35 protein-coding genes (2 of these 35 running past the window's edge) are annotated in these 57,671 nt (G+C 68.5%); 19 read left to right on the top strand and 16 right to left on the bottom strand.

The window, feature by feature from the left end:
* Together ACFQ9K_RS36210 and ACFQ9K_RS36205 are read right to left on the bottom strand one after the other, a co-directional pair.
* Positions 1-3,845 carry part of the coding region annotated (locus ACFQ9K_RS36210) for a hypothetical protein (RefSeq protein ID WP_378984184.1) on the bottom strand (this coding region is incomplete at its 3' end). Its footprint begins 5,879 nt before the window's first position, so 3,845 of the 9,724 annotated nt are shown.
* A gap of 19 nt (positions 3,846-3,864) precedes the next feature.
* Positions 3,865-4,287: a YbaB/EbfC family nucleoid-associated protein gene (locus ACFQ9K_RS36205; RefSeq protein ID WP_378725112.1), complete on the bottom strand. Its 423-nt coding sequence runs from the start codon at positions 4,285-4,287 to the stop codon at positions 3,865-3,867.
* 238 nt (positions 4,288-4,525) lie between these two features.
* On the opposite strand from ACFQ9K_RS36205, the gene ACFQ9K_RS36200 reads away from it, so the two are divergent.
* The 8 genes from ACFQ9K_RS36200 to ACFQ9K_RS36165 all read left to right on the top strand — a co-directional run bounded on the left by ACFQ9K_RS36200 (position 4,526) and on the right by ACFQ9K_RS36165 (position 19,552).
* The gene (locus tag ACFQ9K_RS36200) at positions 4,526-5,020 is read left to right on the top strand and encodes a YbaB/EbfC family nucleoid-associated protein (protein ID WP_378725114.1); all 495 of its coding nucleotides are present in this window, start codon (positions 4,526-4,528) and stop codon (positions 5,018-5,020) included.
* Positions 5,021-5,032: 12 nt separating this feature from the next.
* Entirely contained in the window at positions 5,033-10,804 is a 5,772-nt protein-coding gene (locus tag ACFQ9K_RS36195; protein ID WP_378984181.1) for a hypothetical protein, read from the top strand.
* The gene (locus tag ACFQ9K_RS36190; protein WP_378716245.1) at positions 10,797-13,433 is read left to right on the top strand and encodes a WXG100 family type VII secretion target; all 2,637 of its coding nucleotides are present in this window, start codon (positions 10,797-10,799) and stop codon (positions 13,431-13,433) included. Before ACFQ9K_RS36195 ends, ACFQ9K_RS36190 begins: the two co-directional genes overlap by 8 nt.
* The gene (locus ACFQ9K_RS36185) at positions 13,430-14,239 is read left to right on the top strand and encodes an ESX secretion-associated protein EspG (protein ID WP_378716247.1); all 810 of its coding nucleotides are present in this window, start codon (positions 13,430-13,432) and stop codon (positions 14,237-14,239) included. The genes ACFQ9K_RS36190 and ACFQ9K_RS36185 overlap by 4 nt, the downstream gene beginning before the upstream one ends.
* 32 nt (positions 14,240-14,271) lie before the next feature.
* Entirely contained in the window at positions 14,272-14,580 is a 309-nt protein-coding gene (locus ACFQ9K_RS36180; protein WP_378716250.1) for a hypothetical protein, read from the top strand.
* Between the two features lie 15 nt (positions 14,581-14,595).
* Positions 14,596-15,915 carry a hypothetical protein gene (locus ACFQ9K_RS36175; RefSeq protein WP_378716252.1) on the top strand — a complete coding sequence of 440 codons (1,320 nt, stop codon included), beginning with the start codon at positions 14,596-14,598 and terminating at the stop codon, positions 15,913-15,915.
* 166 nt (positions 15,916-16,081) lie between these two features.
* On the top strand, positions 16,082-19,006 hold the full coding sequence (locus ACFQ9K_RS36170; RefSeq protein ID WP_378716254.1) for a BTAD domain-containing putative transcriptional regulator: 2,925 nt from the start codon (positions 16,082-16,084) through the stop codon (positions 19,004-19,006).
* A 108-nt stretch (positions 19,007-19,114) separates the two neighbouring features.
* On the top strand, positions 19,115-19,552 hold the full coding sequence (locus ACFQ9K_RS36165; RefSeq protein ID WP_378716257.1) for a TIGR03618 family F420-dependent PPOX class oxidoreductase: 438 nt from the start codon (positions 19,115-19,117) through the stop codon (positions 19,550-19,552).
* A 36-nt stretch (positions 19,553-19,588) separates the two neighbouring features.
* Here the strand turns inward: ACFQ9K_RS36165 and ACFQ9K_RS36160 are convergent, their stop codons facing one another.
* Positions 19,589-20,584, bottom strand: coding sequence for a LacI family DNA-binding transcriptional regulator (locus tag ACFQ9K_RS36160; protein WP_378716259.1), 996 nt, complete (start codon positions 20,582-20,584; stop codon positions 19,589-19,591).
* A 172-nt stretch (positions 20,585-20,756) separates the two neighbouring features.
* Here ACFQ9K_RS36160 and ACFQ9K_RS36155 point away from each other — a divergent pair, with 172 nt between their 5' ends.
* From ACFQ9K_RS36155 to ACFQ9K_RS36105, 11 genes are all read left to right on the top strand, one after another.
* On the top strand, positions 20,757-21,833 hold the full coding sequence (locus tag ACFQ9K_RS36155; protein ID WP_378716262.1) for an ABC transporter substrate-binding protein: 1,077 nt from the start codon (positions 20,757-20,759) through the stop codon (positions 21,831-21,833).
* Positions 21,834-21,855: 22 nt separating this feature from the next.
* The gene (locus ACFQ9K_RS36150) at positions 21,856-23,400 is read left to right on the top strand and encodes a sugar ABC transporter ATP-binding protein (protein WP_378716264.1); all 1,545 of its coding nucleotides are present in this window, start codon (positions 21,856-21,858) and stop codon (positions 23,398-23,400) included.
* Complete coding sequence (locus tag ACFQ9K_RS36145; protein WP_378716266.1) at positions 23,393-24,361, top strand: ABC transporter permease; 969 nt, start codon at positions 23,393-23,395, stop codon at positions 24,359-24,361. The genes ACFQ9K_RS36150 and ACFQ9K_RS36145 overlap by 8 nt, the downstream gene beginning before the upstream one ends.
* Positions 24,358-25,380, top strand: coding sequence for an ABC transporter permease (locus ACFQ9K_RS36140; RefSeq protein WP_378716269.1), 1,023 nt, complete (start codon positions 24,358-24,360; stop codon positions 25,378-25,380). Before ACFQ9K_RS36145 ends, ACFQ9K_RS36140 begins: the two co-directional genes overlap by 4 nt.
* Positions 25,381-25,844: 464 nt before the next feature.
* Entirely contained in the window at positions 25,845-26,675 is an 831-nt protein-coding gene (locus ACFQ9K_RS36135) for an SDR family oxidoreductase (RefSeq protein WP_378716271.1), read from the top strand.
* A 91-nt stretch (positions 26,676-26,766) separates the two neighbouring features.
* Positions 26,767-27,816: a 3-oxoacyl-ACP synthase III family protein gene (locus ACFQ9K_RS36130; protein ID WP_378716273.1), complete on the top strand. Its 1,050-nt coding sequence runs from the start codon at positions 26,767-26,769 to the stop codon at positions 27,814-27,816.
* A gap of 3 nt (positions 27,817-27,819) precedes the next feature.
* On the top strand, positions 27,820-28,761 hold the full coding sequence (locus tag ACFQ9K_RS36125) for a hypothetical protein (RefSeq protein ID WP_378716276.1): 942 nt from the start codon (positions 27,820-27,822) through the stop codon (positions 28,759-28,761).
* Between the two features lie 200 nt (positions 28,762-28,961).
* The gene (locus tag ACFQ9K_RS36120; protein WP_378716279.1) at positions 28,962-30,995 is read left to right on the top strand and encodes a LuxR C-terminal-related transcriptional regulator; all 2,034 of its coding nucleotides are present in this window, start codon (positions 28,962-28,964) and stop codon (positions 30,993-30,995) included.
* Between the two features lie 128 nt (positions 30,996-31,123).
* On the top strand, positions 31,124-31,618 hold the full coding sequence (locus ACFQ9K_RS36115; protein ID WP_378716281.1) for a MarR family winged helix-turn-helix transcriptional regulator: 495 nt from the start codon (positions 31,124-31,126) through the stop codon (positions 31,616-31,618).
* Between the two features lie 10 nt (positions 31,619-31,628).
* A complete protein-coding gene (locus tag ACFQ9K_RS36110) occupies positions 31,629-34,214 on the top strand; it encodes an MFS transporter (protein WP_378716283.1) in 2,586 nt (861 codons plus the stop codon).
* The gene (locus tag ACFQ9K_RS36105) at positions 34,211-35,032 is read left to right on the top strand and encodes a YceI family protein (RefSeq protein ID WP_378716286.1); all 822 of its coding nucleotides are present in this window, start codon (positions 34,211-34,213) and stop codon (positions 35,030-35,032) included. The genes ACFQ9K_RS36110 and ACFQ9K_RS36105 overlap by 4 nt, the downstream gene beginning before the upstream one ends.
* A 103-nt stretch (positions 35,033-35,135) precedes the next feature.
* Here ACFQ9K_RS36105 and ACFQ9K_RS36100 read toward each other — a convergent pair whose 3' ends face one another.
* The 13 genes from ACFQ9K_RS36100 to ACFQ9K_RS36040 all read right to left on the bottom strand — a co-directional run.
* Positions 35,136-36,668 (bottom strand): condensation domain-containing protein, encoded by a 1,533-nt coding sequence (locus tag ACFQ9K_RS36100; protein ID WP_378716287.1) that lies wholly within the window; start codon positions 36,666-36,668, stop codon positions 35,136-35,138.
* Between the two features lie 23 nt (positions 36,669-36,691).
* The gene (locus ACFQ9K_RS36095) at positions 36,692-37,993 is read right to left on the bottom strand and encodes an acetyl-CoA carboxylase biotin carboxylase subunit family protein (protein ID WP_378716289.1); all 1,302 of its coding nucleotides are present in this window, start codon (positions 37,991-37,993) and stop codon (positions 36,692-36,694) included.
* Positions 37,990-39,795: an amino acid adenylation domain-containing protein gene (locus tag ACFQ9K_RS36090; protein ID WP_378716291.1), complete on the bottom strand. Its 1,806-nt coding sequence runs from the start codon at positions 39,793-39,795 to the stop codon at positions 37,990-37,992. Before ACFQ9K_RS36090 ends, ACFQ9K_RS36095 begins: the two co-directional genes overlap by 4 nt.
* Before the next feature lie 25 nt (positions 39,796-39,820).
* Positions 39,821-40,072: an acyl carrier protein gene (locus tag ACFQ9K_RS36085; RefSeq protein ID WP_378716293.1), complete on the bottom strand. Its 252-nt coding sequence runs from the start codon at positions 40,070-40,072 to the stop codon at positions 39,821-39,823.
* Positions 40,065-41,954, bottom strand: a complete 1,890-nt coding sequence (locus ACFQ9K_RS36080) for an HAD-IIIC family phosphatase (RefSeq protein WP_378716296.1) — start codon at positions 41,952-41,954, stop codon at positions 40,065-40,067. Before ACFQ9K_RS36080 ends, ACFQ9K_RS36085 begins: the two co-directional genes overlap by 8 nt.
* 24 nt (positions 41,955-41,978) lie before the next feature.
* Complete coding sequence (locus tag ACFQ9K_RS36075; RefSeq protein ID WP_378984178.1) at positions 41,979-42,989, bottom strand: 3-oxoacyl-ACP synthase III family protein; 1,011 nt, start codon at positions 42,987-42,989, stop codon at positions 41,979-41,981.
* A gap of 20 nt (positions 42,990-43,009) precedes the next feature.
* Positions 43,010-44,482 carry a M28 family peptidase gene (locus ACFQ9K_RS36070; RefSeq protein WP_378716301.1) on the bottom strand — a complete coding sequence of 491 codons (1,473 nt, stop codon included), beginning with the start codon at positions 44,480-44,482 and terminating at the stop codon, positions 43,010-43,012.
* Positions 44,479-50,784 (bottom strand): condensation domain-containing protein, encoded by a 6,306-nt coding sequence (locus tag ACFQ9K_RS36065; protein WP_378716303.1) that lies wholly within the window; start codon positions 50,782-50,784, stop codon positions 44,479-44,481. The genes ACFQ9K_RS36070 and ACFQ9K_RS36065 overlap by 4 nt, the downstream gene beginning before the upstream one ends.
* Positions 50,781-51,986, bottom strand: a complete 1,206-nt coding sequence (locus tag ACFQ9K_RS36060; protein WP_378716305.1) for an MFS transporter — start codon at positions 51,984-51,986, stop codon at positions 50,781-50,783. The genes ACFQ9K_RS36065 and ACFQ9K_RS36060 overlap by 4 nt, the downstream gene beginning before the upstream one ends.
* A gap of 5 nt (positions 51,987-51,991) precedes the next feature.
* Positions 51,992-52,768 carry a thioesterase II family protein gene (locus ACFQ9K_RS36055; protein WP_378716307.1) on the bottom strand — a complete coding sequence of 259 codons (777 nt, stop codon included), beginning with the start codon at positions 52,766-52,768 and terminating at the stop codon, positions 51,992-51,994.
* 4 nt (positions 52,769-52,772) lie between these two features.
* On the bottom strand, positions 52,773-54,044 hold the full coding sequence (locus ACFQ9K_RS36050; protein ID WP_378716309.1) for a cytochrome P450: 1,272 nt from the start codon (positions 54,042-54,044) through the stop codon (positions 52,773-52,775).
* Entirely contained in the window at positions 54,041-55,762 is a 1,722-nt protein-coding gene (locus ACFQ9K_RS36045) for an amino acid adenylation domain-containing protein (protein ID WP_378716311.1), read from the bottom strand. The genes ACFQ9K_RS36050 and ACFQ9K_RS36045 overlap by 4 nt, the downstream gene beginning before the upstream one ends.
* 845 nt (positions 55,763-56,607) lie before the next feature.
* A protein-coding gene (locus tag ACFQ9K_RS36040; protein ID WP_378716313.1) for a Glu/Leu/Phe/Val dehydrogenase dimerization domain-containing protein crosses the window boundary here: on the bottom strand, positions 56,608-57,671 show its 3' portion. The gene runs 163 nt beyond the window's last position; 1,064 of the gene's 1,227 nt are visible here — the last part of the coding sequence; its start codon lies off the right edge, out of view; its stop codon occupies positions 56,608-56,610.

Below are 57,671 nucleotides of genomic sequence, written 5' to 3'. Positions count from 1 at the left end.
AATCGATGGTTCTCCAGCTCCGCGGGGCTCATGTGCCGCACCGGCGTGTGATAAGGCAGTCGCTGGTGTCCGCTGAGCGGTTTCGCGTCCTGGATCGGGTCGAGCTGGGATTTGACCGCGATCGGGCGGCCTTCCCCGATGTAATGCGGTGCCAGCGGGGCGCCGTCGAGCAACCGGATATGCGGCGAGGCCAGCACCCGATTCAGCGGCGGCGGGATCTCGCTGCGCGGCACCACCGTGTCGATCACGGAACTGAGCGGTGCGGGCGGGCTCGGATGCCGGTGCGCCGCGAACAGGTTGCCCTCGGGCGTGACGCCGATCTCGAACTCGCCGGTGGAGGCATAGCGCAGGAAGACATTCCGTTGCCCCGGCACGAAGGCGTGCTCGGCGCCGAACCCGTCCGAATGCTGAACGACGAGGTTCATCCCGAACGCGGACGCCGCGAGGTTCAGATCCCGGTCGACGGTGTCGCGGTGCGGCGGGGCCGGCGGCTCCACCGCGATGTCGCGTCGTTCGTCGAGCCAATTCTCGAACTGCTGACGGCGTTCCAGTTCGCTCTGCCATTGGGTCTCATCGACCCGGCCCTGCCTGCGTTCCTCCTCGATGGTCGCGCGCCATCGAGTTTCCTGGTCCTGCATCCGATTCAGGTGATCGGTGATGCCGGACCGTACGTGTGTGGCATCCGGTAGGCCGAGAATCCGGGCAACCGTGCTGAACAGTGGATCGGCTCGGTCGGGCACCGGCGCCCAGTGCTGCGGCCACGGCGGCTGCTGCGGGGTCTGGTCGCCGACGAATATCTCGGGCGGCAGCGGTGACGAATCGCGCGGCGGCACAGGGGAATCCGTTCGAGCGGGGCCGGGGTCGCTTCGGGCATCGGCCGGATGCGTACTCGTCTCGTCGGGCTGCCGCATGATCGGTTCGGATGTGGCCCTGGGCAGCGGATTCGGCTCGGCTGTGCGCGAATAGTCTGTGCCAGAAACGCTTTCGTGGGGCGTCGACGGGCGGTCGGATCCGGCGCGGATCGGTTCGGCGACGTGGAAGTGACCGCCGGCCTCGTTCACGCGGACCAGGATGTGCTCGGGTCGGTCCTGGGGGCCGAAATGCATTGTCGTGCCGTCGTGGTCGACCACCACGAGGTGCAGGCCGAGGGCGTCGGCGCCCTCGGGGATGAGGAAATCGCCGAGTTCGTTGTTGTAGTGGCCGGGCTGGGAGAGGTCGTCGAGTTGCCGATCGAACGCCTCCGAGCGTTCGAAGTCGTATTCCCACTGGCGAAATTCCCGCTCGGCGAGCAACTCGGCGCGTGACGGGTGATCGGGCTGGTCCCGCAGCGTGGTGTCGATCCGGGTGATCGCCGCCGCGGCCTCCCGGAAGTCCGGGGAATTGGGGACGAACTTGTCCAGCAGCTGGTCTTTCCTGGCCCGCAGCACACCGACGAACTCCCGGCGGACGTCGTGATGGCCGAGTCCACGGGTCTGGCCGGTCGCCTGGTCGATCGCGCGGAACAGGCAGTCGCCGTCGGCCGGGATGCGCTCGAGCCGATGACCGGGCAGCGCGGCCACCTGCTGCGGGGTGGGGTTGAAGTCGTCATGGAGCACGAATTCGAGTCCCGCGGGCGGCTTTTCGCTGATCGGTTGCGGGCGTTGCTCGGGCGAGATCGAGTCCGCCGGATGCGGTACCTGGTCTTCGCGTTTCGGCGTCGGAAGCGAAGCCTCGGAGCCTTTGGCCGCGTTCGATCCCTGCGGCGTTTCCTGGGAAGTCGCAGGTTCCCTGCGGGTTTCGAGCGAGGCCTCGGGCTGTTTCTGGGTCAGCGGGTGATCCTCGGGACCCTGCGCCGGTTCGACCTGACGGAATTGCGATTCGGGGGTGACCGCCGCCGAGATCGATGCGCGTTGACTGCTCGGGATCGGGTCGGTTCGCACGCCTGCCGTGATCGGCGGGCGGGCGGAACCGTCGCCCGCCGAGGAGATACTCGGTCGCGGCGATTGCGGCGGGGACTGGACCGAGGGCTTGTCGGTGACCGAAGGCGGGGGCGGCGGTGCCTCGCTTCGCGACGACGTCACCGACGGCGGGGTGCTGCTCGCCGTCGCGTTGGCGTTCGTCGTCCCCGGCGGTGCGGGCGGTCCCTCCGGACGGACCGCGGTGCTCGACTGCGCCGAGCCCGGTGGCACAGATGATTCCGTGACGTGGTCGACCCGCGACGACTGCGGAATCGGCGAATTCGTGGACGCGTCGTTGCGCGGTTGCGCCACGGATGTCTGTGACTGTGCGGTCGAGGTCGTCGAATTGTTGGCGTTGCCTTCGAGGTTCGACGTCGCCGCGGAGTGGGTCTGCGACGCCGCCGGTGGCGCAGGGGAATCCGTGGACTGCGCGTGCACCGGCTGCGGTGACGGTTGCGACGTAGCCGAATTGGGATCGATCCCGGTGCGCGTCGCGGGTTGCGGTGCGGTCTGTCCCTCGACGTGGGCGGACGTGGCGGGCTGCGGCGCGGGCGAGGTGCCGTTGGATCGCCCGGAGCCGGCGTTCGATGGGGACTGGTTGGTGGACTGCGACTGGTTCGTCGACGGCGACCGGTCGGTGGACCGCGTCGAGTTGTTGTTCGGTTGCGCGCCGTTGGTCTGCTGCGCGGCCGAGTTGTTGGTCTCGGTCCTGCCGTTCGTCTCCGCGGTATTCGGCCGGCCGTTGCGGGTGGTCGAATCATTGTGCGTGGCAGGGCTATCCGCGGGCGCCGTGCTGGACCGGTCGCTCGTCGTATGCACCGACGGCGAGCGGTAGTTCCCCCGGTCGCCGTCGTAAAGCGAAGCGGCGCGCGAAGATCCGCGGTCACTCTCGTTGACCTCGACGATCCTCGGGCCCGGCCGCTCGTGACTACCGTCGGCGCCGACCGGCGGCGGGACGGCGAGCCCGGTGTAGCCGCCCTTGGCCATTCCGATCGACTGCGCGTGCCCGGCGACTCCGTGCACGCCACCGACCAGACCACCGCCGACACCGCCGAGGATCGCGGCCGGATCGAACTCCCACTGACCGGTGAACACACCATTGGCGACAATGCCCGCCCCCGCGCCGACCACACCGGCGGGGATGCCGGCGCCGATCGCGATGCCGCCGGCCTTCCACCAGGTCATCGAGTCGTGGCCGACCCAATTTCCGAGGCGCTTGCCGATCATGCTGCCGACCGGCGCCGCCACCGCGCCCGAGATGCCGCCGACGGCGCCCGAGATGACCATCTGCTTGACGTCGAAGCTGTCCCGATGGCCCTTGCCCAGCTGAATACCCTGGGCCAAGGCGTCCGCGCCAAGGCCGATGGCGGCCTGCTCGACGCCGGTGATCGCGGCCAGCTTCCACATCGGCATCTGCGCGAGGCGGGTGGCCCGGTTGGCCAGGAAGGTGACCAGCCGCTGACCGATGAGCTGGCACACGCCCGCCGCCTCGGCCTCCATGGCGGGCACCGCCCACGCGCCCCAGAGGGTGGCCAGCGCGTAGGCGATCTCCGCGGCCAGGATCGCCAGGGTGATGATGATCTGGAGCTTGGCGTACTCGGTCTGGGTGCCGCATTGACGCACCGACTCGCCCAGCTGCTGAAGCTGTTCGGCCAGTTTGTCGACGGACTGATCGCCGGAGAAGAACTGGTCGAACTGCTTCTTCATCTTGTCCGCGCCGTCGCCGGAATAGCTCACCTGCGCGGTGTTGCACGCGACGTGCAGTGCCTCGACGAGGTCGTGGACATCCTTGGATGCCGATTTCCAGTCGTCGCCGAGCGCGAACAGCGCGTCCTCGTCGCCTTTCGGCCAGGACGCGCCGGCGAGATAGCTGAGCCATTGCAGGCCCTCGGGCATCTCGATGCTCATCGATCAGGCCAGGGCTGGTTCAGCGGTCGTTGTCACGTGCCGACGGGGGATCGAAGGAGGCCCGCTGCGGTTCCGGGACACGGGTTTTCAGATCCGGCAGGCCGGCGACCATTTCGGAGAGGCTGGGCAGCTGCGATCGGGTCCGCTGGATGGGCGCGATCAACTCGTTGGCGCGCCGGGCCACCTCCATCGCCGCGTCCTGGGTGGCGTCGGTGACGGCCTCGGCGATCTCGTCATAGTCCAGTTCGTCGATGTCGTCGGCGAAGCGGGTCTCGATCACGACACCGTCGGCGTTGACGGTGATCTGCACCCGGCCCTTGGCCGCCGTGGCGGTCGCGGTGAGTTCGACCCGCTGCCGCTGCGCATCGGCGATCGAGCGAATATGCAGATTGACCGTGTCTAGCAGATCTGCGAGGTCGCCCTTGGCTCGGTCGTTGTCCACGTCGAATTCTCCTGCTGCCCGACGAAATTCGGAACCCGCGATGCCTCCGCATCGATTCCCCGCTGAACGTTACCGTGCCTAATCGGACGGCATAATCTCCGATTATCAAATACTTATGCCGAGATTACGTCGGAGATTATGCCCGCGTGACCAGCGCCGTGTTGAATCGCATTATGCGGCAACTGGGCTCGGCGTGGCGTCGCGAAGCGAGCTCGAACTACGAGGTGGAGGCTTTCTGGTGGCGAACGAACGACTGAAGGCCGACGCCGCGATGATGCTGGAAGCATTGCATGAGCAAATGCTCGGTATTGCCAAAATCCAACGTGACCGTTCCCGGCTCACCGCCTCCGCCACCGCGTGCGACAAGCGCATCACCGTGACCGTCAACGCCGACGGCATTCTCATCGACACCAAGTTCGCCGACGATATCGGCGACCTGACCCACACCGAGATCGCCGAGGCGATGACCGAGGTCGTACAGGAAGCCGCCCGGCGAGTGACCGCGCAGGTCGGCCTGCTCATGGAACCGTTGCGCGAGCGCAAGTCCCAGCTGCCGAAGCTGTCCGATCTGATCGAGGACGCGCCCGACCTCGGATCCGCGATGCCGGTCGCACCGCCCGCGTCGTTCGCGCCGCCGAACTCACCGGAGCGGCGCTACGACGACGACACCGGCTTCGACGACGCGCACCGATTCGGCGGACGACGGTCGATGGTCAGCGGCCGCGACGACTGAGCTCGCGCCGAGATGGGACTGTATCTGCCACCTGAGCTGCGCTGGCTGGGGTGGATCGCGGGCGGTGCGTGGCCGGATGGCGACGAGACCGAGGTATGGCACGTCTCGGACGCTTTCAAAGACGCAGGCTCGGCGCTGAGCAAGCTGACCCCGGATATCGAGGACGTCAAGCGCATGACGATGTCCGCCTATCCCGAGGGGGCGGGCGGCGAGAAGATGGGCGCGCTGTTCGATCAGCTGATCACCGGCGACCAGTCGATCGAATCGTTGGCGAAGTTCATGGAGCAGATCTCCGACGCCGTCTTCGATTTCGGCACGCAGATCGAAGCGGCGAAGCTGATGACGATCGTCTCGCTGATCGCGCTGGCCATCGAGATCGCCTGGGCCTGGATGTTCCCGCCGACCGCGCCTGCCGTCGAGGCGGCCGAGACCGCGGCCACCCAATCCATCCTGCGCCGGCTGGAACTGCAACTCCAGGAACGGATCCTGGCGAAGGTGCTGTCGGTGTTCGGGGAAAAGTTCGCCAACCTCAGCAAGAGCTACCTGCTGAAGATCCTCGAGGCGATGTTCATCTCCGGTGCGCTGGACGCGAGCGTGCAGCTCGGGCAGATGGCCGCCGGACACCGGAAGCACTTCGACGGCAAGGAGTTCGGGGTCTCCGTGCTGTCCTCCGGGCTCGGTTCGCCGTTCGGCCGGATCGCGGCCGACGGGATCGGCCGATTCACCGGAAAACTGCTCGGGGACAAGATCTCCAACCCGTGGGTCCGCGCCGGGAACGGAATGGTCGTCGGCATCGGCTCCAGCCCGTTCGGGGCCGCGGTCGGCGGTCTCGGCGCGGTCATGATCACCGGCGACTGGGAGGGGACCTTCGGCAACCCGGTCAGCTGGGTCGGCGGTGCCGCGCGCGGCGGGATCGCGGGTGGCGTCAAGGGTTACGTCGGGATTCACGGATTCAACAACCGGAACGGCTTCGAAGTTCCGTGGGGGTCGGCCAAGGACGGGTCGGCGAGCTTCTCCGGGAAGGGCGGACTCTCCCTCGATCCGGGGCGCAACGGAGCCAACGGCAACCGCAACGGTTTCGACGGTGAGCACGCCACCAACCGGCCGGGGAACTTCGGGACCAACGGATCCCAGGGGAGCAACCGCGCGATCACCTTCGACGAGTCCGGTTCGGGATCGCGTGGTGGCGGCCGGGATACGTCGCCCTCGACCTTTCCGACCCGGGCCACCGAGTCGAACAGCCCTGGTGAATCGACGAACAATGGAAACTCGCGTAACGGGTCGGGCAGCGGGAACGGCTACGGCGGGAACAGGTCCGAGTACAGCACCCCGAACGGGCAGAACGGTTCCTCGACGGGAGGCCGCGAAGGAAGCTCGCCGCCGCTGAATACCGCCGGGGGGAGCGGTAATTCGCGCGACGGGCACGGCCCGGCGACGACGCAGGGCGGATCGACGACGAACAACCAGTCCACCGGTGGTGGGCAGAACGGGCAGCAGCCCGCGTCGAATCAGCCGGGCAGCACCCAGCAGCGGCCCCCGGCCGCCCCGAATTCCCCCGCCGGGAACGGCAATTCGTCGAGCGCCGGCGGTTCGCCCGAACGCACCGACGGCGGGGGCAGGGACACGCGCACCGCCGCCGGGAACGACGGCTCGGCGCAGTACCAGCGTTCGCCGGCCGCACAGCCGTCCGCCGGTGACGGGCAGCCGCCGGTGCGCTCGGCCACGCCCGAGTCGACTGTCACCGCCGGGCAGTCGCAACGGCCGTCGGGCCCGGAGTCGACCCCGGCCGGTGCGCCGCCGCAGCAGCGGGTGCCCGGTTCGGAGTCGGGTCCGGCTGGTTCGTCGCCGCAGCGTGGGGCGGGTTCGGAGTCCAGTCCGGCGGGCGCGCCGCCGCAGCAGCGGGTGCCCGGTTCGGAGTCGGGTCCGGCTGGTTCGTCGCCGCAGCGTGGGGCGGGTTCGGAGTCCGGTCCGGCGGGCGCGCCGCCGCAGCGTGGGGCGGGCTCGGAGGCTCCGGCCGGATCGTCCCAACGTCCATCGGTGTCGAATGCCGGTGCGGGCGACGGCACATCGTCGCAGCAACGCCCGCCGGCGAACGAGTCGAACCCGGCTGGTCGGCCGCGTTCCTCGGTGCCGGAGCCCAACTCGACCACTGCGGGCCAGCAGCCGCCGCAACGGATCGCCGCGTCGAATTCCGGTGGGACACCGCCGGCCTCGCGCCCGCCGGAGTCGACCAACGTGTCCTCGTCGTCCAACGCACGGGGCCAACACGACACGGGTGCGCCGCCACCGCGCCCCGAGCAGCGGCTACTGCCGCCGCCCGAGGGCCAGCAGGCGCCGCCACGGGCGGCCACGCCGCCGGGGCAGCACGACCCGAGCGGACCCCAGGGCGCGGTGCAGACCGGCCGCGGCGGCTGGACCCACGAGGAACAGCGTCCGGGGAATTCGAACTGGATCCGCAACGAGCGCGGCGACGTGCTGGTCACCTCGCCCGACGGCACCCGGCACCTGGTCGGCCGCGACGGGAACATCACCATCGCGCGGCCCGGCGATCCGACGGCGGTCCGCATCCGCCCCGACGGGGGCACCGAGTTCGTGCCGAACTCCGCTAATCACCCTGCGGCACAACCCGCCCCGCGCGCAGGCGGGACGAACGGGCCGGAGCGGGAGTTCGGTTTCGGCCGGCCCGACGGCACCCGGCACACGGTGCTGCCCGACGGCTCGGTGCAGACCAGGTCCCCGGACGGCTCGACGACGACCATCCAGCGCAACGGCGCGACGGACTTCCGTTCGGCGTCCGGCGATCGGACGCAGCGCGAACCGGACGGCACCACCATTCACACGCCGCCGGACGGGCCAACCACGGTCACCAGGCCCGACGGCAGCACCTACGTCGTGCCGAACGATCGCGCGGGCTGGGAACGCAAGGCCGACGGCTCCTTCGTCGTCACCTCCCCGGACGGCACCAAGCACGTGGTCGACCCCGACGGCACCATTGTGGTGAGCCGTCCCGGCGATCCGCAGGCCCTCCGCATCGCCCCCGATCAGCCGATCGCGTTCGTCGCGCCCGACGGCGCCGGCGGGGCACCGCGTCCCGAGGGGTCGGCGGGCAAGGACACCGGCGTGCGCTCGCCGTCCTTCAATCGGCCGGAACGCATCTCGCACACGGTGCTGCCCGACGGCTCGGTGCAGACCAAGTCGCCGGACGACTGGACCACGACGGTCAAGTCCAACGGCGCAACCGAATTCACCTCGCCCAACGGCGACAAGACCATCTCGAAGCCGGACGGCACAGTGGTCGAATCCGGGCCGAACAAGCCCATCATCACCACCGGCATCGACGGGACGAAGCAGACCGCCGAGCACAACGGCGCCGTCACGGTCGAGAACCCGGACGGCACCAAGCATGTCGTGTTCGACTCCGGCAACAATCAGGGTGGCGGCCGGTCCCAGCATCCCGACGGGACGGTCGTCCACAGCGACCTGAAGGGCACGCTGGACTTCAGCCCGCGCGATCGGCTCGGCGGCTTCCCCCAGGACGGCCCGCGCAAGCACGGCATCATCCAGATGGATCGGCCCGACGGGACCGGGTTCGAGTCGACGCCCAAGGGCAGCAAGGTGTTCGACCCCGACGGCACCACCTACGAGTCGGGCTCGCGCGGATCCGTGCGCATCACCACGCCGAACGGCGAGACCGAGGTCCGGAAGGTGACCGAGCCGATCGACCTGTCCAACGGTGCGCAGGTCGAGCGGACCCCGGACGGCTTCCGGGTCACCCATCCGGACGGTTCTACCTCCGAAATCGGTTCGCGCGGTGCGAAGGTCACCGATGCCGACGGCGTCGCGCGCGGGACTCGGCCGGATGGCACGACCGTCGTCACCGAGGCGGACGGTACCGTGCGCGAGGTCCGGCCGGACGGAGCCGTGCGGGTCACCGCGCCGGACGGAACCGCATGGGGCAGCAGGCCGGACGGCACCACCTGGAAGGTCGACGAAGGCGGAAAGATCTACGTCTCGCATCCGGACGGGACCGACGCGCCGCCGCCGCCTCCGCTGCGCAAGAACTCCTGGATCGACGGCAGCGATGAGACCACCAAGACGCGACCGCGGCGGGTGCCGGAGATCGGTCCGCTGCCGGGCGCGTACCACGCGCCGCAGGCGCCGGAACTCGACGATTGGATTCCGCCGGGATACGGCAAGGATGCGGACGGGAACGATTGGGAGCCACCGGATCCCGATCTCTTCGATGATGACCAAGGGTATTGGGGTCCGGGCGGGGAGGACCACTACTACTACGGCGACGATTACGGCGACGGTGCTGGTTCCGATGGTGATCATCGTGACTTCGGCGACGATCGGGATTCGGGGCAGGGCGAGGACTCCGGTGGTCCGGGCGTCGGTGACGATCCGGGCCGAGGTGCCGGGCCGGACGGCGTCGGCGGCAACGACTACCGCGATACCGATGCGGCGGGCGGCTCCGATGACCGGCGCGACGATTCCGATCAGGGTGCCGGCCGCAGCGATGATTCCGGTGCGGACCAGGCGGACTCGGCCGGAGACGATCGGGCGGACCAGCAGCCGGACCCGGCGGAGCTGGCGAATATGTTGCAGAACCTGCACGCCGCGGATGGGATGATCCCGCCGCCGGATGACGGCGGCGGGATCATGCCGCCGAGCGAGGTCGGGCAGTCGCCGGACTTCACCCGCCTGTCCGAATCGGGTGCGGGTTCATCGCGGAATGTGCCGCCGCCACCGGATCTGTCCGGGTTGCGCGGGATGCTGAATCAGCTGGGCGAGCAGGCCGCCGACGGTTCGGGCGAGCAAGGTGCCCCTCCCGGTACCGGGAGCGACTCCGGCTCATCGAACGACTCGCGCGGCGGTTCCGGGTCGCCGAACCCGCGGGGTGACGCCGAATTGCCCGGTGCCGAGCGCAATCCGGGTGAATCGGCGTCGCACGATCGTCCGGATATGTCAGGCGCGGGCAACCGCCCGGGTGGTCAAGGCTCGGATGGCCGGGGTTCGGAGAATCGCCCGGGTGGTCCGGGTTCCGAGAGCCGCCCGGGTGGTGCAGGTTCGGAGAATCGCCCGGACGGTCGCAGCGACGAGAGCCGCCCGGACGGTCCGGGTTCGACGCACCGTTCGGATGGTCAGAGCTCCGGCGGTCAGGGCTCCGGAGGACACGCGAGTGGCTCGGAGGCCGCGGATCAGTCGCATGCTCCTGGCGCCGGGAATCGTTCGGACGCATCAGGTTCCGGCGAGCGTCCGGGCGATCCTGGCGCCGGAGAACGGCGGGGTTCCGCCGAGCATCCCGGCGGCCCAGGTGCCGGTGACCGGCACGGCGGGCCGGATGGCCAGGACGACTCGTCCAGGCCGGGGACAACGAAAATCCCAGAGCAGCACGGAAACTCATCGCATCCGGGCGCGGCCGGAGCCCAGCACCCGTCCGCTCCGGGACGGCCGCCCGCGATGCCGCCGCAGGACAGTCATCCGGGCGGGTCCTCCGCACCCGGAGGCACGCCGGGCGCCGCACCGCCGCCCGGCACCACACCGCCCGCGGCGCAACCCGCGGCCGAAGCGAAACAGAAGCCACCACGCCGAGATCGCAAGAAGAACGACAAGCCACGAAAGACACCGAGATCAATGCTGATGCCTTCGCCGTCCGAGGCGCCCGAACGAGCCGGACCCGACGACTCCGTCGATGTCCCCTTTGCTTTGGGAGCTTCGAACCAGGACCCCGAACCGGATAGCACGGCGCGATCGACCACGAGGAGAAGTGCAGATGGCTGACGAGCCGAAGAAGATCGACGATACGACCAAGGGCTCGGTCGACGACTGGAAAGATCTGCGTTCCAAGGCGGATGACCATTCGTTGAAGTTCAAGACCCTGACGTTCGATCCCAAGATCGTGCAGCAGTGCGCACAGCTGTGTCACGACATGATCGGAAAACTGAAGTGGTATCAGGACTTCATCAATAACAACAAAATGGCCGACATGGACAACTGGTCCGACGAGACGGGCGGTATCCAGCTCACGCATCGTTTCAATCAAAAGGGCCAGGACGTCCTGCACGCGATGGACACCTTGAAAATCATCATGGAGGACATGGGGGACACGTTCCTCAGCGCGGGCGCGAACTATCTTCGGGCCGACGGGAAGTCGACCGAAGAACTCGACAAGGTGGGCAGCCTGCAAACGGTCGATTCCATCAAACCGAAGAACGATCCGCCGAAAGAACCGCATCTGTCCGACACCAAGAGCAACCCGGACAAGCCGAAACCGCCGACCGGCGTGGATCCCGGCCAGCCGATCAGTGTCGAGGACGGCAGCGGTTGGGGCTGGGACCGGTTCCACACCTTCGGTGTCTCGTTGATCGGACACGACTGGCGGACCTATGAGGCAGGTACGCGATACAACTGGATCAGCGGACAGCTCAGCGGAGATCTCACCGATCTGAACGCCTCGATCAAGCGGGCGTCCGAGATGTGGACCGGTAACGGGGCGGAGAAGGCCGCCGATGCGATCAAACGATTCAGCGAGAACTCGCTCACCTTCGCCAACAGCCTGACCAATCTCGGCAACGATCTGCTGTATTGCTCGAAGTGGCTGAACTACACCTACAACAAGACGCCCGGCGAGACCTGGGACAACACGTACGCGTCGGACTGCGTGAAACGGGATCGGCTGGGTGATTACCGAGGCCGGTACAAGGACACCTACCTGCCCGGTATCGAGGGTGCGGTCGCCGCGATGCCGCAGATCGCCGTGACCGGCAAGGTCGCCGACCCGCCCAAGGGTGACGGTAAGGGCGACAACAAGGGCGATGGCAAGGGCGACAACAAGGGTGACGGCAAGGGCGACAACAAGGGTGACGGCAAGGGCGACGACAAAAACATCGATAAGAACAGTCCCGATTACAAAGCCGGTTACAAGGACGGTTACAAGCAGGGTCTGGAAGACGGCGGTGGTAAAGGCGACGGTAAAGGTGACGGGAACGGGAACAACAAGGGCGACGGTAACGGCAACGGCAACGGCAACGGGAACGGCTATGGCGGACCCGGCGGTGGCAACAGCGGCGGCGGTAACAGCGGTGGCGTAGACAAGAACAGCCCCAACTACAAGGGCGGCTACGACGACGGCCACAAGCAGGGCCTCGGCGACAGCAAAGCCGGCAGCGGCGGACAGAGCGGTGGCTCGGGTCCGGGCGGTAGCTCCGGTTCGAAAGGCGGCCCCGGTTCGAGCGGCAGCGGTTCGCCCGGCCCGAAGACGCAGATACCCGACCTGTCCAATTACGGTGCGGGCGACGGGGAGCGCAATGCGCCCCCGCCGAGCGGTGCCGTTGGACCCGGACCCGGACTCGGCTCCAGCGGCGGACCGGGCGGCGGTTCCAGCGGTAAGCCCATCGCTGGACCGGGTTCCTCCTCGCCGGGGCCCAAGATCAACCCGCCGCCGATCCCCGGGCCGGGCAAGCCGGGCGGCAGCCCCGCCCCTGGCTCGCCCGAGGATCTGCTCAGCAAGCTCCTGCACGGCGAGAACCCGCTCAAGGATCTGAACCCGGAGGCACTGAAGAAGATCGGGTCGGATCTGCTCGGTGGTCTGAGTCCGGATCTGCTGAAGAACATGAGTCCGGAGGCCTTGCAGAAGCTGGGTTCCGATCTGCTGCAAGGGTTGAGCCCGGACGAACTGAAGAAGCTGGGCTCCGACATCCTCGGCGGCCTCAGCCCGGAACAGCTGAAGCATCTCAGCCCGGAAACGCTGAAGAACCTCAGCCCGGACGTGCTCAAGAACATCAGCCCCGAAACGCTGAAGAACCTCGATCCGGAAACACTACGGAACCTGAGTCCGGACACCATGCGCGATCTGGGACGCAGCATCGCCCAGACGCCCGGCGGCGGGGACCTGCTCAAGCTGTTGACCGACGGTCTGAACGGACTCACCACAACGATCGGCGACGTGGTCAAGACCGGCACCGAAGCGCTCGCCGGTCTGGCGAACACCGGGGCGCTCGGCATCCCCGGCTTGGGCGAACTCCAGCACATGGAGATGGCCAGCGGCAGCGCGGCGCCGACCGATCTCGCCTCCGCGCTCAAGCACGCGGCCGGCATACCCTCCGGTGGACCGGGCGGGCCCGGTGGACCGGGCGGATCGCACCCGCCGCTCACCACTCTGTCCGGTGCTCCGGCCGAGTCGTCGAAGTTGTTCCCGCGGGCCGCGATTCAGAGCATCGCCGACGGCCATCAGGTGCAGACCTCGACGGCAGGCAGCGCTCCCGGAGCCATGGGTCCCGGCCCTGGCCCCGGTCCCGGCGCGCAGGGCAGCGGGGAGTACAAGCGACCCAAGTACCTCGACTCGGTGACCAATCTGGATAGCGCCCTCGGTCCGGACGTCGAGCGGTCGAAGCCGGTGATCGAGCCGTGACGCAGCAGTGGAAGTTCACCGCGCTCGAGTTCATCGTCCTCTGCGAGCAGTATCGCGGCGGTTCGCTGCCGACGCCGTTCCTGTTCGTCACCGACGAGGTGGTCATGGCCGATGCGCTGGAACAGCGCAAGCGGGTGGTGTGGGAGGAGCTGCGGCATCGGCTCGGCGGCTCGTTCGACGGTGCGATCGAGGTGCTGACCGCGCCCGAACTGTTTGTGCGCGTGCGTAGTTGGGACGAGCAGGCGGAGAGCAATATGGCCAAGCAGTACCACCTGCACGCCGCGCGGGCGGGCGCGCTCGGCTACCTCTTCGAACAGGCGCCCGGCCTGATCACCTACGACAGCCCGGCATTCACCGTGACCGAGTGCGATCCCCGTGCGCTCGCCGGTGCGGTGGTCGCCTCGCTTCCGCCGGTGGAAGCCGGTCGGCTGCCGGACATTCCGGTGATCACCGACCCGGCCGAGCACGAGGTGCCGATCTGGGGCAGCAGCTATATCCGGGACGAGCGGGAGGATTCGCCGGTCTATCAGACCCAGCAGTTCTTCCAGCGTCGCGCCGACTGCACCGGATCGATCATCGTGGTGCAGGGGCGCTCGAAGTACGGTCCGCGCGGCATCCACGAGACGAAGATGATGTGGCGCGACGTGGCCGACGACGGCCGCTACGTCATGTCGCTCGACGAAGCGCCGATCGCGGTCGCCACCAGTCAGCGGCAGCTGGCCGAGCGGATCCAGCGCGATATCGACAATCTGATGCAGCGCCTGGAAACGCATTGGGAGGCAGGGCGTCCCGACGACCGTTACTGACCGTACGAGCAGGAGAAACAGGAGGCGACGCCATGTCCGGTGAACGCAGGATCGAGGTGGACACCACGCGATTGCGCGGTGCCGCGGCCAAGATGGAGGAGGTCGGCAAGAAGACCGAGGACATCATGGCCACACTGCGAAGCAACTTGCAGGCCAGGGGGTTTCCATTCGGTACCGACGACTACGGGGACAAGTTCACCAAGGGCGACAAGGGTTACACCAAGTCCGCGGAGAACCTGCTGACCGGTGGTGACAACATGACCGATTCGACGAAGAAGTTCAGTAAGGGCATGCACGGCGCCGCGGACAAGATGGATGACATGGATTCCGGGAATTCGTGAGGAGTGGCTGACTAGATGACCGATCCACAACAGCACCCTCCGGCCGAGACCGGCGCCGCGCCGGACGTCGCCTTCCGGCTCGGCGGCCTGGGTCCGGCGGGGGCGAATCCGGGGCCCGCGATCGCTGATTCGCCTGTGCCGCAACCGGAGCCGGAACCGGAACCTGATCCGGAGCCGGCCTCGACCGAGCCGACGGTCGAAGACCAGGCCGCCGAACTCGCCCAGCGGATCGCGCAGGAACTGGCGGTCGCCGGTCCCGAAGGCTGGCGGCGGCTGGCGGCGGTTTTCGCGCTCACCATCGCGGGTGGGGTGCGGGCCGCGGTCTACTTCGACGAGGCCGACGGAGCCGTCCGGATCGAGCCGTCGGACGAGATCATGGAGCTGGTCCGATGGCAGCGCGAGGTCTCGGCCCCGCTCGGTGACGGACCCTGGTGGCGGCTGACCTTGCAGTTCGATGTCGCCGGCCGGTTGGAACTCGACTACGACTACGGTGACGAGCCGTTCCCGGACGAACATCTGCTGGTGCCCGAGGCGTATCTGGCCGATCTCGAGGCGTTTCCGCGTGCGCGGTTGCCGCTGTGGCTGGCCGCCTACATCGGTCATGACAATCGGCAATGGCGTTCGCCCCAGCAGGCTGCCGCGCAGACCAGGGCGGACCAGGCGGCCGGTGTCGTCGCGGTGCGGTCGGTGGACGATTTCCCGGTGCTGCCCGTGCTGTGGGCGCGCTGGGCGACGATCGCCGCCACGTTCGTCGCCGTCGGTTCGGAGTGGGGGCCGCGGATCCAGCCCGCGCTCGGCGCGTTCGAGGGATCGGCGCGCAGCGGGTCCACGCTGTATGTGCTGCCCGGCGGCCGGGCGGTGCTGTCCGGCGGCGTATGGAACGCCCCGGAACTGGATGCCGCCTACAACGCGGAGGCACCGCATCCGGAGCTGTACGCGGGCGCGCCGGAGTGGGTGGCCAATCAGGTGCTCAATCCGCGGGCGGCCCGCGGGCTGATGTCGTTCTGTTACTGGTGGGAGGACGACAGCTGGTATCGAGGTGACTCACCGTCCGCGGATCTGCTGAGTCCCGCTGTGCCCGGCATCTGGACGGACGAGACCGTGGTCGATGTGGTGTGCGGCGTGCTGAGCGACGATCCGAGCGAGGAACTACGCACCGCCGCAGCGACACTGGTGGCGGCCGCGGAGGCGGGCGTGGTCACGCGCGACACGGTGACCGCGCTGTTCACCGACCCGAACGACGACATCGACGGTGCGCTGTATCAGCTGTCGCTGGCGGGGTTGGTGGCCACGGTGCCGGCCGCACTGGCGCAGGATCACGCGCCGTCGCAGTAGTGTGACCTCCATCACATCCGTTTGAGTGTGCCGTACCGGCATGGTCTCTGCTGAGTAGTGACTGAAATCCTTGTTGCTCGGCTGGATTCGAATGTGAGGGATTCGTTTGGCACCGCAGCAGTGTTCGGGTGTTGATGGGGCGGGGCTCGGAGAACTACGAATACGCATGTTGGGGCCGGTCGAGGTGTGGCTCGGGGATCAGCATCTCGACATCGCGGCGCCGCAGCTGCTGGCCGTGCTGGCCATGCTCGCGGCCGAGCCGGGATCCACGCTGTCGACGACGCAGCTGGCCGCGCGCCTGTGGGCCGACCGGCCGCCGAAAACCGCGGCCAGCGTGCTGCGCAATCATGTGCTCGTGCTGCGCCGGCTGTTCGACGCGCACGGGCACGCGGGCGCCGGGGGCGAGTGGCTCGCGTCGACGCGCGGTGGGTATCGGCTCAACCTGCCGGTCGAGTTCGATGTCGTCGTGGTCGAGGAACTGATCGCCGCCGCCGAATCCGATCGCCGCTCGGGCGCGGTCGACGAGGCGGACGCCAAGCTCACCGCGGCGCAGCAGATGTGGCGCGGCGATCCCATGATCGGGCTGCCGGGGCCGTGGGCCGAGGGCGAGCGGGCCCGCCTGAGCCGGCTGCGCCTGGCGCTGTACGAGGTCGGGGTCACCGTCGCGCTGGATCTGGGACGGTACTCGGCCGCCGTCGCGGAGTCGGAGGCGCTGATCGCGGCCGATCCGCACTGTGAGCGCTGGTACGAACTGCTGATGCTCGCGCTGCACCGCAGCGGGCGGCGGGTCGAGGCGCTCGACGTCTATCGGAACGCGCGCCGGGTGCTGGCCGACGAACTGGGTCTCGAGCCCGGTCCGCAGCTGGCCCGGCTGCATCAGCAGATCCTGTCGGCCGAGGTGCCGAAATCCGACGAGGCCGCCGAGCTGCCCACCGCGGCAATGGATTCCGGGCCCCGGCGAGTCCCGGCGCAGCTGCCGCCCGATCTGGCCGACTTCGTCGGCCGCGAAGACGTGGCGCACGAGCTGGCCGAGATCTTGGCCGCGGACTCCGACCACCGCCCGGTGATCGCCATCACCGGGCTCGGCGGAGTCGGAAAGACCACGCTCGCAGTCCATCTCGCGCATCGCGCGCGCAAGCACTATCCGGACGGCGCGTTGTACCTCGATCTCGGTGGGCTGGACGAACATCCGCGATCGACCGACATGCTGCTCGCGGTCGCGTTCCGCTCGTTCGGCATCGAGGCCGGCGAGCTGCCGTCGGACCTGGCGGAACGAACGGCACTGTGGCGCGACACCGTTGCGGGCAAGCGCATTCTGCTGGTGCTCGACAACGCGCGTGATCTCGAACAGCTCGCGCCGTTGCTGCCCGGCTCCGGCACGGCGGGGGTGCTGGTCACCAGCCGTTCGAGCCTGGCGGAGCTGTTCGACGCGCGGCTGGTCCCGCTGGATGTCCTGACCCGGGACGAGGCGTGGTCGCTGTTGGAGCGCATGGTGTCGGTGCGGCGGCTGCGGGACGAACCCGATGCGGCACACGCCATCCTGCGCGCGTGCGGGCATCTGCCGGTCTCGCTGCGCATCGTCGGTGCGCGACTCGCGAGCAGGCCGACCTGGCGGCTCGCCGCGGTGGCCGAGCGCTTGGCCGACGAGCGCGGCCGCCTGGCCGAACTCTCGGTCGGCAACACGAGTGTGGAACTCGTGTTCCGGGAAAGCTATCGCATGCTCACCCCCGACGTCGCCCGCGTCTTCGTGCTCGCTGCGTTCTCCGACGCGCCCGATCTGTCGGTCGCCGCGATCGCCGCGCTGATCGACCGGGATCGGGCCGAGGCCGAGCGGCTGTGCGAGACCCTGGTGGATCTGGGCATGTTGCAGACGCCGGAGCGCAGTCGCTACCGGTATCACGATCTGCTGCGGCTGTTCGCCCGCGGGGTGGCCGATCCGGCACAGCGGGCGGAATGGTCGGATGCCTTGCGCAGGCTGATCGACTTCTATCTGGCCAGCGCGAAAAACATTGTGGAACTGCGTGATCCGGGCGTCGGCACCGACTACTACGCCGCGACCTGTGTGACCGGGCAGTCGTTCGCCGACGAACGGCAGTGCGCCGCATGGGCGAAGGCGGAACGGTTCGGGCTGGTCGCGCTCTATCGACAGGTGGCCGAGGTTCCCGACGCCCGAACCCGAACGCTCGCAGTCGATCTCGCGCTCTCGCTGGCGGTGGGCGGCGACGCGGGCGAGCACCTGCCTCAGGTGGCGACCGTGCTGGACACGTTGAGCCGGGCGGCGGAGCAGGACGGCGATCAGCAGACCATGGGCCGCGCGCAGCTCGCCGCCGCGGTCGCGCGGTTGGTCGGCATGGGCGATCTGGGCGCGGCGCGCGTCCTCCGGCAGGTGGGTGCGCTGCTGCGGAACCTGGGCGATCTGGCCGGCGCGGTCCTCGCCGAGCAGATGCTCGGCACCGCCATGGCGTATCAGGAGAACGTGGACGTCGCCGCGGAGCACTTCCGGCGCGCCATCGAACTCGGCCGCGAGGGCGGGAACCAGTGGAGCGAAGGCATGGGCTGGGCGACCCTCGCCCGCACCTACTGCGACGCCCGGCGCTGGCCGGAGGCCGCCGAGTCCGCCGAACACGCCCTGTGCATCGCGCGGCTGGTCGGCAGCCTCCGGCTCGAGTCGATGGCTCTGCACGAGCTCGGCTTCGCGACGCTGCACCGCGGCGATCCGGTGGTCGCCAGGGGGCTGTGTGAGCAGGCGCTCGAGGTGGCCCGCCGGGACGGGCGCCGGCACCAGGAGGGTTGGGCGCTGGCCAGATTGGCCGAGGTCGCGCTCTACAGCGGCGACGCCGAGGCGGCGGTGCCGATCGCCGCGGAGGCCGTGCGGGCGCTCACCGAGGTCTCGGCGACCGTGCGCCGCCTGCGCGCGATGCGGGTGTACGGCCGCGCGCTGACCGCCGTCGGCCGGACCGAGGAGGCCGAACCGATTCTGCGCAAGGTCGCGCAGCTGAGCAAGCGCATCGGACTGGCCGCCCCCGACCGGTCGTCGCCGCGCCCGGCCAACGGTTCGTCCGCGTTACTCGCGTTGTCACGCGGCAAATAGCGGCTTTTCGCGTCGCGCGAAATCCGATCCGAAATCGGGGTTCCCTTAGGGAACTCAGAGTGCTACGTTCATGGAGTCTCTTGAAGGAACTCTGAAAGGCTTGTCGAGATGAGCAAGGACTCCAGCGCCGACACCGTGCCGGCCGACCAGGTCGACGCCGAACGTCGCACCCTCGATCCCGAGGTCCGCCGGGTGCTCGACGGCGCACCGCACGCCCACCTCGCCAGCCTCCTGCCCGACGGCTCGCCCCATGCCGTCCCGGTCTATGTCGGCACCGACGGCGACCACGTGGTAATCCTCACCGGCCCCGGTAGCCGCAAGGCCCGCAACCTGCGCCGCGACCCGCGCGTCGCCCTCTCGATGACCCCGGCGGACAACCTTTTTCAGCCGGTGATCATCCGCGGCAAGGTCGTCGAATGGCTGTCCGGCGACGCCGCCTGGCCGATCATCGACCGCCTCGCGCTGAAGTACACCGGCAATCCGTACTCCCGTGAGCTCGAACGGGTCGTCGCCCGTATCGAGCCCGACTACCAGAGCGCCGGCTGACGACGCCCCTCGCCGCCACGGCGGTCCGAATGTCGTTCAGCCGCCGGTGCTTTCCCGGATCTCCAGCGTGAACGGAATCTGAATGTCCTGGGCGGCAAAGGTTTCGGCGCCCCGGCGGCGGAGCAGCTCGACCGCCGTGCCGGCGATGGCGATCTTGTCCGGCGCGATGGTGGTCAGCGACGGGATGCTGAACGCGCTCTCCTCGGTGTTGTCGAAGCCCACGATCGCCACGTCCTCCGGGATGCGCATGCCCCGCTCGGCGACCCTGCGCATCGCGCCGAGGGCGAGCAGGTCGTTGAAGCAGAAGACCGCGTCGGGTGGTTCCGGTAGATCCAGGAGATGATCCATGGCCTCGGCGCCGTCGCGCCGGTGATACTCCAGCGCCGTCACGATCAACTCGCTCCGCTCGGGAATCCCGTTCTCGGCCAGCGCTTCCCGATAGCCGAGGAGGCGCAGCGCGGCGGTGCCGCGATGCGGGTTGTGGCCGATCGCGGCGATGCGCCTGCGGCCGATCCGGGCGAGGTGCCCCACGGCGGCGCGGGCGGCGCGCACATTGTCGATGGCCACGTGATCGAAGGGGACGTCTACCGCGTGCTCGCCGAGCAGCACCAGCGGGACCGCGGGGGACAGCTCGGCGAAGTCTGCGGCCTCCAGCGCCTGCGGGCTCACGATCGCCCCATCGATCAGGTAGGGGCCCATCGAGGCCAGGGCGTCGCGTTCCTGACCCCGGACGCCCTGAGTCTGTTCGATCAGCACACCCCACTCGTGCCGGTGGGCAGCGGTGATGACCAGGCCGGTCAGCTCGGCGAAGTACGGAATGCTCAACTCCGGCAGCACCAGCGCGATGAACCCGGTCCGCCCCCGCCGCAGATTGCGCGCGCCACGGTGCGGCCGATAGCCGGTCGCCTCCAGCGCCGCCAGCACCTTGCGCCGGTTCTCCGGTTTGACGAAGTCGTACCCGTTGACCACGTTCGATACCGTCTTGATGGAGACGCCGGCAAGTGTCGCAACATCTTTGAGCGTGGCGGCCACTGCGCTGCTCCTCCTCGCCATCGGCCCGATCCGTGGAAACCGAACTTCAACGGATTTCTCCAAACTACTTACAACGTTGTTCCAACGTTGTAAAACTCATCTAACGCCTCGCACGGCAGCGAGGATCGGGTCGCGCTCCGGCCCTCGACGGGGTGCCCTGAAGGAGTTACCGATGCCCGTCACCAAGACCCACGCGATCGTCGTCGCGGTCACCACCGCGGTCGGCCTCACCCTGTCCGGATGCGCGAAATCCGAGACGGATTCGTCCGCGCCGACCGGGGCCGGCCCCGCGGCGTCCGCGGCCGCGACCCAGCCGAGCGGGCAGTCGACCTGCACCCTGGCCCAGACCGGCTATCCGAAGATCGACCCGAAGACGGCGAAAATCGGCTTCTCCCAATCGGAGAAGGAGGCCAACCCGTTCCGGATCACCGAGACCGCGTCGATCAAGCAACAGGCCGCCGCGCTGGGCATCCCGTCCGGCAACCTGCTCGTCACCAACGCGCAGAGCGATCTGAACAAGCAGATCAGCGATATCAAGTCGCTGCTCGACCAGGGCGTGCAGGCGCTGATCGTGGCCCCGCTGAACTCCGACGGCCTGCAACCGGCGCTGGACGCGGCCAAGGCCAAGCAGGTTCCGGTCATCACCGTGGACCGCAAGGTGACCTCCCAACCCTGCACGGACTACCTGACTTTCATCGGCTCCGACTTCGTCGAGCAGGGTAGGCGCGCGGCCGACCAGATGATCCGGGTCACCGGCGGCCAGGGCAAGATCGCGATCCTGCTCGGCTCCTCCGGCAACAACGTGACCACCGACCGGACCAAGGGTTTCAAGGACCGGCTGGCGGGCACGCCCGGGCTGACCATCGTCGCCGAGCAGACCGGCGACTTCGACCGGTCCAAGGGACTGTCGGTGATGGAGCAGCTGTTGCAGAGCCACCCGGACATCACGGCGGTCTACGCCGAGAACGACGAGATGGGCATCGGGGCGGTGAATGCGATCAAGGGCGCGGGCAAGAAGCCCGGAACCGACATCAAGATCGTATCGGTGGACGGCACACACAACGCGGTGCAGCTCATCGTCGACGGTTCGTACAACGCGGTCATCGAGTCGAATCCGCGCTTCGGGCCGTTGGCGTTCCAGACGTTGCAGCAGTTCCAGGACGGCGCCGCCATCCCGGCGACCGTGATCATCTCCGACGACGAGTACGACGAAACGAATGCCGCCGCGAAGGCGGCCAACTCGTATTGATCGCGCCGGCAAGCAGGTTCCGATGATCGAACCGGTCCTCGAGGTGGTCGAGGCACGCAAGGAGTTCGGCGGCACCCGCGCGCTCGACGGCGTGACCTTCACCCTGCGCCCCGGTGAGGTGCACGCGCTGGTCGGGGAGAACGGTGCGGGCAAATCCACCTTGATCAAGGCGCTGACCGGCGTCTATCAGCTCGACGGCGGCGAGCTGCGCTATCGGGGCGAACCCGCCGTGTTCCCGACGCCGCTGCACGCGCAACGCGCGGGCATTTCCACGATCTACCAAGAGGTCGATCTCATCCCGATGATGAGCATCGCGCACAACGTCTTCCTTGGTCGCGAGCCGCGAAATCGGTGGGGGCTCATCGACCAACGGCGGATGTTCCGGATGGCGACCGAACTCCTGGCCGGATACGGCATCGTCGACGATGTGCGCCGGCCGCTGCACAGTCTCGGGGTCGGCGCGCAGCAGATGGTCGCGCTGGCCCGCGCGGTGTCGATCGACGCGCGGGTGGTCATCATGGACGAGCCGACCTCGGCGCTGGAGCCGCGCGAGGTGGAGACGCTGTTCGCGGTGATCGAGCGCCTGCACGAACGCGAGATCGCCGTGGTCTACGTCAGCCACCGGCTCGACGAGCTCTACCGAATCTGCAACCGGGTCACCGTTCTACGCGACGGCAAGCTGGTGCACACCGGGCCGCTGGCCGAACTCGAGCGGCTGCCGCTGATCGCCATGATGCTCGGCCGCGACATCGGCGAGATCAAGGCACACGGCGCGACCAACTTCAGCGACGACCGGCACGCCACCGCCGAACAGGTGCTGCGCGCCGAGGATCTGGCCAGCAGGCATCGCCTCGCCGGTGTCTCGATGACCGCGCGTGCGGGTGAAATCGTCGGACTGGCCGGACTTCTGGGCTCCGGGCGCAGCGAGACCGCACGCGCTATCTTCGGGGCGCTGCCGCTGGATCGGGGTTCGGTCGTCGTCGGCGGCACGGCCGTTCGATCCGGCAGCACGCCGGCGTCGATCGCGGCCGGGATCGCCATGCTGGCCGAGGACCGCCGGGCGGACGGGATCATTCCGGAGCTGTCGGTCCGGGAGAACATCGTGTTGGCGGCGTTGCCGCGGTTGTCCCGGTTCGGCCTGGTCAGTCGTGCGCGACAGGATCGGATCGTCGACACGTTCATCACTCGCCTGCGGATCAAGGTGGCCGGCCCGGAGCAGAAGGTGTCCGAGCTTTCGGGCGGCAATCAGCAGAAGGTGATGCTTGCGCGCTGGTTGTGCCTGCAGCCCAAGCTGTTACTGCTGGACGAGCCGACCCGCGGCATCGACGTCGGGGCCAAGCTCGAGGTGCAGGCGCTGATCGATGAACTCGCCGACGCCGGACTGGCGGTCGTGCTCATCTCCTCGGAATTGGAGGAGCTGCTCGACGGCGCCGACCGGCTGCTCATCCTGCGCGACGGGGCGACCGTCGGCGAACTCGTCGGCGATCAGCTCACCGAGCGCAATGTGCTGGCCGCGCTCGCCGAGGCGCCGGGCACCGTCGAGGTCGAAGGGACGAACCATGATTGAGCAGGTGGCGGTCCGGCGGCCGCCCGCCTGGCGGGGTCGGGCCACGGTCTGGTTACAGGCCTACGGCGTGTACGCCGCGCTCGGTGGGCTGATCCTGTTCAATCTGGTGGCCACCTCGAACTTCTTGACGCTCACCAACTTACGTACCCAGCTGCTGCAGGCCGCGCCGGTGATCATCGTGGCGCTCGGCATGGCGCTGGTGATCGGGACCGAGGGCATCGACCTGTCCGTCGGCGCGGTGATGGCGTTGGCCGCCGCCATGATTCCGCAATACCTCGGCTACGGGCCCGCGGCGGCCGTGCTCGTGGCGCTGCTGATCGGCCTGGCGGCGGGGGTGTTCAATGGAATCCTGGTCGCGCGCATCGGTATTCAACCCATCATCGCCACGTTGGCGCTGCTGGTCGGTGGGCGCGGGCTGGCGCTGGTGATCGCGAACGGGCAACTCGTCGACATCAAGAACGCGTCCTTCCTCACTCTCGGCTCCGGTGATCTGTTCGGCGTGCCGATCAGCGTGCTGATCGCGGCGGTGCTCGCGCTCGGCACCGGATTGCTCATTCGCCGAACGACATTCGGCCGCAGGCTGGTGGCGATCGGCGGCAACCGATCCGCGAGCGAGCTGGCGGGACTGCCGGTCCGGCGGGTGCTCGTCACCGTCTACGCGATCTGCGGCGTGTTCGCCGGGCTGGCGGGGGTGCTGGCCACCGCCCGGCTGCGCGCCAGCGATCCGGCCGATATCGGCCTGCTGATGGAACTTTCGGCTATCACCGCGGTCGTCGTCGGCGGCACGCCGTTGACCGGCGGCAAGGTCAGGGTGGTCGGCACCGTGGCCGGCGCGTTGCTCATGCAATTGGTGCTGGCCACCCTGATCAAGCACGATCTGCCGTCCTCGACCGCGCAGATGGTGCAGGCGATCATCATCGTCGCGGCCGTGTACGTCGCGCGGGAGCGGAACAGGCGATGAGCACTACGACCCGATCCGCCGATCACCGAAATCGCCCCGCCATGCCTGCTCGGTCGACCGTGGGCACGAGCGCACGGTTGCTGCTCGAATTCTTGCGGAAACAGCCCGCGGCGGTGGTCTTCGTCGTGGTGGCCGCAGTCGCCTGGGTGACGCTGCCGCATTTCGGCAGCGTCACGAATATGCGCGATCTGGCGATGCAGAGTTCGTTCCTTGCGGTGATCGCGCTCGGCATAACCTTCGTGATCATCTCCGGGGGCATCGATCTCTCGGCGGGGTCGGTGTATGCGCTCGGCGGGGTGCTGGCCGCGTACGGATCGCAGTGGGGGTTCCTGGCCGCGCTGGTGTTGCCGCTGGCGGTGTGCGGCCTGATCGGGATGATCAACGGTCTGCTGGTGGCGCGGACCGGGATGGCGCCGTTCATCGTCACGCTGGCGACCCTGCTCTTTGCCCGCGGGTTGTTGCTCGCCATCACCGACGAGGGCGCGACCACCTACAAGATCGAGCGGGGACAGGCGTTCCTGGAGATCGGCCGGGGGACGCTGTTCGGCATCGGGTACCCGGTCTATCTCACGTTGATCCTGTTCGCGGCCGGTGCCGTGCTGCTGCGCCGGACGGCCTTCGGTCAGGTCGTGTTCGCGACCGGCGGGTCCGAACGGTCGGCCGTGCTCATGGGCCTGCCGGTGATCCGCACGAAAATCATGGTCTACACGCTGAGCGGGCTACTGTCCGGCTTCGCCGGGGCGATGACCGCCGCCTACCTGGAATCCGGGGTCACCGTGATCGGCGTGGGCACCGAGCTAGACGCGATCGCGGCGGTGGTGATCGGGGGCACGCTGCTCACCGGCGGGGTCGGCACGGTGATCGGCACCCTCTTCGGCGTCCTGTTGCGCGACGTCATCCAGGACATCATCAACGAGATAGGCACCCTGGACAGCAACTATCAGTCGGTGGTGAGCGGCGGGTTCCTGCTCGTGGTTGTCGTGTTGCAGCGGCTGCTCGGGTACGTGCGCCGAGCCTGAGAACGCCGGATCCGGATCGTCCCCATACTTGCCGTTGGATTCTTTCTCGATAGCTGGGTAACATCTAGCAAATATAATCCGATAAGACGTCTGACCGGATTGGATCACTATTGAGGAGACTGCAATGGACGTCAATAATCCCGAAGGCGCGCTCGTCTGGCTCGCCATCCTCTCGCCACTGATCGTCATCGGCGGGGCGTACGCGCTCATCAGCGGAATCGGCCGGGCGCTCGGCATCGGCTGATCGGCTCTGCTCGATCGGCGGGGGATACCCCTATAACCCCCTACCCGCCGTCCCGCGGTGACGTTCGCGGTGGCGGCGGGTAGGGGTGTGGCGGGTCGGCTCGGCCTGGCCGGACCTGCGATTTTCGGCAAATGCTGTTCCTGCGCAGCATGTTTCAGGTCGCGACGGCAGCCGGTCGGCGCCGTCGACCTGCCGGAAACGTGTGGCAGGGTGATCGGCTATGAAAACGATCCTGATCACGGGGGCGACGTCGGGTATCGGTCTCGCGGCAGCACGGCAGTGCGCCGCCGGAGGCGATCGGCTGGTCCTCGTCGGACGGAATCCGCGCAAGCTGGCCGATGCGGCGACCGCGGTGCGGACGGCCGGTGCGGGCGGCGTGGACACCCTCGAATGTGACTTCGCGTCGCAGGCGTCGATTCGCCAGCTCGCCAAAAATGTGCTGGCTCAATACGACCGGCTGGACGTGCTGGCGAACAACGCCGGCGGCTATCACAAGCAGCGTACCGAGACCGAGGACGGTATCGAGGCCACCTTCGGCGTCAATCACCTCGGCGGTTTCCTGCTCACCGAACTGCTCATCGATCTGCTGGTGCGCAGCGCGCCCGCGCGGATCCTGTTCACCTCGTCGGTTCTGCATTTCGGCGCCACCCTGGACTTCGATGACCTCGGCTTCGAGCACGGGTACTCGGGCGAAAAGGCCTACAGCCGATCGAAGTTGGCGAATATTCTGTACGCCAGGGCATTGGCGCGCCGGGTCGAGGGGACCGGCGTGACGGTCAACGCCTTTCATCCCGGCGCGGTGGAAAGCGGGATCTGGGATTCCCTGCCGTGGTACGGGCAGCCGCTGATCGCGCTGGCCAAGCGCCTGTTCATGATTCCCGTCGAGGACGGCGGGCGGGCGCTGACCTATCTCGCGACCGACCCCGAGGTGGCCGGGGTGAGCGGTGCCTATTTTCAGAAGAACCGCATCAAGATTCCGTCGCGCCGGGCGCAGGACGACGCGCTCGGGCAGCGGCTGTGCGAGGTGAGCGCGGCCATGGTCGAACCCTAGCGCGGCCGCTGTGCAGTCAACGACAACGCTGTCGGAAATTCCAAGCGACACATCAGTTTTGTCCTCGACTGATCTGCAGGAGGCAGAGGTTATGCAGCGTACGCGTTTCGAGTCGATCGGCTCGTACACGCCGGAAACCGTCCGTTCCACCGCGGAACTGATCGACAGTCTGGCGGTGCCGAGGTCGCTGGATCTGGAACGGATAACCGGGATCAAGAATCGGCGGGTCTACGACGCGCATCCGGACCGTTATGAATCGTCGTTCGAGTTGGCGCTGCGGGCCATCGACGATTGCCTGCGCCATTCCGACTACGCCGCCGACGAGCTCGACATCGTCATCTCGGCGTCCATCACCCGCACCAGGGGCAAGGAAATCTTCTGCTACGCACCGGCATTCGCGTTGATGCTCGGCAATGCGATCGGCGCGACCTCGGCCCGGCATTTCGATGTGTCGAACGCGTGCGCGGGGATGCTGACCGGGGTGCTGGTGCTGGACCGGATGATCAAGGCCGGGGTGGTGCGCAACGGTCTGGTGGTCAGCGGCGAACAGATCACGCCGATCGCGGAGACGGCGGTGCGGGAGATCAGCAAATCATACGATCCGCAGTTCGCGGCGCTGACCGTCGGCGACGCGGCCGCGGCCGTGGTGCTCGACGATCGCGGCGACGACCACGACGAAATCCATTACGTCGAACTGCTGACCGCCGCCGAGGGGGCCGAGCACTGCCTCGGCATGCCGAGCGACAAGGCGGCCGGGATCGCGCTCTACACCGACAACCGCGCCATGCAGAACAAGGGCCGGTACATGCAGGCGATCAACCGCCTGGACACGTTCTTGCGCGAGACCGGCCGCACCTGGGCGGAGGAGAAGTTCGATTTCTGGATCCATCACCAGTTCAGCGGTCCGGTCATCGACTACCTGGGGCACCTGACCGAGGAGCATTTCGGCGCAGCGGTGCCGCCGGCTCTGAATGTGTTGCACGAGTATGGCAATACCGCGTCGACCTCGCATTTCCTGGTGCTGCACGAGTATCTCGCGCAGCAGAAGATCCCCAAAGGATCGAAGATCCTGATGATTCCCGCGGCTTCCGGGCTCGTCTCCGGTCACCTGGCCGCGACTATTTCGCGTCTGGAGGCGTGAGCTATGGGTACTACGATTATCGCGGCCGCGACCAACACCGATCTCGACACCGGCAGCTATTTCGAGCTGGCCGCCCGTGCGCTCCGCAGCTGCCTGGCCGGCTCGGACGTTTCCGTGGACGAGGTCGGCATGCTGATCAACGTCGGTGTCTTCCGCGATCACAACATCTCCGAACCCGCGGTGTCCGCGCTGATTCAGAAACGGATCGGCCTCGGCTTGGCGTACCAGCCCGGTCGGGTGCCCGCGTTCTCCTTCGACCTGATGCACGGCGCCACCGGGCTGTTGCACGCCATCAATACCGCGGACTGCTTCCTGGCCAGCGGTGACGTGGAGTACGCGCTGGTCGTGGCGGGGGACACCCATCCGTCCACCCAGCGCTACGTCGCGGGGTTCCCGTACACGCCGGGTGCGGCCGCGCTGTTGCTCGGCGGATCGCCCACCGCGGGGGGCTTCTGCCCGCTGCACACGCGCGAGACCGCCGGACCGGTCGAGCCCGCGGCCTGGGTAGACCTGGGCGCGGCCGGCCCGAACGGACGCTCGGCCATGCGCGTCCGGCGTCGCGGGGAGGATCCGATCGCGCTCGCGGCCGCCGCGGTGCGGGCCTGCGTGGCGGACGAGGGCTTGGACGATGACGACTTCGCCGAGGGGCGCGCGGTGTTGCTCGCGCCGGCGCCGACCGTGGGTTTCTCGGCTCGGCTGGCCGAAACCTTGGGCGTCCGCCCGGAATCGGTGGTCGGTGTCGCCCCGGCGGTCGGCGATCCGTACACCGCCGCGCCGGTGCACGCCTATCTGAACGCGCGTGAATCCGGTGTGCTCGACCAGGCCGACTCGGTGCTGTTCTTGGCCGCCGACGATGCCTCGGCCGCCTGTCTCGCCTACCACCCGCAGTCGGCGGCGGTCGCCACGGTGGGCGCGGGCGGTGCGGTGCGGCGCGAAAGTCGTTGATGTAACTCGCATTCCGTCATCGGTGTCGGAATCGTCGCGGCGATCTTGTCGCCGGGATCCGATGACAGGCCGCGGTCGGCGACCTACGCTATGGGCACCGGCTGGATCAATGGGCGTCCGGATACGCCCCTGCTGCGACGACGCCGCATCTACAGCGCACCCCTTCGATGGTGCCCGTCACAGTCGGGTACACCTCGTCGATGAAGGGGGCTCAGGGTATGCACCAGCAGATCTCGTCACAAAGCGAGAAGTGGTCGGGACTCGATCGATCCGGGGTCGGCCAGGCGATGGCGGTGCTCGGCGGGGCGAGCACGGTCGCCCTGGTGGCCGAGTTGCTCGGGGCGGACGAGGCGGTGGTGCGCGCTGCGGTCCGGCAGCTCGCCGCGGGGGCGTCGGCGCGGGCGATGGTCGACGATGTCGACCTCGCCGAACAGATCCTGCGCGATACCCCGGCGCAGATCCGCCGCGAACTGCATTCGCGGGCGGCGAAGTTGTTACACGACAAGGGTTTTCCGCCGGCGGCCATAGCCGACCAGTTGGTTGCGGCCGGTGCCGCCGACCATCCGTGGGCGGCGGTGGTGTTGCTCACCGCCGCGGCGGAGGCGTTGGCGAACGATCAGATCGATCGCGCGGTGGCTCGGCTGGAGCTGGCCTATCGGGCGACGCGTGACCCGGCGGATCGTGCCATCATCGCGATCCGGCTGGTGCGGGCCGAGTGGCGGAGCAGTCCGTCGAATCGCACGCGGAACTACACGCGGATGCGCGCGGCCGTTCGAGCGGGCCGGGTGCCCGCCTCGGGTTTGCCTGCCGTCGTCATGTTCCTGCTCTGGCACGGCCAGACCCAGCATGCGGATCAGGCGCTCGGACAGCTGGATTGCGGTCCACTCGACGAGGTGGCGCCGAAGGTCGACTTCCTGTGCGCGTGGCTGCGGTCCGCGCATCCGCCGCACGCGCAACGCCATCCGCGACTGCTGGCCGCCCGCGCGCGACGGCACTCGGCGGTCGCGGTGCAGCTGTCCCCGCATCTGCTCGGCGCGGAGCTGCTGACCAGCCTGTTCGCCGGGTGGCCGCAAGCCGAGACCGTCACCCTGGCGCAGCGCTTGCTCACCGGTCACCGGCTCGCGCCCGGCACGGTGGAAACGCTTGCGGCAGCCGTGCATTGCCTGATCTACACCGATCAGCTCGATATCGCGGCGGCCTGGTGCGACTCGCTGCTGGCCGAGGCGGAGGCGCGGCGGGCCCCGACCTGGCAGTCGATCTTCGCCGGACTGCGCGCGGAAACCATGCTGCGCAAGGGCAATGCGCGGGCCGCGGCCGAGGACGCGGTGTTCGCGCTGAAACATGTTCCGGCCGAACAGCTCGGGGTGTGGATCGGGACGCCGATCGCGGCGCTGGTGCGTGCGCTCACCCTCGCCGGCCGGCACGCCGGCGCCGAGGCGCAACTCCGAAGACCCGTGCCCCGCGCCCTGTTCGAGTCCCGGTTCGGCCTGCCCTACCTGCATGCGCGCGGCCACCACTACCTCGCCGTCGACAACGCGGGCGAGGCCCTGCGCACCTTCCGCCGCTGCGGTCACCTGATGCGGCGCTGGCGCATGGACTTTCCCTGGCTGGTCGCGTGGCGTAACGACGTCGCCGCGGCCCACCTCGCGCTCGGCGAGCACGGGCACGCGCGGGCCGTCGCCCACCGTCACCTCGACCTGCTCGGCGCCGCGAGCCAGCACCGCACTGGCGGCGTATCGCTGCGCATGCTCGCCGCGACCGCCGACCGTTATCAGCGCGTCCGGCTACTTCGCGCCGCCACCGCCATCGCCCGTTCCGGCGGCTGCGACCTCGAATTGGCTACCGCCCTGGGCGAACTCGGCGCCGCCCACCGGGCCGTCGGCGACCACGACAAGGCACGCCTGCTGACCCGTGAGGCGATCCGCCTGGCCGACACCTGCGGCGCCGACGCCCTGCTGCGCGATCTTCTCGGCGACCGCGCCCAACGCCCCGCCCAACCCCGTCCTCGCTTACGCCCCCACCCCAACGCCCTCGACACCCTCAGCCCCGCCGAACGCCGCGTGGCCGAACTGGCCGCCCACGGCAAACGCAACCGCGACATCGCCGCCACCCTCGACATCACCACCAGCACCGTCGAACAACACCTGACCCGCGTCTACCGCAAACTGGAAATAGCCCGCCGCACCGAGCTGACCTTCGTCTTCACCCCCGCCGGCGCCTCCGCGACCGGATAGTCCGGCGCGGGCCGATCAGTTGTTGTTGTCGGCCATGGCTTGTCGGTGCCTGTTGAATGTATAGTTGGCAAAAGCAACTAGTTATAGGTGCTAAGCAAATCTGCTAGGTGTGCGAGAAGGTGAACGCGATGACCGCTGCCGGTCTCGATCCCCCGGCCGCCGGTGCACTGGACGACGCCGATCGGCTCGGCGCGCAGTTGGTCCGGTTCATGCGACTGATCAACCGGACGAAAACGCAGCTGACCAAGCACGGCCCGGACGGCCTCGAGCGGCTCGCCTACGCGGTGCTGTTCTGCCTCGTGCACGACGGGCCACAGCGGACCGGCAAGCTCGCCGAACAGCTGCACTCGGAGATCTCCACCATCAGCAGGCAGACGAGATCCCTGGTGGAGCACGGGCTTATCGAGCGCCGGGCCGATCCGATCGACGGCCGCGCGTGCGTGCTGGCGCCGACCGCACAGGGCACCCGGGTCTTCGAGCACAACCGCAGGCAACGCAACCTCTGGATCGCCGAATTGCTGGCCGACTGGCCGGCCGAACGAAGATCGGTCCTGATCGAGCTGCTCGACCAGTTCAATACCGCGATCGAAACCACCCCGCCCCGCGTGGCCGAACCACACTAGGTCTTCACATATGACGAACCCGATCACCTCGGCGCGGCCGGACTCGGCTGCCGCCCCGCGAACATCGCTATCGCACCGCCAGATCATGACGATCCTGTCCGGACTGCTGCTCGGCATGTTCCTGGCCGCACTGGATCAGAACATCGTCAGCGTGGCGATCGTGCGGATCGCCAACAGCCTGCACGGCTTCGACGAACAGGCTTGGGCCACCACGGCCTACCTGATCACCGCGACCATCAGCACCCCGCTGTACGGCAAGCTTGCCGACATCTACGGGCGAAAGCCGTTCTACCTCATCGCGATCGGGATCTTCGTGCTCGGCTCGGCCGCCTGCACGTTCGCCACCTCGATGTACGAGCTGGCCGGCTTCCGCGGTTTCCAAGGCCTCGGTGCCGGCGGCCTGATGTCGTTGGCGTTCACCATCATCGGCGACATCGTGCCGCCCCGCGAACGGGTGCGCTACCAGGGCTATTTCATGATGGTCTTCGGCAGCGCGACGGTGCTCGGCCCGGTGCTCGGCGGCTGGTTGTCGGGTTATGACCGCCTCGGCGGAATCGACGGCTGGCGCTGGGTGTTCCTGGTGAACGTGCCGATCGGCGTGATCGCGCTGGCGGTGGTGTTCCGCGTGCTCAACACGCCACATCAGCGCCAGGATCATCGGGTCGATTGGCTGGGAGCGGTGGCGCTGGCGATCTGTGTGGTGCCGCTGCTGATCGTCGCCGAGCAAGGGCGCGGCTGGGGTTGGGGGTCGAGCCGGGCGATCATCTGCTACGCGATCGGCGGCGTCGGGCTGCTGCTGTTCGTTCTCATCGAGTACCTGATGAAGGACGCGGCGCTGATCCCGTTGCGGTTGTTCAGGAGTTCGACGTTCAGCGTCACCATCGCCGGTGGGTTCATCGTCGGTGTCGCGATGTTCGGCGCGCTGTCCATGGTTCCGCTGTATTGGCAAGTGGTGCGCGGCTATTCGCCGACGAAGGCGGGACTGCTGATGCTGCCGCTGGTGGCGGGCATCATGATCGGCTCGCAGCTGGCCGGGCGCATCACCAAGATCACCGGTCGATACAAGTTCCTGCCCGTGGTCGGCACACTCGTCATCGCCTGCGGCGCGGCGCTGTACGCGCAGGTGCAGTTCGACAGCCCGGTGTGGCAGCCGCTGCTCTACAGCGGCGTGATCGGGTTCGGTCTCGGCGGCTGCATGCAGACGCTGATCATCGCGGCGCAGAACGCGGGACCGCCCTCCGACATGGGGGTGTCCACCGCGTCGGCGACCTTCTTCCGGCAGATGGGCGGCACGCTCGGCGTCGCGGTGTTCCTGACGATCATGTTCAACCTGTTGCCGCACAAGATCGTCGACGCGTTCGGCGGGCAGTTGCCTGCCGGGTTCGCGCCTGCGCAGCTCGACAGTCTGCAGAGCAACACCAGTGGTATCGCGGCGCTGCCGGACCTGGTGAAGCAGCCCATTCTGATCGGCTTCACCAATTCGCTGCACGGGGTGTTCTACTCCGCTGCCGCGGTGGCGCTACTGGCCTGCTTGGTACTGCTTTTCATGAAGGAGATTCCGCTGCAGGATGGCGGTGCGCCCGCTCCCGAGCCGAGCAAGAGCGGTGCGGCGAGCGCCGATTCGTGGGACGAGGCGCAGGTGTGGGAGGGTGCCGCCCAGTCACTCAGTCAGCCCGAACCGGTGCTGGCCGGTGCGAACGGACGAAGCAACGGCAGCCGGGCGGCGCAGAGCTCGGTGGCGCGCAACGTGGTGAATTCTGTTGCCGGATTCTCCGGTCCCGCAGGCGAAACCGGTTCGATCGGTGGCCGCGTCCAGCGGGAGGACGGCCGCGCGGTGGCCGATGCCGCGCTGACCCTGATCGATCAACGTGGACACCAGGTTTCGCGCGCGACCGGCGGATCCGACGGCGGCTATCGCATCGATGCGCCGGCCGCGGGTAGTTACGTGCTGATCGTGTCGGCGCGCGGATTACAGCCTGCCGCAGTCAATGTCACCTTCGGCGGGCAGCCGCAGGCGCTGGATCTCACGCTGCTGGGGTCCGGTGAGCTTTCCGGCGTGGTCCGCACGGCCGGGCGGCACGAACCCGTTCCCGCCGCGACCGTCACGCTCACCGATATGCGCGGCGAGGTCGTCGGCGCCGCGGTCACCGACGCGGACGGCGCCTACCTCTGCCACGGCGTGCTGTCGGGCACCTACACCCTGGTGGCCGCCGCCGAACGCATGCGGCCCAGCGCGATCACGCTCACCGTGCCGGACAGCGGCCTGCTGCAGCACGACATCGAGCTGTCACCGATGTCGGTGCTGGCCGGGTCGGCCTCGGCCGGCGGACGGGCGATACCGGATGCCGCCATCACGGTGCTCGACGCGGCCGGCGAACCGATCGCCGCGACCCGTACCGACGAGAACGGCCGGTACGTCCTGCGCGATCTACCCGAGGGGCACTACACCGTGGTCGCCCGCGGGTATCCGCCGGTGACCAGCCAGATCACCCTGGCCGGTGACGAGATCACCCACGATGTGCGGCTCGGCTACGAGGATGCGGAGGCAACCGGCATGACCGAGGATCCCGGCTTCCCGGAAACGGTTCGGCCATGAGCGGGCTGACCGCGCGTATTCACACCGCGGACGGCTGGCCGGTGCCCGACGCGGTGCTGAGCGTGACCGACCTGAACGGCCGCCAGGTCGCGCGGGCGGCCGCCGACGCCACCGGGTCGGTGTGCACCGAGGGGCTGCCCGCTGGCACGTACACCGCCGTCGTGACCGCGCCCGGGTTCCGGCCGGTGGCGCGGATGGTCCGGGCTGCGGGCGACGGCGGCGGCCGGCTCGGCGAGATCGCCATGGAGCCGGAGGCGGGTGTGGTCGCCACCCCGCCGCCCGGACCGTGGACCATCGATCCGGTGCATTCGACCGTGATCGTCACCGCACGTCACCTGGGCATCGCCAGCATCAAGGCTCGCTTCGCCGAGGTCGGCGGCCGCCTGGACATCGCCGAGACCTTCAGCGAGTCCACCGGTTTCGCCGAGATCAAGGCCGCCGGCATCGACACCGGCATCGGCATGCGCGACGACCACCTGCGCTCCCCGGACTTCCTCGACGCCGAGCGATACCCGGTGATCAGCTTCACCGGCAACGGCTTTCGCCGAACCGGCGGCGACACCTGGGTCATGCCGGGCGAACTCACCCTGCACGGGCAGGTCCACCCGATCGACCTCGACGTCACCTACGGCGGCTGCGGCCCCGATCCCTGGGGCGGCACCCGCGCCGCCTTCCACGCGGAAACCCTCCTGCACCGCAACGATTTCGCCATCGACTACAACGTCCTGGTCCGCGCCGGAGTAGCCGCCGTAGGCACCACCGTGAAAATCGACCTCGACATAGAAGTAGTCCAGGGCGAACAACTACCCCAGATGTAGCCGACTCCCACGTCACTCACCGGAGCCGCCCAGCCGATCCCGCACCATCGCAACCCGCGGCCGTTGCAACGGAAACCGCAGAGCGACAACCGACAGAATGGGGTCAGTGGGGTAGGGAGAGGTTGTGGATTTCGTGGAGGAGGGCTTTGAGGAGGCGGGTGGGGAGGTCGTCGCCGAAGCGGGTGGTGTCGGCGGTTACGTGGACGCTGAGGCCTTGGCCGCGGCGGTCGTCGAGGAGTTCTACGCGGACGGGGAGGCTGGTGTGGTCGCGCATGTCTTCTTCGGCGGCGATGAGGCCGGCGGCGAGGAGTTCGTCGCGGGGGTGGAAGTGGACGTAGTTGAACATGACGTGGTACGGGTCGCCGCCGAGGAGTTTGCGGACCTCGGAGTGGGGGAAGCGGCGGTGGGCGAGCAGGCGGTTCTCCGCGTCGAAGGCCTGGCGGGCGGCGGCTTGCCAGTCGTCGCCGGACAGTTCGAGCCGCAGCGGTAGCTGATTGAGGAACAGGCCGAGGGTGACGTCGGAGCCCGCGCGTTCGGGACGGCCGTTGAGCAGCAGCCCGACCACCGGCGCGTCGGTGTGCCACACCGTGCCGATCGCCGCGCAATTGGCCGCCAGCAGCAGGCTTTTCAGCGGCAGGCCCCACTGTGCGGACAACTCTTCGAGGCGGCGCGCGTCGTCGGCGGGCACGGCGGCACTCACCTTGCGATGCACCGGGATTCCGGCACCGGGATCAGCATCGGGGACGGTGCCGAGGAGTTCCCGGAACAGGTCCGCGGAGTCGGTCGCCCGTATGGCCTCGCGTTCGAGCCGGATGAACTCCGAATACGGCACCGGCTCCGGGAATTCCGGCGGCGCACCGTCGAGCAGACCGGCGTAGGCACGGACCAGTTCGTTGCAGAACACCGCCTCGCTCCACCCGTCGAGGATCGCGTGATGGAACGAGTAGGACAGCGCGAACGTCGCGTCGCCGGTTGCGGCGGCGTGCACGCGGATCAGCGGCGCGGTCTCCGGATCGAACGGCTGTCCGAGGTCGGCCATGATCTGTTCGTACCGTTGGGTTTTCCCGGCGTCGTCGAGACCTCGGTGATCGGCGGTGGTCAGCGGGATCGGCGCGGTCCGCTGCACCAACTGCATCGGTTCGCTGAAACCGGCCAGATCGAATCGCATGCGCAGCAACGGATGCCGCGCGGACAGCAGATCCAGCGCCTGCCGCAACACGGCGGGATCCAGCGGACGCCGCACGGTACGGGAGACCACGTCGAGATAGAACGCCCCGTCACTCAGCAGACTTTCGTGAATGAGCCCGAGTTGCAGCCGCGCCGCGGGATAAGCCTGTTCGACATCGTCGGGCAGTCGCGCACGATCCAGCAGCGACAGCAGATCATCGGCGTCGGCCGGGCCCGCGGCCGAGCCGCCGAGCGCCGCGCAGGCCCCGCGCGGGGTCGGATTGCGGAACAGATCGATCAGGGTCAGCGCAAGCCCTTGCTCCTGCGCCGCGCCGAGCACCTTGAGCGCGAGCAGCGAATCGCCGCCGAGCGAGAAGAAGTCGTCGTCCGGCCCGACGTGATCGACCTGCAACACCTCCTGCCAGATGGCGGCGAACACGTCCTCGGGCGCCACAGTGCTGTCGTTCATCGAGAAATCCTTCCGTAGCGTGGTCATAACTGCCCCAGCTCCGCCGCGGTGACCGTGCGGGTGTGCGCCGGTGCGTCCGGCGTGGCCGGAAAGTCGAATCGGTAGCGCAGGGTCGACTCGACTTGCTTTGCGATGACGGCCAATTCGCCGATGTCGTGCGCCTCGCCCATCACGATGTCCATCTCCCTGGTCTCCACCCCGCCCGGCAGTGAGGTGCCCGGCCGGACGTACGGCCGGTGCAGGGCGACGCCGGGCAGCGCCTTGATGTCGTCCACTCCCTCGATGGCGACCAGGGTGGCGGCCCCGCGCGGCGCCGGGTGGAACAGCTGGTAGTAGGCCCGGCCCTGGTAAACCGGTGGCAGATCGACCGATTCACCGATCGCGACCCGCCCGGCCAGCTCGATCAGATCCAATCCCAGTGCGCGCCGGGCGAGTTCGTTGATGCCGCCGCCGAGCCGCCCGTTGACCTCGATCAGCCGCGGCCCCCGCGGGGTGAGCTTGACCTCGGTGTGGGTCAGCCCGGTGACCACGCCCAGCGCCTCGACGGCTCGGCGGGCCAGCGTGCGCACCTGCTCGTCCTCGTCCGGGGCGAGCGGCGACGGCCAGAACCGTCCGGTCTCGCGGAACGGCGGCACCATCGGAAACTTGCCGGTGACGGCCAGATCCCGGATCTCGCCGTGCTGCACGACGCTCTCGATCGAAACGTAATCACCGAACGGTTCGCAGTCGCGCCCGACCAGATACTCCTCGAGCACGAGCGTGCCCCCGGCGACCAGCCCCGGCCGCGACTGCGCGAGCAGCGCCCGGGTCAGCTCCAGCCCGGTGTCCGGGTCATCGATGTAGAAGGTGTTGCGGCTGCCGCCGCCGTGCACCGGCTTGAGCACGGCGGGCAACCCGGTCGCGGCGACGGCGGCGGGCCAGTCGGACTCCGCATCGATGCGGTGACAGCGCACGGCGTCGACACCTGCGCGCCGCAACGCTTCTCGCTGCTCCCCCTTGTCGGTCAGCGCGGCGAAGGTCCGCCGATCGTGGAACGGCAGTCCGAGCGCGTCGGCCAGCTCGACCGCGAGCCCGAGGCCGCGCTCGGTGTAGGTGACCACGCCGTCGGGATGGTGTGCGCGCGCCGCCTCGGCGGCGAGGGCCACCGGCTCCGCCCACAGCACCGAACCGAATTGGGACAGTAGCGGTTCCATCGCCCGGGTGTGCTCGTTCGGCTCGGCGACGAAGACACAGTTCGCCCATCCCGCCAGCCCGACGGCGATATCGCCGGGGTGCGCGGCGCCCTCGTCGTACGCGACCACCAGGGTCGGACGTGTGCCGCTCATAGCTCGACGACCGTGACGGCCCGGTTCGTGTCCGGGACCGAGGCGGTGGGTCCGTCCAGCGCGGCGGCCAGGTCGGCGATGCAGGCGTGCGCGTAGATCTGCGCGATGACCAGCCTCGGATAGTGTCGCCGCAGCCGCGCGAACACGGTGAGCGCCTTGAACGAATCTCCGCCGATCTCCATGAACCGCTCGTCTCGCCCGATCTCGGCGCGGCCGAGCACCTCGCTCCACAGCCGGGCGATCAGCTGCTCGGTCGGGGTGCGCGGCGGATCGATCGCGCGGCTCGGCGCCTGATCGGCGAGCTCGTGCAGGGCGGCGAAGTCGGCCTTGCCGTTCGGCGTGACCGGGATGTGCGGCACCGGCACGATCCGGCTCGGCACCAACGCCGAGGGGAGCGTGGCGCGCAGCGTTCGAATCAGTTCCGCCGGTTGCACATTGCCGACCACGTAGGCGACCAGTTCGAGCGGCTGCTCCGGTCGCGCGCGCTCCCCGGTGACCACCGCCTGCCGCACGCCGGGCGAATCCAGCAGCGCGACTTCGACCTCGCCCGGTTCGACCCGGTTGCCGCGGATCTTGATCTGCCGGTCGGCCCGGCCGAGATAGTCGAGCGTGCCGCCGGATTCGCGGATCACCAGGTCGTCGGTGCAGTAGAAACGGTCACCGGAGGCGTCGAGCCGGAGGAACTTGGCCTCGGTGCGCGCGGGGTCGCCGAGGTAGCCGAGCGCGACGCACTCGCCGCCGAGGTACAACGTGCCCGGCGTACCGTCCGGCACCGGGCCGAGTTCGTCGTCGAGGACGACACCGCGCACGCCGTTGAGCGGCGTGCCGACCGGCACCCGAGGTCGATCCGCGTCCGCGGCGGTAACCCGGTGCATGGTCGCCAGGATGGTGGCCTCGGACGGACCATATCCGTTGTGCACCTCTAGATCTGGGCGCGCGTGCAGGATCGCGGCGGCCAAGCGGGGCGGAAACGCCTCGCCGGCGACCACCAGCACCCGCTCCGGCAGCAGCGCGGCGAGATCGCCCTCGGCGGCCAGGGCCTCGAGCTGAGACGGGGTGTAGGTGAGGCAGTCGACCGGATGCGCGGCCAGCTCCGCGGCCAGCGCGATCGGGTCGAGGGTGGTGTCCCTGGGATACACATCGAGCCGGGCACCGGACAGCAGTGCGCCGTAGACCGACACCTTGCCGAGGTCGGCGGCGAAAGTCGTAGCGAGACCGAAGCTTTCCATCGACGGGAGACTCACTCGCTCCCAGAAGGACGCGCAGTAGTTGAGCAGGGCCCGATGTGATACCTGGACGGCTTTCGGCGTGCCGGTCGATCCGGATGTGCACACCAGGTAGGCGACGTCGTCGCGATCGAGTCCCGCTGCGATGTCCAGGGTTTCGTCGGGCGGCACTTCACCCGACACGTGCACGGGCAGCGCGTCGGCAGGCAGCCGCGACCGATTGCGCGCGTCGGTGAGCACGGCCCGCGCCCGGGTCGTGTCGAGCAGCGAGCGCAGGCGTGGCTCCGGATCGGTCGCCTCGAGGTGGACGTACGCGGCACCGACCGCCCACGCGCCGAGCACTCCGGCCATGCAGCGCACGGACCGATCCATCAGTGTGGCAACGACATCGCCGCGGCCGATGCCCTCGCCGCGCAACCAGGTGGCCACTGCGGCCGCGTGGGCGGCGAGTTCGCGGTAGGTGAGTTGTACTTCTTCCTGCCGCAACGCTGGACGATGCGGTAGGTCGGCGGCGAGGCGCGCGAAGGCGTGTACGGCGGTCGGGGACTGTCGTAGGGCGACAGACGTTGTCGACATAGGAAACTCGATTCGTTCCGGGAGGTCAGTGCGGCGCGGCAGCGGAACGAGCGGTCTCGATCAGCTCGGCCAGCGCCGCTACGGTCGGGGTGCGGAAGTAGGTCTTGAGCGAGAGTTGAACCGCGAAGCGGGCTTCCAGCGCGGTGAACAGCCGCAGCGCGGTGTGGCTGGTCCAGTTGTCCAGCTCGTCGAACCGGCGCTCGCCGGTGATCGTCTCGGGCGGCAGATCGGTGACCGTGGAAATCATCTGGGCGAGTTCGGTGGTCAGGTCAGACATGAGGCTTCATCGATTCGTCGGTGTGGATCGAGATCCACGCGGGGGACAGGGCCGGACGCGGGTCGAGGGACAGCACGTGCCGGACGGCGCCGTCGGGGTCGGGATCCCGTTGGGCCGGAACGAAACCGGCATCGGCGAGGAACTTCTCCGCCGGTCCGTTGCGGCCGGTGCCGCGGAAGGCCGCCTCGAGCCGGGGCACGCCGGTCGCGGCCGCCTCGTCGATCACGGTCTGTAGCACCGCGAATTCGATGCCGCGCCCGAACACCCGGCAGCTCATCACCGCGTTCTCGAGGAGCCAGTGGTCGGTGTGTTTCGCGATCCACAGCGCCCCGACGATGCCCTCGTGACCGAACCGATCACTGACCTCGAACCCGAGCACCGCGTGGTCGGGGGAGTCGGCCATGCGGCCGGTCTGCTGCGCCGAATGCGCACGCCCGACGAGATTGAATTGATTTGTGCGGCCGCCGAGTTGCACGATGCGCGGCAGCAGGTACTCGTCGGCGCGGCGGACGGTGAGCTCGATGCCGAGTTCGCTCAGATAGCCGTCGAGGGCGGAGTGCCCGCGCGTCCACTCCTGCCGGTGCACCCTGGCTCGGTAGAGCTCGGTGCGTTCCCGGTCGGTGTCGGTCGTCGTGAGCACGGTGAAGTGATCGCCGGCCAGCAGTGTGCCGAGGTGCCCGGCCGGATCGCCGGTCATCGGCACGACTGTGACCTGCGGCAGGGAACGGGCGACGAGCTGACATTCGAACGGCGAGTCGTCGGCGAAGACCAGGCTGTCGAGTCCGAGGTTCAACTCGGCGGCGAGTGCCGTGAGGTTCGCGTCCTTGGGTTCCCAGTTCGCCTTGATCGCGACGAAATCGTCGGCGCGCAGCAGCATTTCGGGGTGCTCGGTGAGCACCCGCGTCACCAGGTCCTGGTCGTTCTTGCTGGCCACCGCGAGCAGCACGCCCTGACCGCGCAGCGTGCGCGCCGCCCGTTGCAGCTCGGTGTAGGCATTGCCCGGATACAGCGAACCCAGCTCGATGTTCTCCGGCCCGTCGTCGCCGAGTACGCCACCCCACAGCGTGTTGTCCAGGTCCAGCACCAGGCATTTCTTCGATCGGCCGGTGAGCGCGCTCGCGTACGCGGCGACCTGACCGGCGAAGAGCTGCTCGACCGCGGGCGACCAGGCCATGCTGCCGAAGCGGTAGAGCCGGTCGTCGCGCAGCGGGACGGCGGCGTCGGTGAGCAGCATCTCCAGGTCGAGCACGTCGACGCCGTCGATGCGGTCGGCGAGTTCGAGCAGGCCGCCGTTGAGTTCGCGCCAGGCACGGCCGAGCCGTGCGCGCGACCGGTAGGCGTTGACGGTCCGCCAGCGCGGTTGGGGCAGCGGGACCGTGTGCACGAGAACCGCTCCGGCGGTGCGGGTCGCGAAGTCCGAGAGTGCCGCGCCGAACAGGTCGAGGCGCTGGTCGAGAATTCCGCGAACGGTATCGAGGTCGGCGGTGTCGGCGTCGCGGGGGAGGAACAGCTCGTCGTGGATCGGGCACACCGTGAGGTCGGGCGCGGATCGCGCCAGTTGTGACTCCGGATCGCTGAGCTGCATGAGCAGCTGATCCGGTGGTATCAGCTGGAATTCGGCGTCGATCCCCGCCGCGAGCAGTGAAACGCGTAGCAGCGGAAGCGCATTGTCGGCGGTGAAGGAGGAGGCGACGGCCACCCGCAACGGGTAGGGCCGCGTGCCGGGCCTGGTCACCAGCGTGGGATCGACGCGCCCGAGCAGTCGGCCCGCCTCCCGCGCGGTGCCGATGTCGGGGGTGTGGGCCAGCGCGGACGCCAGCGTGGGATCGGGTTCGGCGCCCGGCTCGGTCAGCCGCCGGGCGCGGTCGAGTAGGTCGTTCACGACCGTCCTCTCTTTCGTTGTCGATCAGATGCGGAGCAGCGTGCAGGCCCAATGCATGCCGGTGCCCATGCTCAGCAGGGCGACGGTGTCGCCGGTGACGAGCTCGCCGGTGGCCAGCAGCCGCTCCAGGCTCAGGAGTTGATCGGCCGGGCCGAAATGCCCGTGGTCACGGGCGATCTCGATATTCGTGCGGTCGAGCGGTACGCCGAGCGCCTTCGCCAGATCGGCGAAGGCACCGGCATTGTCGTGCAGGTACAGCACCCGTTCGAGCGAGCCGATCGCGACGTCCGCACTCGCGCAAGCCCGTTCGACGACGTCGCGATTCCGGGCATGCAGTTGGTCGACGAAGGCCAGTGCGGCGCCGCCGTTTCCGTCGAAGAAGGTGTCCATGCGATCGATCAACGGGGGGATGGCGGGCTGCTCGGCACCGGTGAACGGGCGGGCGGCACCGCCCGTCTCCATCCGCATGAAGTCCGCGTAACGGCCGTCGGTGACGACCTCGGTCGCCAGCCATCGGCACGACCGATGATCGCGCCGCAGCACCGCCGCCGCGGCGCCGTCCGAGCTGAGCGAGGTGCTCGTTTCGGCACGGTCCCAATAGGTTTCGGCGATACGGTTGGCGGCGATGACCAGCGCGGTCCGATAGCGAGGGTGGGTGGCGAACTTGCCCGCGACGACGTCGAAGGCCGCGACTCCGCCGCCGCAGGCCTGACTGAGCAGCATCGCCTCCGCGTGCCCGGCATCGAGTCGCCCGGTCACCGCCGCGGCGGCGTCCCAGTACAGATACTCGGCGATATCGGTGATCGCCAGGACCACCAGATCGACCGCATCGGCCTCGACACCGGCGCGCCGCAGGGCGATCTCCCCGGCTCGGACGGCCAGGTCGGTCAGCCCGACCTCCTCCGGCGCCCGGTGCAGGCGGCGGTAACCCCACTGCCGCACCTTCGCGTCGTCGGTGATGCCGTTGGCCGCGAGCTCGTCCAGCGGAACCGGCGTGCCCAGCGCATAACCGATCGCCATGATTCCCAATGACATTCGTCGTCCCTCCGCCGCGGCTAGCGCACGCCGTTGATGTCCTCGGTGCTGACCGCGAACCGGCCGGTCGCCCACGCGAGCGCGCGCCCGAACTGGTCGAAACTGGTGCGATTGATGTTGTCCAGGTTGTCGCAGGCCTGGTGGTAGCAGCGGTCGAGCATCTCGCCTTCGACGCCGCCGAACAGTTGCACCCAATCCGCCTTCTTGACCGTGTCGGCGCCGCCATTGACGCCGCCCGCCGGAATGCCCGCGTCGATGAACGGGGAATGGTCGGAGCGGCCGTCCAGGATCAGCCCGACGGTCGGCAGATTCCGCTCGGCGAAGTATCCGTTGATCAGGGCGGAGATCTGGTCGGAGCCGGCCGGTCCCTGGCCGTTCGCGGTCTTGCCGTTGTAGACCTGACGGGCGAAGTTGGGCGAGCCGATCATTTCCGCGTTCAGATAGAGGGCGGTGTTCTTCCGCTGCTCGGGGGAGAGCCGATCGACGTAGAACTGCGAGCCCGCGAGGCCCTTCTCCTCGGCGGCCCACCAGGCGAACCGCACCTTGTTGCGGACCTGATCGCGGTACGGGGCCAGCCGCAGCGCCGTCTCCAGGTTCACCGCGGCGACCGAGCCGTTGTCGTTGATCCCGGGTCCGGTATCGACGGAGTCCAGGTGCGCGCCCACCACGATCATGTTGTCCGCGCGGCCGGTGGGGGTGTCGGCGATGAGGTTGAAGGTGTTGGTTTGGATCTCGGCGCCGCGCAGGTCGAGGGTGAGCTGCACCGGGCCCGCCGCGACCTCGCCGATCAACTGCTCGGCCTCGCCGCGGGACAGGGTCGCGGTGGGGATGCGCGCGTCGGCGGGCGGGACCATCCGGTAGCGCAGATTGAGCGTCGGGTTGGGGGTGTCGCCGTTCATCAACATCGCGGCCGCGCCGACTTCGGCAGCCACCAGCTGCTTTTGGGTGATGAAACAGTCGCCCACCCGGACCAGCACGATTTTGCCGCGCACATCGCTGTTCGCGTAATCGTCTGCGCTGCAACCGGTGTCCTTGCCGGTGGGCAGGCTCAGGGCGGCGTTGAGGCCGCCGTTGGGGGTGGGGCGGGAGAATCGGGCGATCACCGGGTGCAGCGGGCGGGGCTGCGGTGCGGTCACCGAGCCGGTCTCGGCGTGAATGTCGTAGTCGGGGAAGCTGAATTGCTGCCGCGTCACCTGGTATCCGGCGGCGGTGAGCCGCGCGGCCAGATACTGCGCGCTCGCCTCGTAGGCGGGCGAGCCGGACAGCCGGTTCCCGCCGAGGGCCATGGTCAGCCCGGAGATCGCGGTGAGGTGCTGCCAGGCTCCGTCGCCGGAGACCTCGTTCGCGAGCCGGTCGGCGAGCGCGCGATCGCCGGTGTCCGCGGCGGCGGAGATCGCTTGTGCGCCGAGCAGGGCCGCCGCGGTAAGGACGACGATGCTCCGCACCGCGAAGTGCTTGCGCCGCTGCCGGATTCGGCCTGACAGTATCCTCATCTGGTAACTCCTGTTTCCTGGTGAATCATTGGTGCGGGCGTGGCCGAGGCCGCGCCGAAGGCTTCCGCGAGCGCGAGAATCCGCTCGGGGGTGAACAACTCGCCGCTGTAGCGCCACTGCACGCGGATCCGGTCGGCGACGAGCATGGGGTAGACCTCGATGGCGCAGGGTCTCGGCATGTCGTCGGGGCGGTCCTGGCCGACGAGTTCGTTGTCGGCGTTGGTCAGCGCTTTGGCCGGGTCGTCCGCTGCGGACAGGAATTCCGGGGTGCCCCAGAACGAGAACTGCACCGCGGGCGTGCCGATTCGCATCAGTGCGGTACGGACGGCGGTGTCGGGATGGAACCTGCGCAGGGGCTCGAAGTCGAAGCCGCGCCCGGGGATCGAGCGGAGCTGTTCAGCGACGAAGGCGGCGTGATCGGCGAGGGTGCGGCGGCCGGGGAGGCCGAGGGCGAACGGGTAGGTCGTATTGAAATAGCCGACGGTGCGGCCGAGGTCGAGGTCGTCGAACAGGTCCTCGCGGCCGTGGCCGACCAGTTGGACGGCGATCTCGCCGCCGCGCGCGGCCAGCCATTGCTGGAGGGCGGCGGCGAGGGCGGCCAGGAGCTGTTCGGCCAGGCTTAGCCCTTGAACCTGCTCTGGCGCTGGGAATTCGGTGACCAGTTCGCCCGTGTTGCCTTCGACGCCGAACGACTCGCTGTCGGTGAGACGTAGCTGGGTGCTGTCGCCCCAGGAGCGGTCCAGCCAGTAGCTGGCGCCCAACGTGTTCGGGTTGGTGCGGACCAGGTGTGCCAGTCGCCGGGCCCACTCGAAGTAGCTGGCGCTGGGCGGGGGTAGTTCGGTGACGCTTGCTCCGGCGAGTAGCGCCGAAAGGTCTTCCGTCACTATGTTCCACGAGTAGAGGTCGACCATGGTGTGGTGGATCACCAGGACGAGCTGGTCGGGGTGGCCCACTGGGGTGCGGAAGACGCCCGCTCGGCAGACGGGACCGTCGGACAGGCTCAGCGTGCGGTGCAACGTGGTCGCGGCGTTGTGCACCAGGGTCGGGAGTTCGGCGGGATCGGCTGTGGTGAGGTCGAATTCGGTGACCTGGGGTAGCGCGCCTGCGGGTAGCAACTGCCATTCCTCGGCGACGGTGCGCAACTGAGCGCGTAGGGCCGGGTGGCGGAGAGCCAGATCCCGTACGCCGCGTTCGACGGCGTCGGTGTCGGTGTGGTGCCGCAACGTGTACCGCACGCCGTGGTTCCAGTGGTCCGGGCTCGGTACGCCGCGGGCGAGGAACTCCAGCTGTGGTGGGGTCGGGTCGGCCGCCCGCTCGTCTTGCGGGATCGAGGGCGTCTCGCCGGAACTGGTTTCGGACTCGCTGATTTCGCGTTCGGCGATGGTCGAGGCGACGGCGGCGATCGTCCGGAGTCGGAGGATGTAGCGCGGCCGCAATGCGATTCCGCTGCTGCCCGCGTCGGCGGCGATGGCGATCGCGGAGATCGAGTCGCCGCCCAGGTCGAAGAAGTCGTCCTCGATCCCGATTCGTTCGCGGTGCAGATAATGGGACCACAGGGCGCATAGTCGTTGTTGTAGATCGGTATTCGGTGCCGTGTAGGCGGCCGTCTGCGTGCCGGTGTCGAGCACTGCCGGTCGACGACGGGGCGGCGGTGCGATGCCGATGGACAGGGTGTGCACCGGTGTCTCCGGTGACAGCGACACCAGGCGGTCCAGCAGTGCCTGGTATGCGTCGGACCAGCGGCGAATCGTGCTGGCGCGGAACATAGTCGGGTCGTATTGCAGCCGGCACCGGAATTGGTTGTCGTATTCCAGGACGGTGACCGCTATGGGGAAGGTGGCGCCGCCTTGCCCGACGTCGAGGAGTTCCACGGCGGGTCCGTCGGTGCCCAAGCGCCGCAAGGGTTCTACGTCGCTGGTGACGGTGAACATGGTGGAGGCCAGCGGGTCGGCCGAGTGGGGGCGGGCCAATCGCCGGAGCCGATCGGTGGGCAGGTCCTGATGATCGAGCGCGCGTAGCGAGGCGGTGCGGACCGTGGCGAGTAGCGCGGAGATCGACTGCTCGGGCCGCACCGTGGCTCGCACGACCAATGTCGTGGCGTAGTTGCCGACCACCGGTTCATCGATCGGTTTGCGCCCGGCCGCCGGGAACGCCACACAGACGTCCTGTTCGCCGGTGATCTGCCGTAGCAGCGTCATCCAGGCCGCCAGGAACACGGTGTTGAGGGAACAGCGTTCGCGTCGTGCCAGCTCGCGCAGTCGTGCGGCGCGAGCACTCTCGATCGGCAGCGCTGATTCGCCGGTGCCGTTCGGCATTTCGCTCGGTTCGTGATCGACGGGCAGGGGCACGTAGGGTGCGCCGGACAGATAGTCCGACCAGAAGTCGATCAAGTCGGTCCCCGCCGGCCCGTCCAGGAGCGCCTGCTGATCGGCGACGTAGTCGACGTAACGCCGTTCCGGTGCGGGCAGCGCGATCGGATCGCCGCCCAGTTCGGCGAACAGCAGGCTCCACGACCAGCCGTCGACGAACAGGTGATGAAAGGTGAGCAGCAGGATCGGCTGCGCGCCGTCACTGAACTCGGCCCGCACCAGGAGATATCGACTCGACGGACCGTAGGGCGACAGCGGCTCGGCGACCAGCGCCCGCAGCCGCTCCAGCAGTTCCGCACGGCCCTCGGCCATAACGACACCGGTCAGATCGACGACCGTCTCGGTGAGCTGCACCTGGACCTCGTCAACCGGCGTAACCACCTGCCGGGGCCCGTCGGCGGTGTCGACGATCCGCGCCCGCAGCATCGGATGCCGCGCCACGACCACCCGCAGGAGCTCGGTGAGCGCCGCGATATCCACCGCACCGTCGAGCAGCAGCGCAGCAGGCACGTTGTAGGCCCCGGTATCCGGATCGAGCCGATCAGCGGCCCAGATCGCCAACTGCTGCCCGGACAGCGGCCTCGCGTCTGCCCGTGTGCCACCTGGCGACGAGACCTTTGTCGCGTTTTCGTGAGTCTGTCCCGAGGTTGCGGTGGAGGTGGATTCGCCTACCAGCTCGGCGACGGCTGCCGCGGTTTCGCCGAGATCTTGGTAGTCGTACAGGTCGAGTACGCCGAGGTCGGTGCCGAATCGTTCGTTGATCCGGGCGACCCACTGTGCTCCGTTGAGTGAGGTGCCGCCGACGTCGAAGAAGTCGTCCTCGGGTTGCAGGCCCGGCTCTTTGAGCACCTGCCTGGCCAGCTCGATCACGGTCTCTGCGACGGAGTGGTGAGAAGGAAGGGCCTCTGGTGCGCTGGGGGACGCGGCGTCGGCGAGCGATGTGCCGGTGGGCCGCGCGTTGTCTGCGTGGGGCGCGTCGTCGGCAAAGGGCGCGGGGGCGGTGGCCGGTGCGGGGGACGTGGATCCGGTGAGAGCTGCGCTGCCGGTAGATCCTTTTCCGCCGTTGGGTGTTGCGTCAGTGTGCGGTGCAGCTGCCGTGAATAGTGAGGTGGTGGTTGGCGATTCGCTGCTGGCGGGTGGTGTGCCGGCGACGGTCGATGCCGCGGTAGGCGTTGCGCCGGCGGCGGAAGGGGTTGCATCGACCAGCTCGGCGACGGCTGCCGCGGTTTCGCCGAGATCTTGGTAGTCGTACAGGTCGAGTACGCCGAGGTCGGTGCCGAATCGTTCGTTGATCCGGGCGACCCACTGTGCTCCGTTGAGTGAGGTGCCGCCGACGTCGAAGAAGTCGTCCTCGGGTTGCAGGCCCGGCTCCTTTAGCACTTCCCTCGCCAAAGCGATGACGACCTCGGGAACCGAGAGGGCCGGGTGTTGAAGTGTGTTCGGAGCCGTAGTGGGCGCGTCGGTCGAGGAAACCGCCGTGGCGGCAGCTGCGCCAGCAACCAGTGGTGCGGCATCAAGAGGTGACGCGTCGTCAGTTGGTACGCCGATGGTGGGTGCTGTGGTGCTGGACGTTGATGGAGGAGTAGTGGCGGGTGCCGCGCCGACCTCGGGCAGTGGGGGTGCGGTGGGCGACGCTGCGACAAGCGCTGCACTATCGGCGGATGCCGTGTAACCGGTGGGTGATTCGGTCGTGGGCGCCGCGCTCTTGGCGGCCGTGGCGACGAGGGGTGGGGCTGTGGGCGAGGTACCGCCCGTGTGCGGTGGGACGGTGCGGGTTCCGGCAGTGGTCGGCGTTTGGAGGGTGGCGACCGTGGGCCAGCAGTGCACTTCGGCCATGGGGGCGACTGGGAGTTCGAGTCGTCGGCGCGGGGCCTGGCCGAGCACTTCGCGCCAATTCACCTGGTGTCCTGCGAGATAGAGCTGGCGGAGTGCGTCGGCCGGGGTCGAGGCGACCGCCGCGGACGGGTGGTCGGCGAGCAGTGTCGACAGCTCGGTGCCGGGCGCCAGATCGATGATCAGGGGGTCGGCGGTGAGACCGGCCATGGCTTTGTTCAGGGCGTCGGCTCGCGGTGGGCGTGGTGCGGCGGTTTCGATGCGGAGAGCGGTGGCGAGGTCTTCGTTGCCACTGGCTACTCGGGCGGCGGTCGCCCCGATTCCGTGGGTGAGTAGGAGGTTTGGTGAGATTCCGGCATCGGTGAGCACTCGGTGTGCGCCGAGTAGCCAGATCAGTCCGCGCTGAGTAGGCGTCCAGTCCGTCTCCGCCACATGCGCTTTGGCTCGATCAGCGATTCGGGCGCAGACGGGGAACGCGTCGGTGGCGGCTTGTAGCTGGTCGGCGGGCACATCCCCGATATCGCCGAGGGCGACGACCACAGGGGTGGGATCCGATGGTCCCTGGTTGTCGGGTGCCGCCAAAGTGCCGGACAGCCGATCCAGCAGTTCCTTAGCATCGTGCACCAACCAGGCGTGTCGGTGCGCGAAATGCTCACGGCCCGTTGCCAGCACCGCCGCAGCGGTGGCGAGATCGAACGAACCCGGATCGGCGGCGACCTGGTCGTGCAGGGCTTGTACCTGGGCGCGTAGACCCGCGCCGTTGCGGGCCGAGAGCACGACGAGCTGGGCGCCGGCCGACGTTTCTCCGCCGGGCGCGGTCTGCTCCGGCGCCTGAACGATCATGTGCGCGTTGGTGCCGCTCAGTCCGAAGCTGCTGATCGCGGCGTAGCGCGTGCCGTCCGCCCACCGCTCGACGCGATCGGCGATGCGCAACGGCGCACCGTCGATGTCCAGCAATGGATTCGGCTGTTCGAGGTGTGCGGTCGGGAAGATCTCGCCGGCCCGGAATTGCGCGAGGATGCGGACCAGCCCCGCGAATGCGGCCATGCAGCCGAGGTGGCCGACGTTCGCCTTGATCGAGGAGACCGCGGGTCCGGCGCCGTCGAGCTGCCCGGCGTATGCGTCGAGCAGCCCCTGGATCTCGATCGGGTCGCCGATCTTCGTGCCGGTGCCGTGCGCCTCGACGTATCCGATTGCGGCAGCGGATATTTCCGCGTCGCGCAGGGCCGCGGTGATGACCTCGGTCTGGGCCTGCGGGCTCGGCGCGGTGAGCCCCGCGCCGCGGCGCGCATCCTGGTTGACCGCGCTGCCGCGCAGTATCGCGTGCACCGTGTCGCCGTCGCGCAGGGCGGCGTCGAGCGGTTTGAGCAAGACAAAACCGCCGCCCTCGCCGTAGGTGGTGCCGTCCGCGCCGACGTCGAACGGCCGGCACCGGTCCACGGGGGAGAGCACGCCCATGCCGTCGGCGCTGCGCTGCGGTAGCGCACCGAGCACCAGTTCGTAGCCACCGACCAGCGCCAGATCGCTTTCGCCCCTGGCGAGTTTCCAGCGCGCCTCGTGCAGGGCCACCAGGAAGGACGAGCACGCGGTGTCCACCACCTGCGCCGCGCCGCGTAGATCCAGGTGATACGCGATGCGCCCGGCGGCGTAGGCATGCAGGCTGCCGGTCTTGGCCTGGCCACTGTGTCGCTCCTCGGCGGGCAGCAGGTCGGACAGGCTCGGATGCGGAGCGCCGTACCCGCCGACCACCACGGCCGTGTTCGTCCCGGCCAACTCTGCGGGCGCGTAGCCCGCGTGTCCGATTGTGCGGCAGGCCAATTGCAGCATGCGCCGCTGCCGCGGGTCGATCAGCTCGGCCTCGGCCTTGGCCAGGCCGAAGTACCGGTAGTCGAATCCGGTGATGTCGTCGATCCAGCCGCCGTCCCGGTCGGCCGCGGACCGGGCCACACCGGTGGCCTCGGCCCGCGCGTCCGGGAAGCGGTGCATGGTGTCCCGGCCGTGGCGTAACAGCGTGGTCAGCGCGTTCCAGTCGGGACAGCCGGGTAGTTCGAAGGCGACGCCGATCACGGCGACCGCCGCTGCGTCCTCGCGGTTGTTCATAGCCGTGTCGTTTCTTTCTCGGTGGTCATCGCCCGGACCTCGGGCAGCGCGATGATCGCCAGGTTCACCACCGCGACCAGGGCGGCCATGGTCAGCAGCGGGACGGCGTCGCCGGTGGCCGCGGCGATCGGGGCGGCCACGGCCATGCCGAGCGGGCGGGCGGCGAAGGACAGCAGCGCGTCGTAGGAATCGGCGCGCGCCAGGGCCTCCGGCGGGAACTCGCGTTGCATCGTGGTCTGCCACACCGTGTTCAGCAGACCGACGCCGAGCATGGCCGCGCCGTAGGCGATGGCGTCCACCCAACTCGGCATCAGCGCCGCGAAGCTGATCATCGGCAGGGCGAAGAGCGCGCCGCACAACGACGTCAGCACCAGCGGACGCCGCGCCCGCAGCCGGGGTGCGACCAGCGAGCCGATCACCACCCCGGCCATGCCTGCCTGATAGATCAGCACCCAGGACACCTCGCCGCCCAGCGAGTGCACGGCGATCAGCGGCCCGAGCGTCATGAGCACGCCCGCAGCGAGATTCGAGACGCCGTGCCCGATCAGGTTGGACCAGAACCACGCTCGGCTGCGCACCTCGAACCAGCCGTCGGCCAGTTGCCGGAAGAACGTCACCGGATGCTCGATCGCCGGCCTCGGTGCGATCCGGAGTCCGCCGAGGGTGCAGGCCGCGACTGCGAACAGTACGGCGGTGGCGATGAATGTCCAACCCGCACCGACGGTGACGGTCAGCAGGCCGGCCACACCGGGCCCGGCCACCAGGGTGACGCCGCGGACCACGCCGAGATAGCTGTTGGCCCGCAACCGATGTGCCTGCGGCACCGTCGCGAAGACCAGGGGCGACATCGTCGGGGTGCCGAAGGCGACGCCGATGCCGGTGATCGCCGAGAGGATCACCAGATCGGTGATTCGCACTACGCCACAGAGCAATTCGATGCCGATGCCGAGCTGGGCGAGCCCGCGGGTCAGATCCGCGGCGAACGCCACCTTCTGTGGCGGGAACCGGTCGGCGAGCACCCCGCCGATCGGCAGGAGCACTAACTGCGGCAACAACTCTGCCGCGAGCACGATGCCGAGGTCGCTGCCCCGTCCGGTCGCCTCGATCACCGCGAGGGTGAGCGCCATCGGCACCAGGGCGGTGGCCAGGAAGGACAGCGTTCGCCCGAGCAGCAGGCGACCGAAACCGGGTACCTGCGCCATGGTTTTCAGCATTGGCACGTCCCGTGCGCAGGTGCGAACGGTTCGGAAAGGTGGGCCAGCAAGGGTTCCGGCGCGCCGAGGAAGTCGTAGTGACCGCCGGCCACCACCGGGAATCGGACGTCGGCCGAATAGTGTTGCCAGCCGCGCAGTTCCGCCGCGGTGACCTCCGGATCCTCGGACCAGTGCAGCACGGTGATCGGGAACGGCACCTCGATCGGCGCGGACCTGCGATAGACCCGATTGGCGGTCAGATCCTCGTGCAGGATGGCCAGGCCGAGTTCGATCAACTGCGGGTGCACCAATCCGCCGCGGGTGGCGGTGAGGAATTCCAGCTCCGCGCGCAGCTCGTCGTCGGACATGTCCAGGAATCGATCGTGCGGACAGTCGTGCGGCGCGACCTGCGCCGAGACGAACAGCTGCCGCGGCGTCGGGAGTCCGCGTTCGGCCAGCAGCCGGGCGGTTTCGAAGGCGGGCAGCGCGCCCGCGCAATGCCCGAAGAAGGCGAACGGCCGGTCCAGATGCGGCAGCAGCTGATCGGCGAGCACCTCGGCGAGATCCTCGTAGGTACCGTAATGCCGTTCCCGAAGCCGGTTCTCTCGTCCGGGCAGCTGGATGGAGCAGACTTCGAGGCCGCCGATGCGTCGCGGCCATTGGTTGAACATGGACCCGCCGACCCCGGAATACGGGAAACAGAAGATCCGGGCGGTCGCGTCGTCGTCTGGTAGGCGCAGCAGCCAGCGGGTCAGGGGTGTGGTGTCGCGGAGGGTGGTATCTGAGGTCACTGAGTTACATCCCTTCGTTGAAGTGCCGGTTTTCGCCGGACTGATTCATCGGGGTCCGGATCGGGAAGTGCGTCATCCCGGCAATGAAGACGGAGGCCAGGTGCTGCGGCGGCGCCACCGGCTCCACGCCGGTGTACCGCCCGAACAGCTCTTCGAACAACACCCGAAAGGTCAACCGCGCCAACGGTGCGCCGAGGCAGTAGTGCGGTCCGTGGCCGAAGGCGATGTGGCGGTTGTCGGTTCGGGTGACGTCGAAACGGTACGGGTCGGCGAACACCGATTCGTCGCGATTGGCCGAACCGATCCAGACCGCGACCGCCTCACCCGCCTCGACCAGCCCACCGCTCAGCTCGGTGTCGACGCTGGCGTAGCGCAGAAAGCTGTTGGCGGGCGAGGTCCAGCGCAGGCCCTCCTCGACGAGCCGGGGGATCAGTGCCGGATCGGCGCGCACGGCGTCCCACTGGTCCGGGTGCTCGCTGAGCGCGAGCAGGGTGCCGCTGACCGTGTGCGGGGTGGTGGCGTTGGCGCCGAGCAGCAGGCTGTAGCAGTTGTAGATGACCTCTTCGTCGGTGAGCGGTGCGCCGCCGGCGTCCATGCTCACCATGTGCCCGAGCAGATCCGCGGTGGGTTCGCTGTCGCGCAGGCGTTTGACCTGCGCGGCGAAATAGTCGAACAGCTGGTGGTGTGCGATGGCCAGGGTGGCGAATCCGTTGCGTACCTGGAACTCCGGATCCTCCGGTGCCGCGGCCATCGCCGTCCACTGGACCAGCTTGTCCCAGTCGGCCTCCGGGACGCCGAGCAGCGCGCCGGCCACCGTCATCGGCAGTTCGTACGCCTGCTGGGCGACATCCCAGGTGTCACCGGCGGACGCCGGTGCCAGGAATCGGTGCACCACGGCGCGAATTCGGTCCTGCCACGCGGCGATCGTGCGCACCGAGAGCTTCGGTTGCAGCGGTCGGCGCAGCTCGGAATGCCTTGGTGGATCGGTGGATACGAGCATCTTGCCGGCCGAGATATCGCCGTGCCCGAGCTGGGTGAGCACGCTGCCGCGTTCGGAGGTGAAGGCGCGATGGTCGCCGAGCACCCGGCAGGCATCCGCGTGCCGGGTGACCGACCGGAACGACCGTCCATCGGGTAGCACCTGGCGATGCAGCGGTGCGTCGGCGCGCATGGCCGCCCACACCGGGTGCGGATCGCCGGTGGCGAAGAAATGGGGGTCGAACAGGTTGATCTGCGTCAGGTCGACGGCCGCGCGCACGTCGGTGCTGATTTTCACGCGGTGGGCCGTCCCTGCTCGACGGCCGTGGCCAGGCCGGCGGGGGTCGGATCGAGATAGAAGGTGACCGGGGAGACGGCGACGCCGTACTCGCGTTCGAGGTCGGCGGTGATGCGGACGCCGAGCAGCGAATGGCCGCCGAGCTCGAAGAAGTCGTCGTCCGCGCCGATGCCCGCGATGCCGAAATGGTCGCTCCAGAGCGTAGTTACGGCCGTTTCCATCGCGGTGCACGGCTCGCGGTAGGCGGTCGTCAGCTGTGGGCGTTCGGTGGGTTGGTCGGCCGCGAGGGCCTTGCGGTCGATCTTGCCGTTGGCGGTCAGCGGGAGTGCGTCGACGATCCGGATCAGCGAGGGGACCGCGTACGACGGAAGCGTTTCGGTGAGTGCGCGCCGGACGTCCAGTGTCGACAGTGCGTGGTCGGTTTCACCGACGATCCACGCGGACAAGCGTTTTCCGCCGCCACGCTGGTCCTGCGGGACGACCGCGAGTTCGGCCACGCCGGGCAGGGCGGCGATCGCGGCCTCGATCTCGCCGAGTTCGATGCGGAACCCGCGGATCTTCACCTGCTGGTCCGCGCGGCCGAGGTAGTCGAGCGCGCCGGTCGATTGCCGCTGGACCAGATCGCCCGTGCGGTACATGCGCTGTCCCGGGATCTCGGCGGCCGGATCGGCGAGGAAGGTCGTGGCGGTCAGTCCGGGATTGCCCCAATATCCTTGGGCCAGACCGGTTCCCGTGGCATACAGCTCGCCGGCCCGGCCGTCCGGGGCCGGCGTGAGCCGGGCGTCGAGCAGGCGGACGCCGGTGCCCCGGATCGGATGGCCGATCGGGATCGGGCCGGACGGCACCTCGGTGACGGGGTAGCAGCAGGTGAAGGTCGTGTTCTCGGTCGGGCCGTAGCCGTTGATCACCGTGGTGTCGGCGAGGGTGGTGACGGCCCGCCGGACGTGCACGGGGGACAGCACGTCGCCGCCGGCGAGCAGGTAGCGCAGGCCGCGCAGTTCGTCTAGTCCGGCGTCGGTGACCTGCTGGAACAGGCCCGCGGTCAGCCAGAGCACGGTCACTCGGTAGTGGCCGACGAGTTTGGTCAGATCGCTGATCGAGAGTTCGGTGCCGGGCGCGAGGACCAGTTGCGCGCCGTTGAGCAGCGCGCCCCAGATCTCCAGGGTGGAGGCGTCGAACGCGATCGGCGCGAATTGCAGGAAGACGTCGTCCGGGGTGATGGAGACGAAATCGGTGTCGACCACCAGGCGCGAAATCGCTCGGTGTGGCACGCACACGCCCTTGGGTGTGCCGGTGGAACCCGAGGTGTAGGCCAGGTATGCCGGGTGCAGGGCGGTGATGGTTACCGGTGCGGGCGCCTGATCGGGGCGGTCCGTGTCCAGCGAGACCGCGGTGCAGGTCGGGGGCAGTTCCGGGGTCAGGCCGTCGTGCGTCAGGACGATGGTCGCGCTCGATTGGCGCAGGACGAGTTCGCGGCGGCGGCGCGGCGAGCGCTCGTCGAGGGCGAGGTATCCGGCACCCGTTTTCAGAATCGCGAGCAGCCCGACGATGGTGGTAATCCGGCGGCGGGCGTCAATTGCGACGATGTCGCCGGGACGGACGCCTGCCGCTTGCAGATATCGGGCCAGTGCGTCGGATCGCCGGTCGAGTTCGGCATAGCTGAGTTGGCCGCCGTCGCCGATAACCGCTACCCGTTCCGGGTGCTGTTTCGCCAGCAACGTGAATCGTTCGCCGATAACCGGCGGGGATGTAAGAGCGTGTTCGTTCACAGTCAGCCTCACAATCCCGGGGATCGCCCGAGACTTTCGCACAGAGAAATCTCACCGGGCGTGGAAAGTCTAATAAACCCGGTGCTGGATATTTGCGGACAGCTCGACCAAAGATGGCGGTCGCGGCCTTCCGCGGGGTTTGCCGACGTCGGCCCAGGGCGATGTGGGACGGCATCGGAACGGGTAGAACTCGGCATCAGCGCTGGTAGCGCCGCCGAGAAGAGTCAGTTTCGGGACAGTCCGAACCGCGATGCCTCGACCGGCACCGGAATGTTGCGTCCGGAAAGTCCGTGCATATCTCACCCCCTGTGAGAGCTTGGTGTTCCCCTGATTCCGAGTGGAATCATTACAGTCGATCTTACAAAGTCGCGGCAACCGAATTCACATGTGACTTGCATCACACGGCGATAACAGACGATAGATACGTCATTTCTGCCGGAATAACACCCCAGCTGTATAAGTCAGAATAAACTCTTACAAGACACCAGTTTTCGGGGGTAATGCTGACACGTCTTCTTTATAAGCGACTGGTCGGTATCTTACCTGGCGGAAAACGGAGGATTTCGACCGATTAATTGACCGGGGTATTGAACCGATCAGCGGCCTGATCGAGAACCCTGCCGACTACCCGTAGGCCCGGTTTCCCCGAGGCCGCCGGGCAGCGCCTGATGCTCGGTCGCGCCACCAGGCGACGGCCGCCCGGGAGCGGTCCCGCCGATCTGCCCGAGGTCGGCCGGCTCGTGCCGCGCTACGAAATCGCTTGCGGCAAAGGAATATCCCTTCGATGTCGCGGCTTATACGAGTTGGTCGAGGGCGATTTCGAAGGCGGTGCTGGCTAGGTTTGTGGTGAGGTCGGAGCGGGAATGGCAGCGGTCGAGGGCGGTGGCGATGGTGGTGGAGATATCGCCGAAGATCGCCTCGTCCGAGACTTCTACGTCGCCTTGCATCAGGAGGGCGAAGGCGCGGGCCATGCCGCAGTTGGCGATGAAGTCGGGGACCACGGCGACGCTCTTGTCGGCGTGTTCGTAGATCGGACCGTAGAAGATCTCGGAGTCCGCGAAGGGCACGTTGGCGCCGCTGGCGATCACCTGCAGGCCGTTCGAGCTCATGCGATCGATCTGGTCGTGGGTGACCAGGCGGGACGCGGCGCACGGCAGGAACACCTCGGCGCCGAGCGTCCAGATGCGATCGTTGATCTCGTCGAACGGCAGTGCGCCCTCGGCGTGCAGTGCGTTACCTCGCTTGGCCAAGAACAACTCTCGGGTTTGCTCGAGGGTGTAGCCCGCCGGATTCAGCACACCGCAGTCGCGGTCGATGATGCCGACGATCCGGGCCCCCGCCTGCGCCGCGTAGTAGGCGGCGGCCGCGCCGACATTGCCCCAGCCTTGCACGATCACCCGTTTCCCGGCGATTTCGCCGCCGTAGATCCGGTAGAAATGGCGGACCGATTCGGCGACGCCCCAGCCCGTAATCAAGTCCGCGACAGTGTATTTGCCATTCGGGTCCGGGGTGAAGCGCCGATCCTCGACCACCTTCGCCACGCCGAGCCGAAGCTGGCCGACCCGCTGGACGAGTTCCCGGTCGTCGGCACCGTAGTGTCCGGTGACCACGCCCTGCTGCGGATGCCACAACCCGTAACTCTCGGTGATCGGCACGACCTCGGCCATTTCGTCGACATTGAGATCGCCGCCGGTTCCGTAATACGCCTTCAGCAACGGTGCGACCGCCCGGTACCACCGGCTGAGCACCTCGCCTTTCCTGGGGTCACGCGGGTCGAAATCGATCCCGGATTTCGCGCCGCCGATCGCAGGCCCGGACACGGTGAACTTGATTTCCATGGTCTTGGCCAGCGATTCGA

The sequence above is a fragment of the Nocardia sp. NPDC056564 genome, assembly GCF_042793755.1.
GTDB lineage: Bacteria > Actinomycetota > Actinomycetes > Mycobacteriales > Mycobacteriaceae > Nocardia.
This window is presented reverse-complemented; position numbering and strand designations above follow the sequence as displayed.

Excerpts from the sequence above, each read along its gene's own strand:
- ACFQ9K_RS36130 (WP_378716273.1), top strand. The coding sequence starts at position 26,767 with ATGCAGCGTACGCGTTTCGAGTCGATCGGCTCGTACACGCCGGAAACC.
- ACFQ9K_RS36195 (WP_378984181.1), top strand. The coding sequence starts at position 5,033 with ATGGGACTGTATCTGCCACCTGAGCTGCGCTGGCTGGGGTGGATCGCG.
- ACFQ9K_RS36090 (WP_378716291.1), bottom strand. The coding sequence starts at position 39,795 with ATGTCGACAACGTCTGTCGCCCTACGACAGTCCCCGACCGCCGTACAC.
- ACFQ9K_RS36110 (WP_378716283.1), top strand. The coding sequence starts at position 31,629 with ATGACGAACCCGATCACCTCGGCGCGGCCGGACTCGGCTGCCGCCCCG.
- ACFQ9K_RS36095 (WP_378716289.1), bottom strand. The coding sequence starts at position 37,993 with ATGAGCGGCACACGTCCGACCCTGGTGGTCGCGTACGACGAGGGCGCC.
- ACFQ9K_RS36125 (WP_378716276.1), top strand. The coding sequence starts at position 27,820 with ATGGGTACTACGATTATCGCGGCCGCGACCAACACCGATCTCGACACC.
- ACFQ9K_RS36170 (WP_378716254.1), top strand. The coding sequence starts at position 16,082 with ATGTTGGGGCCGGTCGAGGTGTGGCTCGGGGATCAGCATCTCGACATC.
- ACFQ9K_RS36180 (WP_378716250.1), top strand. The coding sequence starts at position 14,272 with ATGTCCGGTGAACGCAGGATCGAGGTGGACACCACGCGATTGCGCGGT.
- ACFQ9K_RS36065 (WP_378716303.1), bottom strand. The coding sequence starts at position 50,784 with ATGAACAACCGCGAGGACGCAGCGGCGGTCGCCGTGATCGGCGTCGCC.
- ACFQ9K_RS36140 (WP_378716269.1), top strand. The coding sequence starts at position 24,358 with ATGAGCACTACGACCCGATCCGCCGATCACCGAAATCGCCCCGCCATG.
- ACFQ9K_RS36075 (WP_378984178.1), bottom strand. The coding sequence starts at position 42,989 with ATGTCATTGGGAATCATGGCGATCGGTTATGCGCTGGGCACGCCGGTT.
- ACFQ9K_RS36115 (WP_378716281.1), top strand. The coding sequence starts at position 31,124 with ATGACCGCTGCCGGTCTCGATCCCCCGGCCGCCGGTGCACTGGACGAC.
- ACFQ9K_RS36165 (WP_378716257.1), top strand. The coding sequence starts at position 19,115 with ATGAGCAAGGACTCCAGCGCCGACACCGTGCCGGCCGACCAGGTCGAC.
- ACFQ9K_RS36135 (WP_378716271.1), top strand. The coding sequence starts at position 25,845 with ATGAAAACGATCCTGATCACGGGGGCGACGTCGGGTATCGGTCTCGCG.
- ACFQ9K_RS36085 (WP_378716293.1), bottom strand. The coding sequence starts at position 40,072 with ATGTCTGACCTGACCACCGAACTCGCCCAGATGATTTCCACGGTCACC.
- ACFQ9K_RS36105 (WP_378716286.1), top strand. The coding sequence starts at position 34,211 with ATGAGCGGGCTGACCGCGCGTATTCACACCGCGGACGGCTGGCCGGTG.
- ACFQ9K_RS36190 (WP_378716245.1), top strand. The coding sequence starts at position 10,797 with ATGGCTGACGAGCCGAAGAAGATCGACGATACGACCAAGGGCTCGGTC.
- ACFQ9K_RS36150 (WP_378716264.1), top strand. The coding sequence starts at position 21,856 with ATGATCGAACCGGTCCTCGAGGTGGTCGAGGCACGCAAGGAGTTCGGC.
- ACFQ9K_RS36155 (WP_378716262.1), top strand. The coding sequence starts at position 20,757 with ATGCCCGTCACCAAGACCCACGCGATCGTCGTCGCGGTCACCACCGCG.
- ACFQ9K_RS36175 (WP_378716252.1), top strand. The coding sequence starts at position 14,596 with ATGACCGATCCACAACAGCACCCTCCGGCCGAGACCGGCGCCGCGCCG.
- ACFQ9K_RS36145 (WP_378716266.1), top strand. The coding sequence starts at position 23,393 with ATGATTGAGCAGGTGGCGGTCCGGCGGCCGCCCGCCTGGCGGGGTCGG.
- ACFQ9K_RS36060 (WP_378716305.1), bottom strand. The coding sequence starts at position 51,986 with ATGGCGCAGGTACCCGGTTTCGGTCGCCTGCTGCTCGGGCGAACGCTG.
- ACFQ9K_RS36070 (WP_378716301.1), bottom strand. The coding sequence starts at position 44,482 with ATGAGGATACTGTCAGGCCGAATCCGGCAGCGGCGCAAGCACTTCGCG.
- ACFQ9K_RS36100 (WP_378716287.1), bottom strand. The coding sequence starts at position 36,668 with ATGAACGACAGCACTGTGGCGCCCGAGGACGTGTTCGCCGCCATCTGG.
- ACFQ9K_RS36120 (WP_378716279.1), top strand. The coding sequence starts at position 28,962 with ATGAAGGGGGCTCAGGGTATGCACCAGCAGATCTCGTCACAAAGCGAG.